At 48.3% G+C, this 57,671-nt stretch carries 50 protein-coding genes (2 of these 50 cut by a window edge); 24 read left to right on the top strand and 26 right to left on the bottom strand.

Annotated elements, in window-relative coordinates; all coding sequences use genetic code 11:
- Positions 1-871, bottom strand: partial view of a phosphogluconate dehydrogenase (NAD(+)-dependent, decarboxylating) gene (gene gnd / locus Q9291_RS12470; RefSeq protein ID WP_306390407.1) — the 5' portion only. 38 nt of this gene lie to the left of the window's left edge; only the first 871 of its 909 coding nucleotides appear in the window; the start codon lies at positions 869-871; its stop codon lies beyond the left edge, outside the window.
- A 183-nt stretch (positions 872-1,054) separates the two neighbouring features.
- Between gnd and pgl the strand changes: the two genes are divergently transcribed.
- A complete protein-coding gene (gene pgl / locus Q9291_RS12475) occupies positions 1,055-1,741 on the top strand; it encodes a 6-phosphogluconolactonase (protein ID WP_306390408.1) in 687 nt (228 codons plus the stop codon).
- Positions 1,742-1,825: 84 nt separating this feature from the next.
- Here the strand turns inward: pgl and Q9291_RS12480 are convergent, their stop codons facing one another.
- From Q9291_RS12480 to Q9291_RS12490, 3 genes are all read right to left on the bottom strand, one after another.
- Positions 1,826-2,380, bottom strand: a complete 555-nt coding sequence (locus Q9291_RS12480; RefSeq protein ID WP_306390409.1) for a DUF1003 domain-containing protein — start codon at positions 2,378-2,380, stop codon at positions 1,826-1,828.
- A 14-nt stretch (positions 2,381-2,394) separates the two neighbouring features.
- The gene (gene apbC, locus Q9291_RS12485) at positions 2,395-3,483 is read right to left on the bottom strand and encodes an iron-sulfur cluster carrier protein ApbC (RefSeq protein ID WP_306390410.1); all 1,089 of its coding nucleotides are present in this window, start codon (positions 3,481-3,483) and stop codon (positions 2,395-2,397) included.
- A 68-nt stretch (positions 3,484-3,551) separates the two neighbouring features.
- Positions 3,552-4,643: a glycosyltransferase family 4 protein gene (locus Q9291_RS12490; protein ID WP_306390411.1), complete on the bottom strand. Its 1,092-nt coding sequence runs from the start codon at positions 4,641-4,643 to the stop codon at positions 3,552-3,554.
- Positions 4,644-4,876: 233 nt separating this feature from the next.
- On the opposite strand from Q9291_RS12490, the gene Q9291_RS12495 reads away from it, so the two are divergent.
- On the top strand, positions 4,877-5,335 hold the full coding sequence (locus tag Q9291_RS12495; RefSeq protein ID WP_306390412.1) for a fasciclin domain-containing protein: 459 nt from the start codon (positions 4,877-4,879) through the stop codon (positions 5,333-5,335).
- Between the two features lie 255 nt (positions 5,336-5,590).
- Here the strand turns inward: Q9291_RS12495 and Q9291_RS12500 are convergent, their stop codons facing one another.
- A complete protein-coding gene (locus tag Q9291_RS12500) occupies positions 5,591-6,430 on the bottom strand; it encodes an REP-associated tyrosine transposase (protein ID WP_306390414.1) in 840 nt (279 codons plus the stop codon).
- Positions 6,431-6,498: 68 nt separating this feature from the next.
- On the opposite strand from Q9291_RS12500, the gene Q9291_RS12505 reads away from it, so the two are divergent.
- Entirely contained in the window at positions 6,499-6,702 is a 204-nt protein-coding gene (locus Q9291_RS12505) for a hypothetical protein (RefSeq protein WP_306390416.1), read from the top strand.
- 55 nt (positions 6,703-6,757) lie between these two features.
- Here the strand turns inward: Q9291_RS12505 and Q9291_RS12510 are convergent, their stop codons facing one another.
- The 6 genes from Q9291_RS12510 to Q9291_RS12535 all read right to left on the bottom strand — a co-directional run bounded on the left by Q9291_RS12510 (position 6,758) and on the right by Q9291_RS12535 (position 17,697).
- Complete coding sequence (locus Q9291_RS12510; RefSeq protein ID WP_370530760.1) at positions 6,758-10,291, bottom strand: TonB-dependent receptor; 3,534 nt, start codon at positions 10,289-10,291, stop codon at positions 6,758-6,760.
- Positions 10,292-10,382: 91 nt separating this feature from the next.
- Positions 10,383-11,360, bottom strand: coding sequence for a FecR family protein (locus Q9291_RS12515; protein ID WP_306390417.1), 978 nt, complete (start codon positions 11,358-11,360; stop codon positions 10,383-10,385).
- 2 nt (positions 11,361-11,362) lie between these two features.
- Positions 11,363-11,908: an RNA polymerase sigma factor gene (locus tag Q9291_RS12520; protein WP_306390418.1), complete on the bottom strand. Its 546-nt coding sequence runs from the start codon at positions 11,906-11,908 to the stop codon at positions 11,363-11,365.
- A gap of 493 nt (positions 11,909-12,401) precedes the next feature.
- A complete protein-coding gene (locus Q9291_RS12525) occupies positions 12,402-16,121 on the bottom strand; it encodes a TonB-dependent receptor (RefSeq protein WP_306390419.1) in 3,720 nt (1,239 codons plus the stop codon).
- A gap of 101 nt (positions 16,122-16,222) precedes the next feature.
- Positions 16,223-17,206 carry a FecR family protein gene (locus Q9291_RS12530; RefSeq protein ID WP_306390421.1) on the bottom strand — a complete coding sequence of 328 codons (984 nt, stop codon included), beginning with the start codon at positions 17,204-17,206 and terminating at the stop codon, positions 16,223-16,225.
- Positions 17,206-17,697: an RNA polymerase sigma factor gene (locus Q9291_RS12535; RefSeq protein ID WP_306390477.1), complete on the bottom strand. Its 492-nt coding sequence runs from the start codon at positions 17,695-17,697 to the stop codon at positions 17,206-17,208. Before Q9291_RS12535 ends, Q9291_RS12530 begins: the two co-directional genes overlap by 1 nt.
- A 486-nt stretch (positions 17,698-18,183) precedes the next feature.
- On the opposite strand from Q9291_RS12535, the gene metG reads away from it, so the two are divergent.
- From metG to Q9291_RS12580, 9 genes are all read left to right on the top strand, one after another.
- Complete coding sequence (metG, locus tag Q9291_RS12540; protein WP_306390422.1) at positions 18,184-20,238, top strand: methionine--tRNA ligase; 2,055 nt, start codon at positions 18,184-18,186, stop codon at positions 20,236-20,238.
- A gap of 351 nt (positions 20,239-20,589) precedes the next feature.
- On the top strand, positions 20,590-22,890 hold the full coding sequence (locus Q9291_RS12545; protein ID WP_306390423.1) for a heavy metal translocating P-type ATPase: 2,301 nt from the start codon (positions 20,590-20,592) through the stop codon (positions 22,888-22,890).
- The gene (ccoS, locus tag Q9291_RS12550; RefSeq protein ID WP_306390425.1) at positions 22,890-23,027 is read left to right on the top strand and encodes a cbb3-type cytochrome oxidase assembly protein CcoS; all 138 of its coding nucleotides are present in this window, start codon (positions 22,890-22,892) and stop codon (positions 23,025-23,027) included. Before Q9291_RS12545 ends, ccoS begins: the two co-directional genes overlap by 1 nt.
- Positions 23,028-23,136: 109 nt before the next feature.
- Positions 23,137-24,573, top strand: coding sequence for a cytochrome-c oxidase, cbb3-type subunit I (gene ccoN / locus Q9291_RS12555; RefSeq protein WP_306390426.1), 1,437 nt, complete (start codon positions 23,137-23,139; stop codon positions 24,571-24,573).
- A gap of 10 nt (positions 24,574-24,583) precedes the next feature.
- Positions 24,584-25,210 carry a cytochrome-c oxidase, cbb3-type subunit II gene (ccoO, locus tag Q9291_RS12560; protein WP_306390428.1) on the top strand — a complete coding sequence of 209 codons (627 nt, stop codon included), beginning with the start codon at positions 24,584-24,586 and terminating at the stop codon, positions 25,208-25,210.
- A gap of 13 nt (positions 25,211-25,223) precedes the next feature.
- Positions 25,224-25,361 carry a cbb3-type cytochrome oxidase subunit 3 gene (locus Q9291_RS12565; protein ID WP_306390429.1) on the top strand — a complete coding sequence of 46 codons (138 nt, stop codon included), beginning with the start codon at positions 25,224-25,226 and terminating at the stop codon, positions 25,359-25,361.
- 30 nt (positions 25,362-25,391) lie between these two features.
- The gene (gene ccoP / locus Q9291_RS12570) at positions 25,392-26,288 is read left to right on the top strand and encodes a cytochrome-c oxidase, cbb3-type subunit III (RefSeq protein ID WP_306390430.1); all 897 of its coding nucleotides are present in this window, start codon (positions 25,392-25,394) and stop codon (positions 26,286-26,288) included.
- Positions 26,289-26,317: 29 nt separating this feature from the next.
- Entirely contained in the window at positions 26,318-27,769 is a 1,452-nt protein-coding gene (ccoG, locus tag Q9291_RS12575) for a cytochrome c oxidase accessory protein CcoG (protein ID WP_306390431.1), read from the top strand.
- A 9-nt stretch (positions 27,770-27,778) separates the two neighbouring features.
- Positions 27,779-28,033, top strand: coding sequence for a FixH family protein (locus Q9291_RS12580; RefSeq protein WP_306390432.1), 255 nt, complete (start codon positions 27,779-27,781; stop codon positions 28,031-28,033).
- Positions 28,034-28,071: 38 nt separating this feature from the next.
- On the opposite strand, the gene Q9291_RS12585 is transcribed toward Q9291_RS12580, so the two are convergent.
- Both Q9291_RS12585 and fnr read right to left on the bottom strand, forming a co-directional pair.
- Entirely contained in the window at positions 28,072-28,923 is an 852-nt protein-coding gene (locus tag Q9291_RS12585; protein WP_306390433.1) for a radical SAM protein, read from the bottom strand.
- A 20-nt stretch (positions 28,924-28,943) separates the two neighbouring features.
- The gene (fnr, locus tag Q9291_RS12590; protein ID WP_306390434.1) at positions 28,944-29,735 is read right to left on the bottom strand and encodes a fumarate/nitrate reduction transcriptional regulator Fnr; all 792 of its coding nucleotides are present in this window, start codon (positions 29,733-29,735) and stop codon (positions 28,944-28,946) included.
- A 177-nt stretch (positions 29,736-29,912) separates the two neighbouring features.
- Here fnr and hemN point away from each other — a divergent pair, with 177 nt between their 5' ends.
- The 6 genes from hemN (at position 29,913) to Q9291_RS12620 (ending at position 36,834) form a co-directional block, all read left to right on the top strand.
- Complete coding sequence (hemN, locus tag Q9291_RS12595) at positions 29,913-31,298, top strand: oxygen-independent coproporphyrinogen III oxidase (protein WP_306390435.1); 1,386 nt, start codon at positions 29,913-29,915, stop codon at positions 31,296-31,298.
- 9 nt (positions 31,299-31,307) lie between these two features.
- Positions 31,308-32,012, top strand: coding sequence for a sulfite exporter TauE/SafE family protein (locus Q9291_RS12600; RefSeq protein ID WP_306390436.1), 705 nt, complete (start codon positions 31,308-31,310; stop codon positions 32,010-32,012).
- A 196-nt stretch (positions 32,013-32,208) separates the two neighbouring features.
- A complete protein-coding gene (locus tag Q9291_RS12605) occupies positions 32,209-33,234 on the top strand; it encodes an IS30 family transposase (protein WP_306390478.1) in 1,026 nt (341 codons plus the stop codon).
- Between the two features lie 98 nt (positions 33,235-33,332).
- Positions 33,333-34,901, top strand: a complete 1,569-nt coding sequence (locus Q9291_RS12610; protein ID WP_306390437.1) for a DUF262 domain-containing protein — start codon at positions 33,333-33,335, stop codon at positions 34,899-34,901.
- A 293-nt stretch (positions 34,902-35,194) separates the two neighbouring features.
- The gene (locus Q9291_RS12615; RefSeq protein ID WP_306390438.1) at positions 35,195-35,413 is read left to right on the top strand and encodes a hypothetical protein; all 219 of its coding nucleotides are present in this window, start codon (positions 35,195-35,197) and stop codon (positions 35,411-35,413) included.
- A 125-nt stretch (positions 35,414-35,538) separates the two neighbouring features.
- Positions 35,539-36,834 carry a PQQ-dependent sugar dehydrogenase gene (locus Q9291_RS12620; RefSeq protein ID WP_306390439.1) on the top strand — a complete coding sequence of 432 codons (1,296 nt, stop codon included), beginning with the start codon at positions 35,539-35,541 and terminating at the stop codon, positions 36,832-36,834.
- A 107-nt stretch (positions 36,835-36,941) separates the two neighbouring features.
- Here Q9291_RS12620 and Q9291_RS12625 read toward each other — a convergent pair whose 3' ends face one another.
- From Q9291_RS12625 to pqqA, 3 genes are all read right to left on the bottom strand, one after another.
- Positions 36,942-37,643, bottom strand: a complete 702-nt coding sequence (locus Q9291_RS12625) for an OmpW/AlkL family protein (protein WP_306390440.1) — start codon at positions 37,641-37,643, stop codon at positions 36,942-36,944.
- Between the two features lie 152 nt (positions 37,644-37,795).
- A complete protein-coding gene (locus Q9291_RS12630) occupies positions 37,796-38,110 on the bottom strand; it encodes a hypothetical protein (RefSeq protein WP_306390441.1) in 315 nt (104 codons plus the stop codon).
- Positions 38,111-38,292: 182 nt separating this feature from the next.
- Entirely contained in the window at positions 38,293-38,364 is a 72-nt protein-coding gene (gene pqqA, locus Q9291_RS12635; protein WP_081624291.1) for a pyrroloquinoline quinone precursor peptide PqqA, read from the bottom strand.
- Positions 38,365-38,560: 196 nt separating this feature from the next.
- Here pqqA and Q9291_RS12640 point away from each other — a divergent pair, with 196 nt between their 5' ends.
- Positions 38,561-39,640: a M14 family metallopeptidase gene (locus tag Q9291_RS12640; RefSeq protein WP_306390442.1), complete on the top strand. Its 1,080-nt coding sequence runs from the start codon at positions 38,561-38,563 to the stop codon at positions 39,638-39,640.
- 10 nt (positions 39,641-39,650) lie between these two features.
- Here Q9291_RS12640 and Q9291_RS12645 read toward each other — a convergent pair whose 3' ends face one another.
- The 9 genes from Q9291_RS12645 to Q9291_RS12685 form a co-directional block, all read right to left on the bottom strand.
- Positions 39,651-40,916 (bottom strand): DUF3526 domain-containing protein, encoded by a 1,266-nt coding sequence (locus tag Q9291_RS12645; protein ID WP_306390443.1) that lies wholly within the window; start codon positions 40,914-40,916, stop codon positions 39,651-39,653.
- The gene (locus tag Q9291_RS12650) at positions 40,913-42,322 is read right to left on the bottom strand and encodes a DUF3526 domain-containing protein (RefSeq protein WP_306390445.1); all 1,410 of its coding nucleotides are present in this window, start codon (positions 42,320-42,322) and stop codon (positions 40,913-40,915) included. The genes Q9291_RS12645 and Q9291_RS12650 overlap by 4 nt, the downstream gene beginning before the upstream one ends.
- Entirely contained in the window at positions 42,319-43,032 is a 714-nt protein-coding gene (locus Q9291_RS12655) for an ATP-binding cassette domain-containing protein (RefSeq protein WP_306390446.1), read from the bottom strand. The genes Q9291_RS12650 and Q9291_RS12655 overlap by 4 nt, the downstream gene beginning before the upstream one ends.
- Positions 43,029-45,077: a TonB-dependent receptor gene (locus tag Q9291_RS12660; RefSeq protein WP_306390447.1), complete on the bottom strand. Its 2,049-nt coding sequence runs from the start codon at positions 45,075-45,077 to the stop codon at positions 43,029-43,031. The genes Q9291_RS12655 and Q9291_RS12660 overlap by 4 nt, the downstream gene beginning before the upstream one ends.
- A gap of 263 nt (positions 45,078-45,340) precedes the next feature.
- On the bottom strand, positions 45,341-46,018 hold the full coding sequence (locus Q9291_RS12665; protein ID WP_306390449.1) for a DUF1826 domain-containing protein: 678 nt from the start codon (positions 46,016-46,018) through the stop codon (positions 45,341-45,343).
- Between the two features lies 1 nt (position 46,019).
- Entirely contained in the window at positions 46,020-47,297 is a 1,278-nt protein-coding gene (zigA, locus tag Q9291_RS12670; protein ID WP_306390450.1) for a zinc metallochaperone GTPase ZigA, read from the bottom strand.
- Entirely contained in the window at positions 47,285-48,262 is a 978-nt protein-coding gene (locus tag Q9291_RS12675) for a CobW family GTP-binding protein (RefSeq protein WP_306390451.1), read from the bottom strand. The genes zigA and Q9291_RS12675 overlap by 13 nt, the downstream gene beginning before the upstream one ends.
- A complete protein-coding gene (locus Q9291_RS12680; protein ID WP_306390452.1) occupies positions 48,259-48,957 on the bottom strand; it encodes a ZIP family metal transporter in 699 nt (232 codons plus the stop codon). Before Q9291_RS12680 ends, Q9291_RS12675 begins: the two co-directional genes overlap by 4 nt.
- A gap of 500 nt (positions 48,958-49,457) precedes the next feature.
- Complete coding sequence (locus Q9291_RS12685) at positions 49,458-49,925, bottom strand: Fur family transcriptional regulator (RefSeq protein ID WP_306390453.1); 468 nt, start codon at positions 49,923-49,925, stop codon at positions 49,458-49,460.
- Positions 49,926-50,091: 166 nt separating this feature from the next.
- Between Q9291_RS12685 and Q9291_RS12690 the strand changes: the two genes are divergently transcribed.
- Positions 50,092-53,391, top strand: coding sequence for a type ISP restriction/modification enzyme (locus tag Q9291_RS12690; protein ID WP_306390455.1), 3,300 nt, complete (start codon positions 50,092-50,094; stop codon positions 53,389-53,391).
- Positions 53,392-53,395: 4 nt separating this feature from the next.
- Positions 53,396-54,079 carry a hypothetical protein gene (locus Q9291_RS12695; RefSeq protein ID WP_306390456.1) on the top strand — a complete coding sequence of 228 codons (684 nt, stop codon included), beginning with the start codon at positions 53,396-53,398 and terminating at the stop codon, positions 54,077-54,079.
- Positions 54,080-54,110: 31 nt separating this feature from the next.
- Here Q9291_RS12695 and Q9291_RS12700 read toward each other — a convergent pair whose 3' ends face one another.
- Complete coding sequence (locus Q9291_RS12700; RefSeq protein ID WP_306390457.1) at positions 54,111-55,697, bottom strand: protein adenylyltransferase SelO; 1,587 nt, start codon at positions 55,695-55,697, stop codon at positions 54,111-54,113.
- Between the two features lie 234 nt (positions 55,698-55,931).
- Here Q9291_RS12700 and Q9291_RS12705 point away from each other — a divergent pair, with 234 nt between their 5' ends.
- The 3 genes from Q9291_RS12705 to Q9291_RS12715 form a co-directional block, all read left to right on the top strand.
- A complete protein-coding gene (locus Q9291_RS12705; protein WP_306390458.1) occupies positions 55,932-56,399 on the top strand; it encodes a hypothetical protein in 468 nt (155 codons plus the stop codon).
- A gap of 71 nt (positions 56,400-56,470) precedes the next feature.
- Positions 56,471-56,953: a hypothetical protein gene (locus Q9291_RS12710; RefSeq protein WP_306390459.1), complete on the top strand. Its 483-nt coding sequence runs from the start codon at positions 56,471-56,473 to the stop codon at positions 56,951-56,953.
- A gap of 296 nt (positions 56,954-57,249) precedes the next feature.
- Positions 57,250-57,671, top strand: partial view of a S8 family serine peptidase gene (locus tag Q9291_RS12715; protein WP_306390460.1) — the beginning only. 1,627 nt of this gene lie beyond the right edge of the window; the window shows 422 of its 2,049 coding nt (coding positions 1-422); the start codon lies at positions 57,250-57,252; the stop codon falls past the right edge of the window.

Here is a 57,671-nt window from a genome sequence, read left to right on the forward strand (position 1 = left end):
TACGCATCAGTGACAACAGTTTGTAGCTATAACCTTTTGAGTCCTGGCTGCGGAAGCGTGCTTGCAATGCGACTGTCAGCACGGGAGCCGCGACGCCTTGCTCAACCGCTTCAACCACTGTCCAGCGACCTTCACCGGAGTCGGCCACGTAAGGGGCAATCGCTTCCAGATTCTGGTCTTGTTTCAGGGCTTCGGCTGTCAGATCAAGCAACCAGCTACGCACAACAGAACCATGACGCCACAGCTCAGTAATCTGTGCCAGATCAAGATTGAAATCTTCTTTACCCTTGATCAGGTCCAGGCCTTCAGCAAAGGCTTGCATCATGCCGTACTCGATACCATTGTGTATCATTTTGGTGAAGTGGCCGGAACCGACTGGACCTACATGCGCCCAACCGCGGTCTTCGTGTGTCAATGCCTTAACAAAAGGAATCAATACATCTGCATATTGTTTTTCACCGCCATACATCAGGCAGTAGCCGTTATCCAGGCCCCACACGCCACCGGAAGTACCACAGTCGATAAAGCCGATGCCGTGTTCTGCCAGCATGGCACCACGACGTTGACTGTGTTTGTAGTTGGAGTTGCCGCCGTCGACAATGATGTCGCCTTTGTTCAGCATCGGGATCAAATCTTTGATTTGTTTTTCGGTGATTTCACCTGCTGGCAGCATCAGCCAGACGATTTTTTGGCCTTCAAGCTTGCTGACTGCGTCAGCGACTGAAGTCGCTGCTTCCAACCCTTCGGTTTGAACCAGTTTGTTGACAAATTCGGTATTAAAGTCAAAACCAACCACTTTAAGGTTGTTACGAAGCAAACGCGCAGCCATGTTGCCGCCCATTTTGCCCAAGCCAATCATTGCTAATTTCATTCGGAAATTCCTATGGTGTGAGGACAGTTTAAGAAACACCCATCTTTTGGATGGCATGAACACGACTAGAGTATTTAGATAATTTTGCAGAATTATCATGTCGAGTCAGTTATAATTATAACAAATGCAGCACAGTACATAAAGGCTGCGTTTTGTTTTTGTATCGTTTTTTACAGGTTTTCTATGTCTTTGAACTCTCAAACCCGTTGGCATACTTTTCAATCCCAGCATGACATCAATCAAGCGGCACTTCAGCGCATCTTGAAAGCCGCTGACGAGGCGATTGCCAAGTACGGCAGTTTTTTAGTGGTACTGGCCGGCGGCGGTACGCCCAAAGCCGTCTATCAATTGCTGGCAAAAGCCAATGCCGATTGGTTAAAATGGCATGTCTATCACAACGATGACCGCTGTTTGCCAGTGGAACATGCCGAGCGTAACAGCAAAATGGCGCGTGATGCCTGGTTAAGCCATGTCGCGATTCCTGAAAGTCAAATTCACGACATTCCGGCTGAACTGGGCAATATCGAAGGCGCCAAAGCCTATACCCACACACTGCAAGGCGTGCGCACCTTTGATCTGGTTATTCTGGGCCTTGGCGAAGACGGACATACCGCCAGCCTGTTCCCTGGACAGTCAGTGGATAACAGTGCCGACGCCGTGCCCGTATTTAATTCTCCAAAACCACCCGCTGACCGCATTACGATCAGCCAAAACCGTTTGAATAATACGCATGAAGTGATGTTCCTGGTGACTGGCGCTGGTAAACAGGAAGCGGTAGACAACTGGCGTAATGGTGTCGCCATTCCGGCAACGCTGATTCAATCGCCAAATGGCGTGGATGTTTACTGTTTTGGCGTGACATTGGATTAACAAGAAATCAACAAGCCGTTTCAGCATTGAAAATAAAAGCGCCGCAAGGCGCTTTTTTGATTTGTAGTTATTTGCTTTGCTTTTTTATTGGTTTTTCTCGGTCAGCAACTTTTCCAGTAAGGTCATTTGCTGTTGTTGTAACTGAATCAGCTCCTGCCATTGCTGTTCACGCAATGCATCCATTTTTTCATGCAGCAGCAAAATTTCCAGTTCGGCTTTTAAGTTGACTTCATAGTCATGTTCCGCATGTTTGCGGTCAACCTCGGCCTGACGGTTCTGCGACATCAAAATAATGGGCGCCTGAATCGAGGCCAGCATCGATAAAAACAGGTTGAGCAGAATATAAGGGTAGGGATCGAATGCACGGTCATAGCGCAACAGAATGAACGAGTTGAGAATGACCCAGGCCACCAGCACCAGTCCAAATATAAAGATAAATGACCACGAGCCGCCAAAGCGGGCCACTGCATCGGCCGCGCGCTGTGCCGCCGTCATGCTGTCTTCGCTGACCTCAGCCGTATTACGCGACACATGCTTGCGTTCGGTCAAATGCCTGGCCACGCGCTGGGTGTGTGCATCCATGGCATCATAATGCTTACCGATCAGTGTTTCTGCAATCTGGTGTTTGCGTGTGGTCATGCGCGTAGCATCAATTATGTGTTTTTAATCACAATATTTGGAAATTTCGCACTGTGGTCCAGGCTTGCAATCGCAATCTTGCTGGCCGCTTTACGGGCGATTTCCTTATACGTTTTTGAAACTGCACTCTCAGGATCTGCCACCACTGTCGGCTGGCCGCTATCCGCTTGCATGCGAATATTGATATCCAGTGGCAGGCTGCCTAACAAATCCACATGGTAATCCTGGGCCATGACTGCACCGCCGCCCGCGCCGAAAATATGTTCTTCGTGACCGCAGTTTGAGCAGATATGGGTGCTCATGTTTTCAACAATGCCCAAAATGGGAATCCCCACTTTTTCGAACATTTTCAGGCCCTTGCGTGCATCCAGCAGCGCAATATCCTGCGGTGTGGTCACAATAATCGCGCCTGTCACCGGGATTTTTTGTGCCAGCGTCAGTTGAATGTCACCCGTACCTGGCGGCAAATCAATCACCAGGTAGTCGAGCGCCTGCCAGCGCGTATCGCGCAGTAATTGCTCCAGTGCGCCGGTGACCATCGGTCCGCGCCACACCATAGGCGTATCAGTATCCACCAGAAAACCGATACTCATCGCCTGTATGCCATGGGCACGCATAGGCTCTATGCTTTTACCATCCGCGCTATCCGGGCGGCCGGAAATGCCCAGCATCTGCGGCTGGCTAGGGCCATAAATGTCGGCATCCAGCAGGCCAACGCTCGCACCTTCTGCGGCCAGTGCCAATGCCAGATTGACCGAGGTGGTAGATTTGCCAACACCACCTTTGCCTGAAGCCACGGCAATAATATTTTTAACATTGGGCAGCAAATTCACGCCACGCTGCACGCTGTGCGACACAATGCGGCTACCTGCAGTCACGGTAATGTGACCAATGCCCTCAATCGTCTTCAGTGCATCTGTCACTTGCTGGCGGATACTTTCCAGCTGGGATTTAGCCGGATAACCGAGCACCACTTCAAGGCTGACATCATTACCGTTAATCTGGATATTTTTAATTGATTTACCACTGACAAAATCCTTGCCAGTGTTAGGGTCTATGCTCAGTTTGAGCGTGCTTTGAATCAAAATTTCGCTAATGGCCATGCCTGAAGTTCCTGCTGAGAATGCCTGACTAAATGAATCAGGTATTCTACCGCATCAGCCAGGCTTCGTCATGTGCTCTCTGCCTGCTGACAAAATGTTCCCGCACCTGTTTTTCCTGAGACATCGGCTGGATTTGGCAAAAATTTAGAAGGTGAAAGCTTTGATGGCAAAAGGTTTGATGGATAGTATTGTAAAAAAGTCTCAAAGCAGTGCGCCCAACTCCACTGGCTGCGTGCTTGCAGCCGAATCGCCTGCCTGTCCAGGCCACGGCACTTTAAAATCGCCTGCTTGAGGTCATGGTGCAACACTCCGGAAAAGCCACGCTCGACCACATCTCTGGGGCCAGTCACATCAAAAGCCGCCACCGGCAGACCATTACACATGGCCTCAATCATCACAATCCCAAAAGTATCAGTCCGCGAAGGAAAAGCAAACACATCATGCGCTGCATAAAGCCCTGCCAATGCCTCCCGGTATTGGTAACCAACAAAATTCACGCGTGGGTATTTCTGTTTTAATGCTTTTAAATATGGCCCATCCCCCGCAATGGTGATCTCAAAATCATCCTGATACATACAGAGGGCATCCAGATTTTTCTCGCGGCTGACGCGGCCAACGTTCAATACCCGCAGTTTTTGCCCCGGCGGCTGTTGTCGCGGCAAGCTCATCAATTGTGCTGAAACACCACGCGACCAAATCACAAGGTTGCCAAAGCCGCGTGTCTGCAAGGTTTGGCGCATACTTTCGGTGCTGACAAACGTCGCCATCGCCCCGCGATGGAACCAGCGCAAATAAGCATACGTCCACGCAGCCGGAATCCGCCACATCAGTTCAAGATACTCAGGAAAGCGGGTGTGATAAGAGGTGGAGTAGGGAATACGGCGTGAGTTACACCAGCATCGTGCCACCAGCCCCATCAAGCCCTCGGTGGCAATATGCAATTGCTCGGGCTGTATGCGTTGCAATGTGCGCCAGAGCCGCCAGGGCTGGATAGTGAGTTGTATTTCGGGATAAAAAGGCAGTGGAATCCAGCGGTAAAGGCTGGGATGCAATACGCGAAAACGGATATTGCGTGACTTTGCCACCCGTCGCAAATTTTTATAAGTGGTTGAAACCCCGTTGGTTTGCTGAAACGTATCCGTCACAATCAACACCGTCATCAAACTGGCTCCGTCAAGAAGGTGAGGTCATCATGCCAAGCCTGCATGACGGTTTTGTGAAAGTATGCCCGCCTGAGTCAAGCCGGCACAGCATTATTTCTTTGGTAAGTTGGCTGTAAGCTTCAGGCCAGGCTTGGTAAGTTCAGCGTAAGGTGCTGTTGATAAGGTAGGCACATCGGTTTCAGCGATACCCCGAATGGAACCAGTGTTTAACATCTATCAGGAGAAACACCATGAAAAAAATCCTCACACTTACTTTTTTAGCCATTAGTTTTTCTGGTGCCGTCCATGCAGACACTTTGCTGCAAACCGCCCAGCAAGATGGCAGCTTTAAAACCTTTTTAAAAGCGGTCAAAACAGCAGGGCTGGAGAGCACCTTAAACGGCAGCGGCCCCATCACCGTATTTGCCCCGGATGATGCTGCTTTTGCCAAGTTACCCAAAGCCAAACTCAACGCTTTAATGGGCAATAGCGCTGAACTCAAAAAGGTACTTTCTTACCATATATACCCCGCTAAAATCACTCAGGCTGACGTGAGCGCAGGAAAAGTCAAATCACTTGAAGGCGCCGATTTGCAGCTCTCGGTAACCGATGGTGTAAAAGTGAACAACGTGGCGGTGGTAGGGAATGAAATCAATGCGGATAATGGTGTGATTCATACCATGAGTGCGGTGCTGACTCCGAAAAACTAGTGTACATCTTTGTAGCTGTTACCTAATTTGAAAAGGCCTTGTTTTAATAAGGCTTTTTCTAACTTATTGTAGGGTGCAGAAACTATTTCTGCTTGTTTTTAAGTCATTAAGTTTTTGTTTTAAAAACTAGTCTGGCACAAAGTGCCAGTTCAAGCTAAACCAGACTCTACGCGGTGTACCCGGAGCCACAAAGTTGGTACTTAACCAATCATCTGTATTCTAGGGTGAGGTCTAGCTATATAGCATTCTTGCAACTTACATAGCCTGCCTCACCACCCTCCCCACAGTAGTGAAATGGATTTCAAAGTAATCTGCGATGTCCTGGTATGAATACGCACCTGTCGCATAAGCACGCCTGATCGCCGCATTTCTATCAGGTGTTTCATTTTGAATTTGACGCAATGATGGTGGGAGTGGGCGGCGTTGCACAAAAAGGATCTGCACGTCGTCGCGATGTTCTGCCGTTAAACATTCTTGCATGCGCTGCACAAAAGCTTCATCGCCCAAAAAAACCTGCCCTTTGATCTGCTGCCACGGTGAGTCAGCTTGCATGCCTTCTGCAACAAATTGCGCATAACGCGATTGAGCGAGGCTGCGCTGTTCAGCAAATGTTGCTAACAAATCATCCAGCGCCAACCATGCAGTCGGGGCTGTCAAGCCAACAGTTGCACTATAACTGCTCCATGCCCACTCAGCAGGCGTTTCAACCATACCCGCCCGCACCGGATTGAGCACCACATACCGCGATAACTCCAGCAAATAGGCATCACTATCCACTAAAATAGCTTTAAAACGACCCTGAAAAAGATGCCCAACACGGCGATGGCGTCGATTGCTGGCCTGGGTGTAAACACCGTTCAATTGCCGCATTCCCTTTGAAAGGTTTCCATCTGGCGTTTGAATCAACAAATGATAGTGGTTATCCATCAAACACCATGCATAACACAGCCAGTTAAACTGTCTAATCACCTTCTCCAAGGTTTGCAAAAATACGCGCCTATCCTCATCATCTTCAACAATATCCTCACGCCGATCACCACGCGCAGTGACGTGATATAAGGCACCTGGAAAGGCTATGCGGACGGGACGGGACATGGAAAAAAGTATAACCAATGTTAAGAGTTTATGCTACATAGCAAGACCCCGTATGCTTTGCACTATACATGCAAGGGATGGTAGCTTTACGACATAATCCTGCGTTACAGGTCTTTGGTGAGAGAATGCGGTCAAACGGGCTGGCACCTAAAGCGGTGATCGGCGCGGTGATGCGAAAATTGGTGCATTTGATTTACGGAGTAATTAAGTCAGGCAAACCTTTTGATGCAGAAATTCCACTCAAGGGGCTTGCAATTCAAGACGGTATCTGACCCCGTATGTTCTTGCCTCCTCGAAAACCGGGGCGATTCAGTGCGAGGCATGTTGCTAATCAGGGACAAAGTGCCAGTTCAAACTAAACCAGACTCCTCGTGGCGCTCCCGGAGCAATAAAGTTTGTACTTAGCCAATCGTCTGAGTTGTGGTTATAACCATCAGGTCCAATCGCACCATTAATACTTGGTGAGAAAGGATTACGGCCCAATCGACCTGCTGTGAAATACTCTCTATCAAAAATATTGTTAATTAATAGATTCGCTGTCCACTCTTTGCTTAACCGGTAGCTCGTTCTAAAATTGAAAACTGCATAACCTGGCACAGTGCCCGGGTTACTAGTCGGGCGTCGCTGTGCATTACCAACGGCCCCCAATCCACGATCTTGTACCACACCCACCCGGTGCCCATTATTTTCGTTGCCTCGCACATAACTATCAGAATGCAGCACTGCAGATAGACCTACAGTCCATGCATCAGTAAAATCATAACTAAGATTTGCGTTCATATTGTGTAAGGAGACACCAGGTATTCGATCTCCCTTTTCTACCTGAATAACATTGCCGTAACCATTTAGGAAATAGGAACTACTATTGTCATTACTAATCATCAAAAAGTTGTTTTCAAATGTCGCATCTGTGAGTGAATAATTGACACTCATTCCCCATTTATCTTTTCTACCAGATACACCCGCTTCAATCCCCCTGCGTCGAGTATTTCCAATACTGTCAAAAAAACCTGCACCATTGCCAACTGACACAAAATAAATATCATCCTTTAAGTCGGTTTGATAAGCACCAAGATTCCACTGCATATTTTCAGCGAGCTTTCCACGTAAGCCAATGTCATAAGTAGTTGCTTTTATTTGAGGTAGAAAAGGGTCTCCAGATAAGGTTGTAGGCAACGTACATTGACGATTTTCAACAATGCTTTTTGGCCCTAATCCTCCACCATTACTAGCGACCAACGTATCATCGAACGCACATCCCAGCTCCACTACGCTTGGAGTCCTAGTGCCTTGTGCAAAGTTGGCATATAAATTCAGCGTTTCTTTTGCCTGCCAGCTGACTCCCAAAGAGGGGTTTAAGGAGTAATAACTGAACTTTTCAGTCTCAGCTTTATTTAAAGTATTAAAAATTCTCGGAGTTCTAAAATTTGCTGGAACTGTTGAACAATCATCAGCATCCACATCCCCATCACCGTCTACATCAGTACAAATGTTATATGCGTCAGGCAAACCGATCAGATCACCAATCATATAAGCACCGCGTCCATACCTAGCTGCAATTTTGTTCTTGGCGATGGTTTGGTTGTATCTTGCAGATGTATTGATATGAAGTGTGTCTATTGGTGTCCAGGTCTCACTAAAGTAAATGCTTTTTGTAATATTGGTTCCGCTAAAGTTATTATTAGAAATTGGAAGCTGTGCACCGATAAACTGTGGGTGCGCTTGACTCGGGTCTAGATACGCTTCACGGTCAGCAGTTAAAAAACCTAATTGACTAGTATTTTTATAAGTGGCGTCCGCTGCATCAATGGACATACCAACCATGACCTTGTGATGCTCAAGATTCCAATTTAATTGGAGTGAGGCACCATTTACTATTTGATTGATTTTATTATCATTAATGATTGCTGTTGGTGTACCTTCAACCACTCCTGGGAACCCTGTTCCATCCGCTTTATAGCCCCCAGTTGCACCATCAACGAATACCGCATTTCCATCACTATCAACAATACTATAAGGCTTCCCCTGAACCCCATCTAATGCACGTGTCGCATTACAATTGATGGCATTCACTGGCGCGGTCAAAACCAATTGATATTTAATCAAATCACCCGTAACGTCATCAGTTTTGTAATAGTACAAGTCATTGATGCTATCGGGATTCAGTACATTATCATCGGGGCCATTTACGTTATAAGCATTACCATTAGGAAAAGTGGACCCCCCTGACATGTAAGATGCCACAGAGTTTCCAAAGGCATCCAGGATTTGAGGCCCTTCCGTTACAGGCGCAGGATTGTCCCTGTTATAAACAAGACTCTCACGCTCATTTCTCCAGTAATCAAAAGTTTGCTTAAGTAATTTTGCATAGTCCTCATCCAGATCTACATTCTTGTACTGGTTAAACGAGGTAACTTGGAAGTTATTACTGTTATATTCGTTAAAAAAATCACCTGCAACTGATCCAGGTATATAAAGATTTTCTCCAGCTGTTTCATTAATCGGAATCAAATAGTAATCAGGAATTCCGTATTTATTGTCTGGCGAACTGGCAAATAAACACGCATATTGCTCTCCCGTTGCTGGCAATCTCCGTGCGTAAACCGCATTATCATTCCAGTCGGTAAAAACATCAGACCCAACCTGATGACGCTTACTATTCCTGCGATATACCTGACCGGTGACAGTGAAACTGTCATTCACGAAATAGCTTCCAGACAATTGAAATTGAGCCAGTTGATTCTTGGTAGTATCTGGTGAGGTATATACACTATTGCGATCTTGAGAATACATTTGTGATGGCAGCATTCCATTACCAGTCAAATCAGTTTGCACTAGCAGAGTGCTTAAATTCAGGTCTAATTTATCCCCTCTGTAACTAGCTTTCGTAAATAATTGATTCACTCTGCTTGGTGAGTTTTCCCGCCAACCATCTTCTAAAAAGAAATTTCCTGCCGCAAATAATCCAACAGTGCCATTATTCCATCCACCCTCAGCTTGCAGTTGCTTCCTTCCAAAAGAGCCGGTGAGAATATCAGCATCCAATCCAGCATTATTAAAACCATCTTTAGTTTTCATAGAGAATGCGCCACCCAATGTATTTAACCCAAAGATTGGATTTGAACCCGGAAATACATCAACACCAGCCAAGGCATTCATGGGAATCATGTCCCAATTCACTACATCACCAAATGGCTCATTTATACGAATACCATCCAAGAAAACGCTCAAGCCCTGCGGCGTACCTATCTGTGGACCAGCAGTAAAACCGCGGTATTGCACATCCATCTGAAACGGGTTGCCCTGGTAATCATTCACCGTTACTGACTGCAGCTTACGGTTCATGAGATCCGTGATACTTAACGAATGTGCCTCTTTGATTTCTTTAGCAGAAATGCTTTGCACGTTGCCAGGAATTTCCTCCCTCGTTAAACCCAAACCTGGTAATGGCCCTACTTCATAAAACCGCTTTGCGCGCACTTCGACTTTATCCAGTTCAATGTTTTCCGCTTTCTTTTGTACAACCGGGCGGGCAGTGCGGATGACGATGGTATTTTCTTCTTCGTAGGCTTCAAGGCCAGAATTTTCAAGTACGCGTTTCAGCGCTTCCATCTCTGCATAGTTGCCTTGCACAGGGGGGGAGACTTTGCCGTTGACCAGGGTTTTATCGTAGAGGATGTTTTTGCCGGTTTGGGTGGCAAATTGTTTGAGCGCGTTGCCCAGTGGTTGCGAGGGGATATTGATATTGGCTGGAATCCCCATTTTGAGCGGCTCTGCACCTACCGCTTGCATGTGGTACACCGCGCATACCACTAGCGCAGATTGTTTGCTGAATTGCTTTAATTTTTTTGTTTTGAACATATGCGTCCCCGTCACCAAAAGTCGTCTTACAACTGGATTGACGGGCAGAACGCAAACTCCCTGACGTGCAAAAAGTAAATTTTTATTATTTTTAACGATCGACCACAGCGGTCTGCGTGTCGGACTCCTCAAGTTTGACCGGGGCGACAGACGGCAGTGCTTTCACAAACTTGTTGAGGGATTTTACATCGACCACCGCCGAGATTGGCGTGCGGGTGGTGGATTGGTTAACCACGGGCGGTTGGCGATAGCGGGAGAGCGTTTCGGTCACCTCTGCGATGGCCGCACCATCAAAGATGAGCCGACCTTGCAGAAAGGCAAACGCATCTTTGGCTGATTTTTGCAGTGGCAACGGCGCAGAGTGGGCTTTTACCTCTGCAACCTGGTCGTTGGTCAGCAACACGCTGCCAGGCTGCCCGCTGGCGAGTGACTCCACCAGCACTTTGCCATGATCAACAGCCACCACAGTTTTGTGATTGATCATATTCACCAGGAAGCGGGTGCCTTTTACCGTGATTCTGGCGTGAGCACTTTCTACCACAAAAGGTCGATCAGCGTCTTTCACCACCTCAAACACGGCCTGGCCTTGCAGTAATTTGACGTAGCGCTTGTCACGATAATAGAGCACCTGGGTCTGGCTTTGTGCATCCAGTACGAGTTTGCTGCCGTCAGACAGGTAATGTGTCACCATTTGTCCTGGTGCACTGGCTTGCGCAATCGTTTCCAATGGTTTGTCATGCCAGTTTTGCCAGGTGTTAAAGCCGAATATCCCCGAAATAGATAGCATCACTAGGGCACCTAATTTAGCCAGTTGCGTTGTTTTGTGCCGTTTGCGGATATCGTCATCCAGTTTTTTCATCGACATCGCCTGCGAAAGCTGCTTGATGTGCTCAGAAGAGTCAAAGTCCTCCCAGGTATCTGCAATGGTTTGGTAAGCCTCCCGGTTGACTGCAGAAGACATAAGCCAAGCTTCAAACTTGCTACGGTCAACATGGTCTGGTGCGGCATCCTTCATGCGCAAAAACCATTTGGAGGCTTGTTCAAGCACACTGTTTTTGGACTTGATCATACTTATTCGCCAAGCAAGTGGCGTTTTGCCAGCGCAATATCTACCAGCGCGCGTATCATATGTTTTTCTACCATGTTGAGGCTGATCTTGAGATCAGTGGCAATGTCGGTTTGCGCCATCCCCTCAATCCGGTGCAGCCAAAATACCTGGCGACATTTGGGAGGTAGGCAGTCAATGATATTTTGCAACGCCTGCATGCGTTGCTTGATATCTGCAATTTTTTCGGGAGAGTGCTGGTAGCTCAACTCCTGCTCAGGTGACTGAATTTCCTGGTCACTCGTCTGGCTGATATCAATAAAATAGGCAGCCTCTCGGTAATGGTCAATGATTGTATTTTTGACGATACCGCGCAAATACGCATGCGGCTTATGAATCTGCTTGAGACTGTTTTTGACCGCAAACTTGACAATCGCATCATGCAACACATCGTTTGCCACATGCACATTTCTCGTCTGCCGATAAATGCTGCTGAACAATTCCGTATACACCCACTTAAGGTTAAGGTTGCTCCAGTAAAAATCAGTATTGGCTTGAGTAAAAAAGCGCATAGAGCTCAACCAGCTTGCTTAGATAAATATAAACCTAATGCAATATCTATGCCGTTTAATGGAATGATTCTAAGTAATTGATTTTTAATAGATGTTGAAAATTGGCGGCTTGTAAAACTGGTTTATTTCAACTTGTGCCTGGTTGAAAACAACCAATTTCCATATTGAGAGTGATGTTTGAAGATGCATGCGTAGCCGCCAAACAGTAGTGAAAATAGCAAAGGCATCTTCGGGTTTTGCACGTTATGGCGCTAGCGAAAGGACGATAGCTTAATAATAATCGGCTGGTCAATAACCCCGATGATATTCGTGACTTGGTTACCAATGGTGTAAAGCTAAACAGCATGACGGTGGGGATGAAATCAATGCTGATAATGGTGTGCTTCACACTATGAGTGCGGTGTTGATTCCGAAAGGCTAGAGCGTTAATCATTTGATAATTTCATTTGCAGAAGTGTTGTTTGATCAAGGCTTCTACAAATGAAAAGCGCTTTTATTCAACCAACCCCTCCAGCTTTTTAGGTTGAAACTCATAACTCAACGTCACGAAAGCCGACCGCGGTGCACCGGTTCCTAGAAAGCTGGTTCCTTGCCAATCGGCGCTGTTATAGTTGAAGCCGCTTTCACCAATAACGCCTCTAATAGACGGAGAGAATGCGTTTAAACCAAGGCGCCCCGCGCTGGCATATTCTTTATCAAACAAGTTGTTAATGCGTAGGCCGAATGTCCACTCAGGGCTGATTTTGTAGGTAGTGTTGAAATTAACCACGGCATAGCCATCTGTTTTACCTTCACCAAAGTCAGCACGCTGGATCGTACAGACTGTATTACCATTGTCACAAAATGGCCCCGTAATCGGTGAAGCTGGGCCAGCTCGATGTTTATTGTTTTCATTGCCTCGAATAAATGCATCGGAATGTGCAACTACATTTAAACCTACCCGCCAGGCGTTGGTGATGTCATAGCTGACATTTGCATTTAGGTTATGCAACGCAACGCCTGGCATACGGTCACCAGGATTAACTGTAATTTGTTGATAGTTACCCTCACCCGTTTGGGTCACAATATCGTAGACGTTCCCGGCACTACTATTACTAGGGCTAGCAAGCTTGAGTTTGGACTGAAAAGTAGCGTCTGTGAGCGCATAGTTCACCCCCCAGCTAGCCTTGCCCCATTTCCCTTTCAGCCCCATTTCAAGGCCGCGCCGACGTGTATCTCCAACATTCTGAAAATAACTACTGGTGGCATTCACCGCAACGAAATAAATATCGTCTGTTAAATCAGTTTGATATAAGGCAGCATTCCACTCAATACCATCTGTCAATTGACCTCGAGCACCAAGCTCATAGCTAGTAGACCTGACTTGCTTCAGATAAGGGTCCCCTGATAAGGCTCCTGGAAGATTGCATACACGCTGCTCAGCCAATGAACGAGGACGGCCGTCTGATAGAGGCGTCGGATCATAAGCGCAACCCAACTCAATCACGGTTGGTGTTCTAGCTCCACGACCCAAATTGGCGTACAGATTCAAGTCTTCACGTGCTTGCCACGTAATACCGAGGGATGGATTAAATGAGCGATACTTGAACTTCTCTTTTTCTGGCGGACGGAGAGTCGCAATATTCTGACCATTGGCATCTACCGGGAATGTGCTTGGATCAAATGGCACGATTTGATCTGCTATACCAGTAGGGCACTCAGTATTTGGGTCTATCGTGCCATCACTGTTGTTGTCCGTGCAAAGTACCATCGCATTAAGATAGTTAAGGATGGTATTTACATCCGTAAATGATGAGAGCCTTGCAACAGAAAGCTGGTTGTTAACGTAAGTGCGGTTATAGCGAGCAGAAGTAGTAATATTAAGTGTTTTGGTAGGAGACCAAGTCTCGCTGAAATATAGACTCTTGGTCAGACCACTCCCTTTAAAGTCGTTTAAGCCATATCCCCGATCAGGGCTATTTGCGTAATACTCCCAACCTAAAAGCTCAGGTGCCACATAGGCATTGCGTTGTGCATCAAGCATGCCGAGATATTGCTTACTTTCATAGGTTGTATCCGCTTTATCAACTGAGCTACCGATCATGAACTTATGTTTATCGAGGTTCCAGTTAAATTGTAATGAGGCCCCCTTTCCCAATTGGTCAACTTGAGTATCAGTAAAGATAGCGGTTGGTGTACCTTCTATATAACCGGTATTTGCGTAAGGGCCACTAGCATATTTGCCATCGCGATAATAAAAATTTCCGTTGGCATCTTGGGCTAATGGTCCCATGGTAGAGATATAGGACAATCCGCCTACGGCACCAACTTGATTAGTGATATTCGCACTATTAATCGGAACCACTAGCTCCCAATAATCATGAAAGAAGCCAGCATCGTCTGTGTATCCGCCCAATGCTCCAATATTTGGTGCTGAAGAAATAATGTCATAGCTATATTCGCTACTCCCCGTTCCGGGATGAAGAGTACTGCTGCTGACAGCTGCACCATTGGCACTAGCCACAATAAGTCCATAATTTTCAAATGCGTTACGAACTATCTGCACATACTGATTGGTGACTGCTGCATTAAATGCACCAGGTACATTTGATGGCTGAGATATATCATCCAAGTTTCGTCTAGGATCGTAAGTCCAATTCCAAACAAGATTTCCTGAACCATCGCCTGCTGCAACCTGTACCTGATTTGCATTCGCTTGCGTATTGAAGTTTGTTCCATAAGCGAGATCGTTCACACAAGGATCAAGAGGATCCGTACAAATTGCACCACTTGTTGTTAAAGGGTTGCCATTCGCATCCGCAGCCACATTCATAGCATAGTTGTTATAGTCGGGCAGTCCGTCGCGGTTAATGTCAGGCAAACCATTTAACAATTGGCGAGAAGGATCATTAATGGTAGCGGCATTTGGCCTTGCACTGGTCCCCCCAAAGTTCTCATTCACATCTGACATATGTGATTTGCGCTTGCTATTTCGGTTATAGACCTGTGCCGTGATGTTGAAGGTATCTGTCACATCCCATATACCTGATAGCTGGAATTGAAACAGGTTGTTTCTGCTCTCATCAGGAGACGTATAAACTTGCTTCGGGTTTTGATCGACCATTTGCTGCGGAAGCAAACCGTTACCCGTCAATTTATTTCCAGCATACAAGCCAGAAAGACTAAGTCTGGCGCGCTCATTTTGCCACTCGGCCTTACCAAATATCTGGTTGACCTTGCTTGGAGAGTTGTCTCGCCAACCATCCTCAAGGAAAAAATTGCCAGATAAGAAACCTGCGATCACACCATTATTGTTACCAGCGGATATTTGCAGCTGTTTACGGCCAAATGAACCTGTGAGCACTTCGGCATCCAGCGTTTTTCCATCAAAACCACTCTTGGTACGCATGGCTAAGGCCCCGCCTAAAGTACCCAAGCCAAACACAGGATTAGAACCAGGGAACATATCCAGACTGGCTAACGCGTTCATGGGAATCATGTCCCAGTTCACCACATCACCAAAGGGTTCGTTAACACGAATACCGTCAAGAAATACTGAAATACCTTGTGCTGTACCAAGTTGCGGGGAAGCGGTAAAACCGCGATATTGCAAATCCATCTGGAATGGATTGCTTTGGTAATCATTGACTGTGACTGATTGAAGCTTCTGGTTCATCAAATCAGTGATTGTGAGCGTGTGCGCCTCTTTAATGTCTTTGGCTGTAAGGGATTGCACATTGCCAGGAATTTCTTCTTTTGTGAGCGCAAGACCAGGCATGGGGCCTACCTCATAAAACTTCTTGGCGCGGACCTCAACCTTGTCTAAATCAAGACTGGTTTTTTCGTCTTTTAGCTCTTTGGATGTTTTTGTTGCGGGTTGAATATAAAGGGTTGATTGGTTGAGCTTGGCTTCAAGATTGTTGTTCGCGAGTAATTTTTTAAACAGCTCTTTTGTCAGCATGGTGCCGCTGATGGCCGGTGCTTTTTTAACATTGACTAAAGCGTCATTGAATGTGATGTTGATACCAAGTTTTGCGCTGATGGCTTTTAACGAAGTTGCTAGCGGCTGACTAGGCAGATCTATTGATATTGTGCGTGTAAAAAGTATTTCTTCTTCGGGTTGTGGCAAATTGGTATTAAGTTCTGCTGCCCATAAAGGATTGATCCAGACTGGCTGGCTACTAAAGCAGGCAGCGATGGCTGCGCTCAGAATCAGTTTTTTTGGTGTGTGCATCTGACTTCCCCGTTATTTTTTGGCTTGTTATTGCCTTAATGCACGGGGCGTCAAAACCCTGATATGTCGATTGCAAAAAAATGTAATGATACGAGCCAAGCTTATTTTGCTTGAGTGTAGGTTTCCAGTTGAATGCCTTCTGGGCTGCGGTGGACGCGGACATTGGCGATGCGTGGCAAGGTGGCGATAAAGCTGTTGCTATCTTTAATGGCGACCACTGCGCTGATTTTCTCCTCTGAGCGATCATCGTTGGTGATGGGTTTTTGTTGGTAGCGAGAGACCGTTTCGGCGATTTCTGAGAGTGAGGCTTGGTTAAATACCAGTGTGCCGGTCATAAAGCGGAAGTAGTCTTGGGCGTTCACTTGCGGGCGGGTTTGTAAACCATGCTGGTTGATTTCTGCTACCTGGTTATTTTGCAGAATCAGCGCTTGCTGGCCTTGCTTGTTGAGCACTTGCACTTTGCCGTGATCGACGCTGACACGCTCAAGTTGTTTGAGCTTGTTGACGGCAAACCGGGTGCCCAGCACGGTGACTTTAAGTCGCTGGGTTTCTACCACGAAGGGGCGGCTGCGGTCTGGTTGCACTTCAAACACGGCTTCGCCTTGCAGCAGGTCGATGTGGCGCTGATTGCGGTAATACTTGATCTCAATGCGCGAGTTGGCGTTGAGCGTAACACGGCTGCCATCGTCCAGGGTTTGCGTGGTGAGTTGGGCAGTGCTGGTATGTGCAACCAACTGCATGGTTGGGGTGGCTTGCCATGCTTGATATTGATGGTAGCTTGCCCAGCCGATGCATATCGCAGCGACCACGCTGGCCACAGTCCCAGCCAGCTTTTGGCGGGCCTTTTTGCGCTCGCTTTGTTTGAAGAAGCGATCTGCTTTTCTAGCTGTTGCCAGGGTTTGCAGTTCGTCCAGTGAGTCCAACCCACGCCAGGCTTCACTGATGCTCAGGTATTCCTGCTGGTGTAGCGGGCTTTGCATCAGCCAGGCTTCAAACTGGCTGCGTTCCGGCGCATCGACGGGGGCTTCCTGCATGCGGATAAACCAGCGGGCAGCGGTTTCACTGATTTTGTTGGGCGCAGGCATTATTTTAAAAATTGTTCTCTGGCGGCGCGAATGTCGAGCAGGGCGCGGATTAAGTGGCGTTCAACCATGTTGACGCTGATATTGAGTTGGCTGGCGATGTCTTGCTGGGCATGGCCTTCAATCCGATACATGACAAACACTTGTCGGCAGCGCGTGGGTAAATCCTGAATAATCTGCGTGACGAGTTCCAGGCGTTGGCGGATATCCGCCAGGTGTTCGGCAGAAACAGCGGCGGGTTCTTCCAGGTCTGCCTGCTGCTGATATTCGTGAAAGTAGCTGTCTTTGCGGTATTGCTCCAGAATCAGGTTTTGGACGATGGTGCGCAGGTAAGCATGCGGTTCGGCGTCCCGATTCGGGCTGGTGGTCAGCGCAAAGCGCAGGAAGCCATCGTGCAAAATGTCTTTGGCTGCATGCGAGCACAGCGTTTTGCGCTTAATGCTGGGCAGTAAGGTGCTGTATGCCCAATGTAGGTTAATGCCATGCCAGAACATCATCATCGATCAAAAGTGGATTGCCATGGCTGGATTAGGCAAAGATCGTACCGTTTTGGTGAATACATGGTGTTTTTATATTAAGTTTAGACTTTTGCACGAAATGAACGCATTCCTAAAAATGCAACGTTTTGTCATCCTAGCGAAAGCGAGGGTCCATATAAGTGATTGATTAAAATATATTTATGCGTTCTATGGAATGAAAGGGTGCTGGTAATTTCGTCAAAAATAGCCTGTTTTTTTAGTGTGTACAAAAGTCTTAAGTGGATGATGATTATTTAGTTACGATAAAAACGCTGATTGCTGACGCTGCGCTCAGAGTGGTTGCAATCAGCCGTCTTGGTTGATATTAGCCAGTGCCGGATGCTATTTCAGCGCAGGGCAAGCCCCATTTTTTTAAATAAACCTTGCGCAATGGCACGCCAACACGCTGAAACCGCTGCTGGTTTGCTAAAATAGACGCTTTTAGTTTTTGGTTACGGTGTCATGACACGCAAAATTCTGGTCACTTCTGCACTCCCTTATGCCAATGGCAGTATTCATTTGGGGCATCTGGTTGAATATATTCAAACTGATATCTGGGTGCGCTTTCAAAAAATGCAGGGGCATACTGTGCATTATGTGTGCGCAGACGATACGCATGGCACGCCGATTATGCTGCGTGCGGAAAAAGAGGGCATTACACCAGAAGCGTTGATTGAAAAAGTGCATGCCGAACATAGCCAGGATTTTGCTGATTTTCTGGTGCAATTTGATAACTACTATTCCACCAACTCCGAAGAAAATCGTGCGCTTGCCTCGGGCATTTACAAAGCCCTTAAAGCCAATGGCAAAATTGCCACTAAAACCATAGAGCAATATTTTGATCCGGTGAAAACCATGTTTTTGCCGGATCGCTTTATCAAGGGTGAATGTCCGAAGTGCCATGCCAAAGACCAGTATGGCGATAACTGTGAAGTCTGTGGTGCGACCTACAGCCCCACTGATCTGATTAATCCGTTTTCAGCGGTGTCCGGTGCGACACCCGTGCGCAAGGAAACTGAACATTACTTTTTTAAACTGAGCGAGTGCGCAGACTTTTTGCGTGACTGGACCAGATCTGGCACCTTGCAAGCCGAAGCTGCCAACAAAATGAGCGAGTGGGTAGGTGAGGCGGGAGAAAACAAACTTTCAGACTGGGATATTTCACGCGATGCGCCGTATTTTGGCTTTGAAATCCCCGATGCACCCGGCAAGTACTTTTACGTGTGGCTGGATGCGCCGATAGGCTATATGGCCAGCTTTAAAAATCTGTGCAGCAAAGCCGGTATTGATTTTGATGAGTATTGGAAAAAGGATTCTTCAACCGAGTTGTACCACTTTATCGGCAAGGATATTCTGTATTTTCATGCCTTGTTCTGGCCAGCCACGCTCGAATACAGCGGGCATCGCACGCCCACGCAGGTATTTGCCCATGGTTTCTTGACCGTCAACGGTGAAAAAATGTCCAAGTCGCGTGGTACGTTTATTACGGCACGCAGTTATCTTGATCATGTGCAGAATCCTGAGTATTTGCGTTATTACTATGCCGCCAAGTTGAATGGCAGCATGGAAGACATCGACCTCAATCTTGAGGACTTTGTGGCGCGGGTGAATAGCGACCTGGTGGGTAAATATATCAATATCGCCAGCCGTACTGCCGGTTTTGTCGCCAAAAAGTTTGATAACCGGTTGACGTTGCCAAGCCATAGTGTCATTGATGACATGCGTGCGGCGGCACCTGCGATTGCTGAAGCCTATGCCGCCCGTGATTTCGCACGCGCGTTACGCGAAATTATGAAATTGACTGATGCTGCCAATGCTTATGTCGCAGACACAGCGCCATGGGTGCTGGCCAAGGATGACAGCAAAACAGCCGAGCTGCATGCGATTTGCAGCAATGCGCTGGAGATGTTCCGTCTGCTGACCATTTTTCTGAAGCCAGTATTGCCGAATATTGCGCAAGCTGTAGAAACGTTTCTCAATGTTTCGCCGCTGCAATGGGCGGATGTGGCGACGGGTCTGGGTGCGCAACAGATACAGGCCTACAATCATATGATTACCCGCATAGAGGGCAAGCACATCGAAGCCATGGTCGAAGCCAATAAGGAGAGCTTGCAGCCGGAAGCCAAACCAGCTGCGACAGAGACCAAACCTTTATCGTCTGCGGACGAAATTGCGCATGATCAAGCTGAGTACATTTCGATTGACGACTTTACCAAAATTGATTTGCGCATTGCCAATATTGTCAGTGCCGAGCATGTGGAAGGCGCAGAAAAGTTGCTTAAATTGATGCTGGATATTGGCGAAGAAAAGCCGCGTCAAGTGTTTGCCGGAATTAAGTCAGCTTATGATCCGGCGACGCTAGTCGGGCGTCTGACCGTGATGGTGGCTAACCTTGCCCCGCGCAAAATGAAGTTTGGGATGAGTGAGGGCATGGTGCTTGCGGCCAGCGACGAACGTGGAGGGCCTTATATTCTTGCGCCTGACAGTGGAGCGCAGGCGGGAATGCGCGTGAAATAAACGATCACTTTGAGGGGTGGTTTTTTGTAAAAGGCATCTCTAATAATGCATATGCCGTCGCGATACTGTGTTGCTCATAAAAAAATTCTCCTTACATATTAACTATGTGCGGCGTCTAAATTTTTAAATCGCGTCAAGGCTAGCTTAGCAATTTGAATTATTAGAGACGCCCTAAACACATTGGTTATGAACAAAGCTGACTGCGTATTGTCTCTAGTTTGTCCCATATCAATGTGTTTATGGGCGGTGTATGTTGCAATATTACTTGCTAAAACTTCTCTAACCCATTGATTTATATTATATACAATCATATAATATAAATTTATATATTGTCTATCAGGCATTGTCCAAATGACAGATTCGCTTACAGCGGGTAACACAAATCCTTGGCAGGGCTTGGATGTCCAGTCTGAGTGGGAGCGTTTTAGTCAGCGCCACACGCAGGAGCCGGATATATGGACCTCTCATGTTTGGGTGGACAATATGCATTGCGCTGCATGCAGCGGTCGCATTGAACAGTCGGTTAAACAAATGCATGGCGTGCTTGGTGTGCATGCCAGTGCTGCTTCCAAGCGCGTCAAAGTGATTTGGGATGCAAACGTCGTACATCCTTCCCAATGGTTTGCCAATCTGAACGCCATTGGCTATCCGGCATTGCCAGTCAACGAATACCATGCGGTGACTGATAGAACACGCGATCAGCGGAAAATGCTATGGCGGTTGGTGGTTGCAGTGTTCTGCATGATGCAGGTCATGATGTATGCCTACCCGACCTATGTGTCCGACAGCAACGACATTACCCCGGATATGATTCAGTTGCTGAAATGGGCATCATGGCTGCTGACTTTGCCGGTGATGCTGTTTTCTTCTACACCTTTTCTCTCGCAAGCCTGGCTGAGTCTGCGTCAGCGTCAGCTGGGCATGGATGTGCCTGTTGCGCTTGGCATTATAGTGGCCTTTGTGATAAGTACGCTGGCGACCTTTGCACCTGGCGGCTGGTGGGGGGATGTTACTTATTATGACTCGCTCACTATGTTTGTCAGTTTTTTGCTGTGTGGCCGCTGGCTCGATGTGAAGTTACGCAACCGGACTGCCGGTGCGTTGGAAAACATGATGCGTCGCTTACCACATGCTGTGCTTAAGAAAAATGAAGCCGGTGAATGGGTGCAGATTGCCGCGAGTAATATCGATGTTGGTGATGTATTGTATGTCCGGCCGGGTGAAGTCTTTGCCGCCGACGGAAAGCTGATTGCAGGTAACACAAGCGTCGATGAGTCCATGCTGACTGGCGAATCAGAGCCGGTGTTAAAGTCTACAGGTGCGCAAGTGATTGCCGGTTCAGGTAATTTGACTTCAGTAGTAGAAATGCAGGTGCAGCAAGTCGGCGAAGGCACCCAATATCATGCACTTGTCAATTTAATGGCTTCAGCCTCTACCGAAAAACCTGGTATTGCATTGCTGGCTGACAAAGTAGCCCAGCCGTTTTTGTGGGGCGTGTTGCTGGCGGCCTTGTTTGCGGTTATTTTTTGGTGGACCACCGATCCGGTTAAAGCGGTAATGTCGGCAGTTGCCGTGCTGGTGGTCACTTGTCCTTGTGCATTATCGCTCGCCACACCTGCGGCCATGTTGGCCAGTGCTGGAACCTTTGCCAAAGGTGGTGTACTTATCCGTCGTTTACAGGCCATTCAGGCGCTCAGTGAAATTGATACTATCGTCTTTGATAAAACCGGCACGCTGACAGAAAATTTGCAGCAGGTGGTGTTGCTGGATAGCCATCCGGATTGGAACAGCACTTTGTTGCTGAATTTGACGGCTACCATTAGTAGAGATTCATTGCATCCTGTTGCTAAGGCTTTGTATACATTTGCTAAAAAAGAGAACGCTGCTGAGCATTTGCCGATGCAGGATTGGCAAGAAATTGTGGGTGGCGGTATTTCTGCAACATTAGTCACACAGGATCAGCAGTCTATTGCGTTAAAATTGGGCAATGCATCATTTTGCGAGGTGCATACGGAGGCTGATGCCGGTGTGCAGCGCTTGGTATACTTGGTAGCCGGTCACACTGTGTTGGCAAGATTTGGTTTGTCTGAGCAAACCAAGCCGCAAGCAAAAGCGGCCATTTCACAATTAATTTCGCAAGGCTATGAGATTCAGCTCTTATCTGGTGATAGAATAGCCGCCGTGAAAAATCTGGCAGCGAAACTGGGAATCCAGGTCGCACTAGGTTTACAAAAAGCAGAAAATAAGCTGCAAAACGTCAAGGCGTTGCAACAACAGGGGCGAAAAGTTTTAATGGTAGGTGATGGTTTGAATGACGGCCCTGTCATTGCCGCAGCGCATACTTCTATTGCAATGGGCACCGGCGTTCCACTCACGCAGGCACAGGCCGATATGGTGGTTATGGGTAATGATATCGGTGTGTTGGTGTCGCTCATTTCTCACTGCAAAAAAACCATCCTCATCGTAAAACAAAATTTGTTATGGGCAGCGTTGTATAACGCTGCCGGGGTGCCTTTGGCGATTATGGGACTTCTTCCTGCCTGGCTTGCCGGCTTAGGCATGGCGGCCAGTTCGCTATTGGTGTTGCTAAATGCATTGCGCCTTACCAAGTGGCAAAAAGGCGTGTTGGCAGAAAGGGCAAAGGTCGCCTGATGGAAATTGCGTTTTTGTTAATACCGCTGGCCGTGATGCTGGTGTTTGTCATTCTGGGTGGCCTGTGGTGGGCGATTCAAACAGGACAGTTTGAGGATTTGGAAGAAGAGGGCTCCCGAATTCTTGAGCAGGATTGATGTGTGTCAAATTGTCGCAGCTCTGGCTGTGCGATAGTGGGTGCGTATCATAAAAAATGAGTGTTATTTCGAGTAGTTGGGTGTTTGTTTTAATCTTTGGGAGAAATCCATGCAAAATGCAACCGTGAAGGCTGCGACCTACAATGATACGGTGGTCCGGCAGTTTTCTATCATGGCAGTCGTTTGGGGAGTAGTGGGAACACTGATGGGCGTGATTATCGCGTCTCAGCTGGTGTGGCCAGAACTCAACCTGGGCTTGCCATTTACATCTTTTGGTCGTTTACGTCCACTGCATACCAATGCAGTGATTTTTGCATTTGGTGGCTGTGCTTTATTTGCTACTTCATACTATGTTGTACAGCGTACCTGCCAAACCCGTTTGTTTAGCGATAAGCTTTCGGCCTTTACTTTCTGGGGCTGGCAGGCGGTGATTGTGGCGGCCGCCATTTCCTTGCCCTTGGGTTACACCCAAGGTAAAGAGTATGGTGAACTGGAATGGCCAATTGATATCTTGATCGCGTTGGTCTGGATTGCTTATGCCATTAACTTTTTCGGAACCATCGGTATCCGTAAGGTTAAGCATATTTATGTGGCTAACTGGTTTTACGGTGCGTTTATTCTGGCTGTAGCTTTGTTGCATATTGTTGAAAGTGCAGCCATTCCAGCAGGCTGGATGAAGTCATATTCTGCTTATGCAGGCGTACAAGATGCAATGGTGCAGTGGTGGTATGGCCACAATGCGGTAGGTTTCTTCCTGACTGCAGGTTTTCTGGGCATGATGTACTACTTTGTGCCTAAACAAGCCGAGCGTCCTGTGTATTCATACAGTTTGTCTATCGTGCACTTCTGGGCGTTGATTTTCACCTACATGTGGGCGGGTCCTCACCACCTGCATTACACTGCATTGCCTGACTGGACCCAATCTCTGGGTATGGTGTTGTCTTTGATTCTGTTTGCACCAAGCTGGGGCGGTATGATCAACGGTATCATGACCTTGTCCGGTGCATGGCACAAACTGCGTACAGATCCTATCTTGCGCTTCCTGATTGTTTCACTGTCTTTCTATGGTATGAGTACCTTTGAAGGCCCAATGATGGCAATCAAGACTGTGAACGCTTTATCTCACTACACTGACTGGACAGTTGGCCACGTGCACTCTGGTGCCTTGGGCTGGGTGGGTTTTGTGTCTATCGGTTCTCTGTACTTCCTGATTCCACGCTTGTTTGGTCAAAAACAAATGTACAGCGTGAAAGCGATTGAAGTGCACTTCTGGATGGCGACTATTGGCGTGGTGTTATACATCGCTGCCTTGTGGATCTCCGGTGTGATGGAGGGGTTAATGTGGCGCGCTATGAATGCTGACGGTACGCTTGCCTACACATTTGTTGAAAGTGTGAAAGCCAAGTTCCCGTACTACTTCACACGTGCATTGGGCGGTTTCCTGTACATGACTGGTCTGATCATCATGTTGTGGAACACTATCAAAACTGCAACCAGTGGCAAACCGGTAACGGTTGATGTTCCCGCTGTTGTTGCGCACGCTTAAGGAAGTAGCTATGGCAAATCAACATCACAATAGTGGCAATTTGCACGAGAAAATCGAAACCAATAACTTTTTGATGATTGTGCTGATTTTTATCACCATCTCATTTGGTGGCCTGGTTGAAATCGTGCCCTTGTTTTTCCAAAAGTCCATGACCGAACCGATCAAAGGTTTGATGCCATACACTGCGTTGGAATTGGCCGGACGAGACATTTACTTGCGGGAAGGCTGCTATAACTGCCACTCACAGATGATTCGTCCGTTCCATGCCGAAACCATGCGTTATGGTCATTACTCGGTGGCTGGCGAGTATGTGTACGACCATCCATTTCAATGGGGAAGTAAACGTACAGGCCCAGACCTACATCGTGTAGGTGGCAAATACAGTGATGACTGGCAACGTGTGCACTTGCACAACCCGCGTGATGTCGTGCCTGAATCTATCATGCCTGCTTATCCATGGCTTGAAGAGAATCTGGTAGACGATAAAACGATCGGTGACCACATGGCGGCTTTACGTAAAGTAGGCGTGCCATACACTGATGAGCAGATCAAAACTGCCGGCGAAGAAGTGAAGGGTAAAACCGAACAAGACGCCTTGGTGGCTTATCTGCAAATATTGGGTACACACTTGAAATAACAGGAGACGCGCCATGGAAGTGAATACATTACGAATTTTGTTTACTGTCATCAGCTTTGTCGCGTTTGTGGCAATTGCAATATGGGCATGGCGCAATCGCAACTCCTCACAGTTTAAAGACGCGCAGAATCTGCCGTTCGATCAAGACTAATCGCTGTGTGGAAAGGTTAAGGAAAACATCATGAATGATTTTGTAAACGGATTTTGGCCGATCTGGATTTCGACCATTACCTTGGGCGGGATTGCCTTTTGCGTAGGCTTGCTGATTTTTGCAAGCCGCGTCAAAGTGACACTATACAGTGATAATACCAATGGCCATGAATGGGATGGCATTAAAGAAATGAACAATCCGCTGCCAATGTGGTGGGTAGGTTTGTTTGTGATTACCGTGATTTTCGGCCTGGTTTACCTGTACTTGTTCCCGGGTCTGGGTACTTACAATGGTAAGTTTGGCTGGTCTGAGGTCAAGCAGTACGAAGCTGAAGTTGCAAAGAACAACGACAAGATTGCACCTTTGTATGCCAAGTACGCAGCAATTCCGGTAGAAGAACTTGCCAAAGTGCCCGAAGCACGTGATATCGGCAAGCGTATTTTCCTGAACAACTGTGCGGCTTGTCATGGTTCAGATGCCAAAGGGAGCCGCGGCTTTCCTAACTTGACCGATAACGACTGGCTGTACGGTGGTGTACCGGAAAAAATTACCGAAACCATCAACAACGGTCGTAATGGCATCATGCCGCCAATGGCTGCTGCGCTTGGCACTGAAGAAGATGTTAAAAATGTAGCCAACTACGTATTGAGCCTGTCTGGCAGCATTCATGACTCTGGTCGTGCCAATGCCGGTAAGGACAAATTTGTGGTCTGTGCTGCTTGCCACGGTGCTGAAGGTAAAGGTAACCAGGCCATTGGTGCACCTAACCTGTCAGACAATATCTGGCTGCATGGCCAGGGCGAAGCGGCGATTATCAAGCGTATCCATGAAGGTAAAAACAATGTCATGCCTGCCTGGAAAGAGAAATTCTCTCCAGAGCAAATTCACTTGTTAACGGCCTACGTGTGGGGCCTGTCAAACAAGTAATGTTCTTTTAATTAAAAGAGAAACCCATCATGAGCGCATTAAAAAAGGACGCCGTGAAAGAAACCACCATTCCTGTTGAGGAGGTGGTTTTTTCACTTTATAAATCTGCAGACAAGATCTATGCACGCAGCGTGTCTGGGTTATTTGACAAGTGGCGATGGCTGATGGTCTGGGTGACACAGCTATTTTTTTACGGTGTGCCATGGTTGCAATGGGATGGTCGTCAGGCCATGTTGTTTGATTTAGAAACAAAGCGTTTCTATGTGTTTGGTCTGATATTCCATCCACAAGATTTGATTTATTTGTCCTTTTTGTTGATCGTTTCTGCGCTGGCACTGTTTTTGTTTACTGCCGTTGCTGGTCGCTTGTGGTGTGGGTTTACATGTCCTCAGACGGTTTATACCGAAATTTTTATGTGGATGGAGACCAAAATAGAGGGCGATCGTTTGGCCCGTATGCGATTGGATGAGGGCGGCTGGACTGCCAAAAAACTCTCGCGTAAAACCATGAAGCATATAGCGTGGCTATTGTTTGCATTGTGGACTGGTATTACATTCGTTGGCTATTTTTCGCCAATACGCGATTTGCTTTTTAATATGCAGCTGTTACAGCTTAGTGGTTGGGAAACCTTCTGGGTGGCTTTTTACGGCTTTGCAACCTATGGTAACGCTGGTTTTATGCGTGAGCAGGTTTGCAAGTACATGTGTCCTTACGCGCGCTTTCAAAGTGCTATGTTCGATGATGACACGCTCATCGTGACTTATGATGAAGCACGCGGTGAGCCACGTGGCGCACGCTCGAAAAAACTGGCAGAAAAAGAAACTGGTCTGGGTAGTTGTATTGATTGCAGTATTTGTGTGCAAGTATGTCCGACCGGGATTGATATTCGCAAAGGCTTGCAATACGAGTGTATCGGTTGCGGCGCCTGTATCGATGCTTGTGATGATGTAATGGATAAAATGGGCTACGAAAAAGGCCTAATCAAGTACTCCACACAAAATGCCATGCAAAATGGCTGGACGCGTAGCCAAATGCTGCGTCGACTGGTGCGTCCACGTGTGTTAGTCTATTCAGCCATTTTGAGTTTGCTGATGGTGGGTATGGTGGTCAGTTTATACATGAAGCCTGATTTCAGAGTGGATATATTGCGTGATCGCGGTATGATGGGGCGTTTTACCAATGATGGTAAGATCGAGAACGTGTTTAATCTCAAGCTGGAAAATGATACTGAAGTTGCTCGTGATTATGCACTAACGGTTTCAGGTCTAGATGGTCTAACCTTTAATTACTCTGACAGCAATGGCATGAACGGTGAGTTTTCTGGCGTTAAACCTTTTGAAACCCGTAATGTGGTCATTGAAATGCAATTGCCAGATGGTGTCGCCAGACCTGGATCACACAAAATTTATTTTGAAGTAACGGATTTACAAAGCAAGCAAACACTTAAAGAGAAATCCGTCTTTATTATTCCCGTTAACTAGGAGCACCATGTGCAAGACTCACTAAAAAGCTGGTATCAAAATCCTTATGTGTGGATGCTGATTGCTGGTCCGCTGGCGGTCATTATTGCCAGCATGATTACGGTATACTTGGCGATTACGCATCCTGACCCAGCAATTGATGACTATTATCGTAAAGGTATTGAAATCAATAAGACGTTAGAAGCTGCTGAGCAGAACGAGGCTATGGCGCCAGCAGTACAGGCCAGAAACCACGCCCAAACTGGCTTAAAATCCAACCATTGAATTAACTATTACAGGCAGCCGGAGGGTTGCCTGTTTTGTTATGCGAAGACACTGACTTGGTATCCTGCATTACGCAGTGTTTCGGCATACTCTTCCAAAATCATGACTGAGACCGGTGCAATGCTGCTGCTTAAAGGCTGTTGACCGGGTCTGGCAATGCCATACAACAATACGCCCGCAATTTCTGATTTAACTTTATCCAGTAACTCAATATAAGGCAGCAGGGATGGCGTAGTGACGAGGCCATGATTTGTTTTGCGTGTGACGATGGCGGTTTGTACCCATGTTCGGCAGTATTGGCAGCATGTTTTTAATCTCTGCAAATGTAGTGCGACGGGCAGTCGTGTCTGGTTAATATCTAGCATTTCCTGATCAGTGCCCGCATCCAGTTTAAACCAAACTTCTCCATGCAGCATGGACAAGCTGCGCAAAGCATGTTGTACATGGCCATGGTGTAACTGGCTGCCATTGGTAATGACGCGAACTGACTGCGGTCTCTGTGTGGCAGGGTAAGCGGCTAGCAGCGTAGCGAGGGCTTCTATCGCCTCAGGAAATTGTAGCGATGTTGTTGGTTCGCCATCGCCTGCAAATGCAATATCACTCACCACCGCATTGATTAAAAGACCTTGGCTGCTTAAATAATCGATCAGCCATTGCAAACAGCCTTGTAATTCATCCATGAGTTGCGGAACGTTAATGATTGGTGAATGACCACGATGCAGCCCATGCACTTGGCAATAGATGCATTGCCAGTTGCAGGCATGATTGGGATGCAAGTTGATACCCAATGATAAACCTTGTGCACGACGAGACAATACGGGGTAAACATATTGCCATTGTTGCTGCGCAGCATAGTGTGACAACGCTGCAAATAATGTTGCAGGTTCCATAATCAGGCGCGGAACAGTGACTAGCAGGTGCTGGAGTTAAAAATGGTTTTCAGCTTCTCGTGGTCAAGAATACGTACATTTTTCTGTTTGACCTCGATAATGCCCTCATCGCTAAACTTGGAGAAAGTCCGGCTGACGGTTTCCAGTTTCATGCCGAGATAGCTGCCGATTTCTTCACGTGTCATGCGTAAAATCAGTTCTGATTTGGAGTAACCACGAGCATGCAAACGCTGCAACAGGTTGAGTAAAAACGCTGCCAGGCGCTCTTCGGCGCGCATATTCGCCAGCAACATCATCACGCCGTTTTCACGCACAATTTCGCGACTCATGATTTTGTGCACATGGCGCTGCAATACAGGAATCTCGCGCGACAAATCTTCGACATGATTGAACGGCATCACACAGACCTCTGCATCTTCCAGTGCAATCGCATTGCAGTTGTGTTTGTCAGCCACAATGCCATCAAGGCCGACAATTTCACCTGCCATTTGAAACCCTGTCACTTGTTCACGACCATCTTCTGAAACTACGCAAGTTTTGAAAAAGCCGGTACGGATTGCATACAGTGTGGTGAAAGCATCACCACTGCTATACAAGTGGCCGCCTTGCTTGATCTTTTTACGGGTTGCCACCATACCATCCAGCTGTTTCATTTCATCCGTACTTAAGCCGATGGGCAAGCACAATTCACGAAGGTTGCAGTTTGAGCAAGCAACTTTAAAACTTGATTCTGCATGCATGCTGATGGTCTTTGCAGGTCGTTGTAGATGCTCTGTATTATACGCTTCTTCTTGCGTGATTTCATTGAACATGGTTTGACGCTTCCCTTATGTTTTTGCGCATTATGCAAGAATGCCCGAGCTTGGAGTTTGATGTGCGTCAATAATGATGTCATTCAGCTGTGGCAAAGTGTCGGTGATGATGGGGCCCGCAGATGATGCAAACATTCTGGTGCCCTGCAATTAAGCAAAGAGAGTGTTACGCGACCCATGAAGCAACCGTTGATGATTACCCAGGCACATATTGAGCGATACGATGTATCAGGGCCGCGCTATACCTCCTATCCAACCGCAGACCGTTTTGTAGAGGCCTTTGATGCATCTGCTTATGTCAAGGCTTTGGAACAGCGCAATATCAGTGCCTGGACGCAGCCACTTTCGGTGTATGTGCATGTGCCATTTTGCGAGTCATTGTGTTTTTATTGTGCCTGCAACAAGATTGTCACTAAGCGCCACGAGCAAGGTGCTCAATATCTGAACTATCTGAAACGCGAGATTGATCTGCACTTGTCCAGATTTGATCATCCGCAAACGGTCAATCAATGTCATTTGGGCGGTGGTACGCCAACCTTCTTGAATGACGATGAATTATCTGCCTTGATGCAGATGTTGAAACAGGTGTTTGTATTTGAAGCCGCTGGTGAATACTCCATCGAGATTGATCCGCGCACGGTCGATACCCAACGCTTACAGCATCTGCGTGACTTGGGGTTTAACCGACTCAGTTTTGGTGTGCAGGACTTTGACGCCGATGTACAGCAAGCCGTGCATCGGGTGCAGTCTTACAAACAGGTCGCCAGCCTGATGCAGGATGCGCGTAATATGGGTTTTCAGTCGATGAATGCTGACCTGATCTACGGATTGCCCAAACAAACGCCAGTCACCTTCCGGCAAACTATTTCGCAAATCATCACCTTGCGTCCGGATCGTATTGCCTTGTACGGCTATGCCCACCTGCCTTCGAGATTTAAACCGCAACGCCGCATTCTGCATGAGGATCTGCCCAATGCGGTAGACAAAATTCAAATGCTGTCCGAAGCCATCCAGCAACTGATCAGTGCCGGTTACGTCTATATCGGCATGGACCATTTTGCGCTGCCTGAAGATGCCTTGGCTATCGCCAAGCAGCAGGGCAGGTTACACCGCAACTTTCAAGGCTACAGCACCATGGCAGATCAGGACATTCTGGCACTGGGCGTTTCAGCCATTGGCAAAATGGGCTCCACTTACAGCCAGAATGCCAAAACAATCGAAGAATATTACGACTACCTCGATCAGGGCCAACTGCCCATCGTCCGTGGCCTTGCACTCAACCGGGATGACCTGATCCGTCGTGCCGTGATTATGGCCATCATGTGCCACGGCGAATTAAGCTACGAATCGATTGAGCTTTCCTACATGATAAACTTTAAAGAGTACTTTAAGACTGAGCTGCAACAGATTGAAGAAAAACAGAAACAGGGCCTGGTTTATCTGGAACACGACGGCATCAAAGTGACGGATATGGGCTGGTTTTTTGTACGCGCGATTGCCATGGTATTTGACCGTTACCTGCAACTCGACGCCAACCGTGCAAGGTTTTCCAAAATCCTTTAAACTCACGGCATGTTAGCCAGTTTACTCGCCACCGCCTTTATCATGGGTCTGGCAGGCGGACCGCACTGCATTGCCATGTGTGGCGCAGCCTGCGGCGCCATGCAAGCACCCAGCAATGCCCGCAGTATTCCCATCCGCGTCATGCAAAGCATCCCCTGGAGTTTTTATCTCGGCAGACTCATCGGCTACGCCGCGCTCGGCGCACTTGCCGCATCCTCACTCCGTGGCCTGGCCTGGCTTTCAAACCAGAGCGGCGTATTTCAACCCCTATGGACCTTCTCGCACACCCTGATTTTTGCCTGGGGCCTTTTACTGCTCATCACCGGCCAGCAACCCAACTGGGCCGTGCAGGGCGCCCAACAAGTCTGGGGCTGGATTAAACAACGCACACAACACGCCAGACTCGGCTATTTTTTCACTGGCACCTTATGGGCCTTGCTGCCTTGTGGCCTGCTATATTCAGCAGTGATGCTAGCCTCACTGCAATCGCACTGGCTGCAGGGCGCACTGGTCATGGCCGCCTTCTCGCTCGGCTCCGCCACCATCCTCGCCACCGCACCACTTATCTGGAAAAGCAGCCAGCAAACCCTGCCCAAGTGGCTTAGTGAAGCCAATGGCATGCGACTGAGTGGCCTGATACTCATTGCTTTGAGCGTAATAGCGTTATGGATGGACCTCATGCACCACGATAAACTGTGGTGCCAGATGCTGTAAAACAGCATTCTTAAAATCGCATTAAAAATCAGTTGCGAATATCCAGCCGATTACTGTATTTTTCATATTAAAAATTGTTACGCTCTGTGTATGGCTTGTTTAAGGTGGGCGCGCTCAAAATTGAAGTGCAACATTTTTTGAAGGAGAATGTTGCATGGGGAAATACAAGCATTTAAGTATAGAATAACGAAGTTTTATTCAGGTGCAGTTAACCTCAGGGTTAAAGCCTAGTTTGATTGCGGCTGGGTTAGGCAGGTCTGTTTCGACAATTTTGCGTGAACTTGGACGCAACGGATGGGAGAAGCCTCAACACAGGCGTGGTCGAGGGCGTCCAGCTATCGCAGGTAAGTACAGAGCAGTAGTCGCTCAAGACAGAGCGGATAGCTTATCAACCAAGCCAAGGATAGAAAGGCGGCTACAGATTGGGAATCGACTGTGGCAAGTTGTGATGGGCTATTTAAAGCAAGGCTACTCACCCGAGCAAATTGCTGGCACACTTAAAACCGTGAACGCAGACCATCCACAGTTGCAGGTTTCGCATGAGACCATATACAGCGCCATTTATTTAATGCCGCGTGGAGAGTTGCGCACTGAAGTGATAGGCTGGTTGCGTTTTGGGCATACGAAACGCCGTCCAAGAGCGCGTGGCGAGGATAGGCGTGGCAAAATCCCTGATATGGTCAGCATTCATGACAGGCCGCCAGAAGTGGATGAACGATTAGTCCCTGGACACTGGGAGGGTGACTTGATTAAAGGGAAAGGCAACCGCAGTGCGATAGGCACGATTGTGGAAAGAACAACGCTGTTTACGGTGTTAGCCAAGATGGAAAATGCAACGGCTGAATCTGCGGTAAGTGGTTTCAGCCATGTGTTAAATCGCATTGAGGCACAGAAGCGATTATCGATGACGTATGATCAAGGGCGCGAGATGGCTAAGCATGTAGAGTTAACCGAGAGCACTGGCATCTCCGTTTACTTTGCTGACCCGCATAGTCCTTGGCAACGCGGGATTAACGAAAACACGAATGGTTTGTTGCGCCAATACTTGCCCAAGGGCGAAGATTTAAGCGTCTTCAGCCAAGACGAGTTAGATGCGATAGCGTGGAAACTCAATACAAGACCCCGCAAATCGTTAGGCTTCAAATGCCCTGCTGAGTTGTTCACGCCAGACGCATTTGATTTTAGGCAGCATCATGCTGCTGCTTTTGCACTTCAACCTTGAAACCGCCATTTATAGCCCCCGGCCTAAATAAAAAAATTAGGTTCTTTTTTGGGTCTAATTAACGTTATGCATTCGTAAATTCCAAAGGAAATTAGTCAATGGCCTTGCGATCCAATCTTGTAAACCTAGACGCCATGATCAAGAGGGAGGATTTCGCGGCTTCGGACGCAGAGCCCTCGTCATTTGAGAACGTGTCCACAATTTCACTCCGCGATTTTACGAAAGGCGGATTGATCGGACCAAGCTTGAGAAAGCCCGACTTCCAGAGAGAAACAAATCACTGGGGCCCTGATCAAGTCGTTTCGCTGCTTGAGTGTTTCGTAAATGGCGATTTAATTCCTTCGGTGATTTTATGGCAGTCACCTACCTATCTTTTTGTCATTGATGGCGGCCATCGTCTCAGTGCCCTTAAGGCATGGATTGACGATGACTATGGTGATGGCCCGACTTCACAACCATTTTTCGGCTATCAAATTTCTGATGAGCAAAAGAAGAATGCCGAAAAGGTTCGCACCCTAGTTAGTAAGCGGATCGGGAGTTGGCAACACTATCTCGCCAAAGCAGAGGATCAGAATTTGGATTCATCTGAACGTAAAAAGCTAAATGCGCTAATTACTCGTGGTCTTCCTATTCAATGGGTAAAAGGTGATGCCGATAAAGCGGAAAGTTCTTTCTTCAAAATCAACACAAAAGGAACACCGCTTGACGACATCGAAGAGCTTTTGCTGAAGAGCAGAAAGAAACCAATATCTATTGCTGCACGAGCAATTATCAGAGCGGGAAAGGGACATCGATACTGGTCTTCCTTTGATAAAGATTCCGCCTCAAAAATTGAGTCGCTTGCGAGCGGACTTCACTCTGTTCTGTTTGACCCCGAGATCAAGAGACCGATTAAAACACTGGACCTGCCTCTTGGTGGCCCGAAGGGAGTCAGGACGGCTCTCCAAGCTTTGATTGACCTAGCGTTAATTGCCACAAGAAACCAGGAAGGGTTACCAAAAGGAATCTACGACACCGCTGATGATTTTGATGGTACAGAGACAATCGCGATTCTCACCAAAGCTCTCGCGCTGGCTAAACGGGTAACAGGAAACGACAGTGGTAGCTTGGGCCTACATCCAGCCGTCTATTTTTATGGCCCAACGGGCCGGCATTCTGGCCCCATGTTTATGGGAACGATGACGCTCGTCGGTAGAAAACTATCAAATAATGATAAAACCTTCTTTCAAAAATTCACAGCAGTACGCTCCAAACTGGAAGATATTTTGGTCAATCACAAGGACCTAATCGCGACAATTCTGCAAAAACATGTGAGCCCAAAGAGAGTTGATAAATACGCAGACTTTCTTGACGAGTTGATAAATCACCTCACCACAAACGACCTTCCGTCGGAAATGGATTTGGTGAAAATGTCGGGATTAGACGGAAAAGTTGTTGTTGGGAGTGGTAGCGATGTTTCAAAGGAGTTTTCTGACGATGTAAAGAGCGGCGCATTTATCAATGCCGCACTAAGTTCATCAATAAAATGTCCGCTTTGCAACGGGTACTTGGATACTGAGAAATCTGTTTCTTATGATCATGTTGTGCGTGCGCGTGAAGGCGGTCTTGGACATTCAAACAACTGTCACCTGACGCATCCATATTGCAACCAGTCGGTTAAGAATTAATGCATAACATGGCGGTCGACCCCGTTCCCTTTGGTCACTGGACGCTGCGCGATGAGGCCGCGCAGCGCCGGTCACCTCTACGTTAGGGTTTACCAAAAATGTTCGTTAAGCCATTAATTTTATTGGTTGCGTCTCTTTGCATATGGGATATGAAATCACTTGAGCAATCAACGATCATATGTCAGTAATTTACTAAAAATTCTTAAGCCTTGATGCAGCAAGTAAATTTGCCGTATTAGCATTTAAATTAAACATCAACTCCTTATCGCCCCAATTCTTAAAGGCACACAATTATGTTCCGCGCACTGATCTATGCTTTAAGCATTCTCCATCTCGGGCCTGGCTTTGCCTTTGCGGTGGTTGCTTTTGGGTGTGATTCTTCTCTTTCCTGGTTTGAGTCTATTTGTCAGCAGGACACTTTTTCTGCATTTATCAAACTCACGCTGGGTGCGTGGGCAGTCATGATTGTGGTGTTGCTGGCTGTCTTGGCTTATTCGCGCAGCACGCGCTAGGCCTTGCCTGTGCGGCCCGATTCCACGTAATATGCGGATTATTGCATTGTGGTAAATGTTATGAGCGTAAACCTTTTATGGGTGTGTTGTTCATACATGTGTGGAATGAAAAGAGCCTTATTCAAATGTTGATGAATATCAGTGACGATTGTTTTAGTATTTTTTATAAGGGCTTGCAGTTTTTTGTGGGGGCTGGCTTGTTGCTCGGGGCTTTGCACGGGCAGGCTATTGCCCAAGACAACGCAGATGAGACGGTGCCCAGGTTGTTGCTTTCTGGTGCAGCGGCTGAAGCCGGTAAAGAAGCGCAGGGCAAGGAGCCGGAGCCGCCGCGGATTACTTCGGTGTTTGGCACGCAGGCGCTCAAGGTATACCAACTGCCGTTTGAGGATCAATACCCGACAGGACCGTTTGAGCGGTTGGATAAAAACGGTTTTTTGTTTATCAGCAAGTGCGGGGAGGTTTACTTTGCCAGGCTGAATGAAAAACTGGAGTTGGTTAAACCCGGCAAGCCGCTGGCCAAGTTTATTCCTGGCAACGAGAGTTCGGCCGATGAAAGCAGCAGCAAGCAGGTGGTTTACTGTCGTGAACTGTCGGGGGTAAAAGATTCACTGCTGATCGGCAACACGCTGTATGTGGCTTACACCACTTGGGATGATACTAATAATGGGGTGCGATTGGCGGTGAGCGAGTTTGATGTGGATGTGGAAAATAGCGAGGTGAGTTTCAGCCGTGAAATCTATTTGAGCCGTCCAGCGATCAAAGAGCCTATTTTGGGGCATCAGGTTGGTGGCAAGCTTGCGCTGGGTGAAAATGAACGCACCCTTTATTTGAGCATTGGCGACTTTTCCAAGCCTGATCGCGTGCAGGATAAAACCACTTCGCTGGGCAAGGTGATCCGCATTAACCTGCAACAGTTGAATGCAGAGGTGTATGCCACTGGCTTTCGGTCACCTTCGGGCGGGTTGTATTTTGATAAAGAGACCAGCGAGTTATGGCTGACAGACCATGGGCCGCGTGGCGGGGATGAAATTAACCTGATTAAGCGCGGCAAAAACTACGGCTGGCCGATTGTGAGTTACGGTACGATTTATGAGCGGGATGGCATGAGTGGCTATTATGGCAATAAATTTAATAACCATGATGGTCACGAAAAGCCGCTGATGACCTTTGTGCCTTCGATTGGCATTGGCCCGCTGGCAAAGTACCCTTCCACCGGGCGCAATGACTTTTGGGATAATGATTTGTTTGTGGCCGGAATGGGTAACACCACGCTGTACCGGGTGCGCAAAGAGGGCACTAATCTGGTGTATGCCGAACCGTTGCTGCAAGGCTTTCGCATCCGTGCATTGCAAATTGATGCCAAAGGGACGTTTTATCTGAAAACAGACCACAACCAGTTGCTGATCTCAGATCAGGAATAGTCTGTCGCGGGCGGTAGACATAAAAAAACCTCTGGCACTTGGGAGAGTGTCAGAGGTGAATGGAACCTTGTTAGGGGCCCCAGGGAAGAGGGTGTGTAAACGGTGTATTAAAAGCGTTTGCCAAAGCCAACACTGATGACCCATGGATTGATGTCTAGCTCGTCAATTTTGGTCCAGCGGTTGCCGGTCAGCGCTGCGCTTTTTAATTCAACATCCGTGTTCAGCCATAGATATTTCACATCGGCGTTGAGCTGCCAACCATCTTTCAAATTAACATCCATCCCGGCTTGCAGGGCAGGGCCAAAGCTGTCGCGGTCGATTCTGATTTTTTGACCATCAATCGCGCCAGCAGAGCCTCTTAAGTATCTATCAAGCATAAATGTTGCATTAATCCCGGCGCCAACATAAGGATCAAATGTTTGGTCTGGGTTAAAGTGCCATTGGACGGTCAATGTAGGTGGTAGCAGGTCAACTTCACCGAGTTTTTGATTGTTCACGGCACCGCCGCTGTCACCGCTGATTTTGACATCGTGCTTGGTGCCGAGCGCCAGAATCAATTCTGTGGCGATGTTTTTTGTCCAGTAGTAACTGATGTCCAGTTCTGGAATGGTGTTGCTGTCAACTTTCAGTTCTGAACTGGGTGTCATGACATTCGCTACGTTTTTATTCACATATTTGCCCAGATCACTATTTTCATTTGGGCTGATGTTGGTGGCGCGCAAACGTACTACCCAGTCCCCTTGTTCTGCATGCGCAGAAAAGGCAGGTAGCAAAGAAGCCAGGATTAAGCTGAGGGCGGTTTTTTTCATTTTATTTCACTCCATTAAGTGCATCGAACATGGAGCTATTTTAGGGGCTGAAAAAAAGCCGGTATTGACCCAAGTCAATTAAACTTGAGCCAATCGTTAACAATGTGTGAGATGTGGCCGCCGGAAATTAGCGCGCTGGCTTGTGGATGAAACTAGTATTCTTTGCGTTGTTGCCAGGCTTTGTCGAGCTCTTTGGCTTTTTGATCGTAGATGGCTTGTGTACGATCAATCTCTTTACGCACTTGCGCTTCTTCATTTTGCATTTCTTTTAAGCGGTCTTGCTCGCGCTGCACCACCTGTTGCTGATTGCTGATGCGCTTTTGCACTTCCTCCAGCTTGAGTCTGGCGTCGCGATTGGCATCACGTGCGGCGGCGGCTTCGTTCTGCTCAGTCATAATATTTCTCGCCATCAGTTGCGGACTTGCCGTGACGATCAACAATAGTGCCAGAAGGGTGAAAAGACGCATGCGGAACTCCAGTCTGAAATTAACGGTGAAACAAAAGTGATATTGTACTGGTGTCGCAGGCGATCACCAACAAACTGTTGGTCTCGGTGTATCCATGGTAGGTTCCCCGGAGGGCATTAGAAAAACAAAAAACCCGCCATTGGCGGGTTTTTGCTTCAGCTTGTAATCAATACAAGGTCTGATTATTTGTTCATGACGTACATAGTCACTTCAAAGCCAAAACGCATTTCGGTAGCAGCTGGTTTAGTCCACATAATGATCTCCTTTGGGTTGTTTGGAAGTACATCGTGTTTGATGTGCTTGTATGACTCTCACTATACGCGGGTGTTTCAATTTCACCCTGAGGCCTTTGCGTAAAATGCACTCATGATTTTACGTAGATTTAACGATGGCTTTGCTGTGCGCGGACATGCATATGCTCCATTTACAACAGCGCCTTTTTGCGCAACAATGTTGCAATTTATTTTTGGGGCGATGATGCGTTACTTGTTCACCATGATGATGGGGCTTCATCTGTCAGCTGCATTCGCACAGGCGCCATTTGTTGGAATAGCGCAGCATGTGTTACCGGGAAGTGTGCACGCATGGATGCAGCCTGTAGGAAAAACGGCATTACCGATCACGGTTATCCACGGTCAATTTTCCGGCCCGGTATTGACACTGACTGCGGGGATTCATGGCGATGAGTTCCCAGCGATTTTTGCCTTGCAGCAGCTTGCTCAAAACATACGGCCTGACCAACTGCATGGCACATTGATAGTGGTACACCTTGCCAATCTGGAGGGCTTTCACGGGCGCAGAATCGCACTCAGCCCGGTGGATGAGAAAAACCTCAACCGTGTGTTTCCAGGCCGGGCAGAGGGCACCCTGACTGAACAGATTGCCTACTTTATGACTGAGAATATTATTAGCCAGACTGATTATCTGCTGGATATTCACTCCGGCAGTGCCAACCAGACGTTGTTGCCGCACGTGTATTCCCCGGTCATGCATCAGGCGCCGCTGGATGAGAAAACATTGGCATTTGCCAAATCACTGGGCATCCCGCAGATTGTGCTGTACGACGAGCGGCCCCATGACCCTGCGCATTCAATTTCCTATCCGAATACCGCGCAAACCAGAGGCAAGCCGGGGTTGACACTGGAAGTCGGGCAGTTGGGGCAGCGCTCGGCAGAGGATAGTGCCCTGATTGTGCAGGCATGCCTGAACGCCATGCGTCATTTGAATATGCTCGATCCGTCAGCGGTAAACGGCAGTGCCATGGTTGCGTCGACCGCCCAGCCAAAATCACAGCCGGTGCTCTACCGCAAACTGGTGGAAGTGCACAGCCCGGTGACCGGCATTTTTTATCCGCTGGTCAAGGTAGGCGATGCCGTGGTATCAGGGCAAGCCGTGGGGCGGGTAGCCAATTACTTTGGCCAGCCTCTGGAAACGTTGTATGCGCCGGTGGCCGGGACGGTGCTCATGCAAAAAGAAACACCGCCCATCCGTGAGGGCGAATCGACCATAGACATCGGCGTCTTGCAATAACTGCCAGCGTTCAATCAGCGCCTGTTGATTTAAAGGTTGGCAGTTGCTGGAAGTCTTCCGCAGTGAACGGTTGTTCTTCAAACAGAAAAGGGTACACAAAGTGGCGCAGTTGCGTATGAAACTGTTCAATCTGCTGCCGATGCGCAAGCAAGTGCGCCACATTACTTTGTGCAAGCTGCTCCAGTTGTCGCTGTGCCCATACCCCCGGCAGGCCCCACCCCAGTTGTTGTGTGGCTTGATCGCGCTGCATCAGGGCCTGCTCGCGCGCTGCCACTTGCGGCGCTAGCCTGACATCTGCCATGTGTTGAAAGGCGAAATACCATTTCCAGTGAAAGCGGCCAATGACGGGTGAGGTATCGCGCCATTGCGGATACAAGGCATAAAAAGGTGTGAGCGTGTCGGTTTTAGGTAAATCCCATGCGCCATGCACCAGTTGCCGGTGTTGCAGGGCAATCTGGCTACCGTCTTGCACCGGCGCACGGGCGTGACACCACAGTTGCGCCAGATTAGGCAATATCACCGTCATGCAGAGCCATAAGCTTGTCAGTAACATGGCGTTAAAGCTGGCATTGACTGCCCGTGTATGCAAACTGATGGCTGCACTCACCATTGTCCAGAACAGGGTGTAAAGCAGGGTGACGACGAGCACCAGCAACAGTGGGCCAGTCGACAGCGCATGCAGGGTCGCGAAGGCAATCACTGGCAAGGTCAATGTCGTCACAATCAACAGCCAGCGCGCCAGCGCCCGTTTAAACCAAAAGTGTGCAGGCTTGGCGACCAGGCTATTTAAAAATAACAGGCGCTGGGCTTGCTGTTCACTGGCCCTGAGGTCATGCAGCAAAGCGATGCATAGCAGCGGCGAAAAAAACACCAGCCAGAAGGCATAATCAAAGCTGCCCAGCATCACATACTCCGGATGATGCGACTCGCCGTCATACAGCTGCCCCTGCAAACCCAGCAGACGGATCCGTTGCACATAAGGCGTGACCAGACGATTGCCCAGCGCAATAAAACTCCACTCTGTGGGGGCATGGTAGACATTATGAAACAGGTAATAACCTATCTCGCCCGCATCCAGTGTGCCATCGTGTTGATGGCTGTGCAGATAGTCTTGCTTGCGCAGGCTTTCCTCCTGCTGTGCGTGCAGGATTTGTGTGCGGATATGGCTGATATTTTGCCAGCCATTTTGCAGGCTGAGGCTGGTAAGTATCAGGCTGAGTAGCACCAGCAGTACCATGCTGCGTTGTTTGAGGAGAAGAATCAGTTCGTGTTTCATGTCCGTTTGCTCACTTTGTAAAGCAGTGCGCAAGGCAAGACAATCCAGCCCAGCAACACCAGTAGCGAGGCCAGCAGGGTGGTGCGGCTGACGTCAATCCCGGCCAGGCTGACCGTCGGACGCGGGGCGTTTTGCCAAAACGCGGCATCCACGCGGGTATCTTTATCCTCTGCCTGATTGACTTTAAACGTATGAATCTGGTTTAAATATTGAATCAGCTGATAACGCCGCACTTCGGCTTGTCTGATAAAAGCTTGATGATGTGCGAGGTCATTGCCGCTGCTCGCCATCTGCACATATTGCATGGCCAGTGCCGGGCTTAACCATAACCAGTGCCTAATCTGCGCGTTTTGTTTGGCCAGTTGCGCATCATGCAGGGCTTGCTGTTCGCGATAGACCGCAGTGGTCAGGCGCTCGCCTTCCTGCATCAGCAGGCCGTTGTAATTGACTGGCAGGTCTTCTGTACGCGAGACGCCATACAGTTTGAGGGTTTGGGCCTTGAATCCAGCAAAGTGCGGGTCATTCGGGTGATGGCTATCGCCCAGGGTTTTGAGTTTGATTTCAGCATGGTATTCGGCCTCGGTACGAGGCTGCGTCGGATGCAGCACCTGCGCCAGATTGGCCAAGCCGCGCGGAAAAATAATACACACGCATACCCAGCACAACAGCAAGGTTAACAAGGCCGCATGCAGTTGTCGGCTCCACCACGACACGGCAACCACCAGCCCGCACCAGCCTGCCATATACAGCACCTGTGCCAGCAGCATCAGGCCAAGCCTGAGTCCGGCCTGATCACTGTGCCAGCTCCACAAGCCAACCAGTAGCCCCTGCAGGCATAACAACAGCAGAAAAGGCAGAAACAGTGCCAGCCATTTGCCTGTAGCGATCTGCCACGCCGCAGTGCCGTTGCCACGCATATAAGCCAGTGTGCCTGCCAGTTTTTCTGCAGTGACGGTGGCGTATGCGATCATGATTAAAAACAGTGGCATCCACCACTGCACGATCATGCCGGGGGTCATCAGCGGAAACCGTCCCAGACTGGTGGCCTCAGTGGCCGGGTTGAAATTGGCACTGTTTAAACGATGGGCTTCCAGATAGACCAGATGCCCGGACTGGTCGAGAATGCCAGGCTCAATGACTGTCAGCGGGTGTAAGGGTTTCGCGACAAAATCACCAAAATGGGATACCCGGTGCGGATGCCGGTCTGGCTGTGATTGCCAGTCATGCTGGCTGCGTAGCGTGACGTCTGCCACTGTGCGGGCATGGTCTTGCCAATGGTGGTGCGCCGCCAATGCAGCCAGCCCCCACAAACCCAGCAAAACCACGAGCAGCAAGGCAGGCACGCGGGCGTGCCACCAGCGTCGCCATTCATTGCAGGCGATGGTCCATACAGGGGAAGCGTTCATGCCTGTCCTTGATACAATTGTTTGAGGCTATCCAGCGTTAGCGTGGACTGATCCAGCAACACTGGCTGTAATTGGCCGTTGGCCAACATCAGCAAGCGGTCAGAAAATGCCATGGCAGACAGCACATCATGGGTTACTACCAGCACGCCCATGCCCTTTTTTTTGCATTGTAAAATCAGCTGGTTAAGCTCTTCGGTGGCTTGCGGGTCCAGGCCTGAATTGGGCTCATCCAGCAGCAATAGTTTTGCCTGCTTTGCCAGCGCCAGTGCCAGCATGACCTTTTGTTTCATGCCTTTTGAATATTCACTGCATGGGCGTTGCCAGGCGTGCGCTGGCAATCCCACCATGTCCAAATAGGCTGAAATCTCCATGGTGGGTGTGACCGCCGCCAGGCGCAAAAAATAGCCAATATTTTCGATGGCAGACAAATGGCCGTAGACCGCAGGCTGCTCTGGCACATAGGCCAGTTGTGCCAACGCCTGTGGCCGCGCCTGTTGAATATCAAGCCCGGCAATCAGAATCTGGCCGCTTTGATCCACACCGGCATCATGCAGGCCAAGAATGCTCTTGAGCAGTGTGGATTTGCCTGCACCGTTGCTGCCCAATACCGAAACCACTTCACCGGCGTGCAGCGTGAGCGCAAGCTGTTGCAAAATATCGCGCCCGGCAAAGCGCAGACTGAGTTGCGCAATGGATAATAATGCGGTCATTTGAAATCCACAGTGGCGGTGAGCATAAAGTTACGGCCTGCGCCGGGAGCGAAGTTGAGCTGATTCAAAGCGCCGGTACTTGAGAAGTCATACACATACTCGTAATATTTATCAAAAATATTATTGGCTAACAGACTGACTCTGCCCCAACTTGTTTTGTAGTCAATGTTGGCGTTGGTGAGGGTATAGGCCCCATATTTGCCGCCTTGATTACTTTCGTTGACGTAGTAAGCACCTTGTCTGTCAATATGCAGTCTGGCAATCCAGTCAGCATTGGGTACAAATTGTAAGCCGAGCGAAGCCGTGTGGTCTGGAATGCCGCGAATGGTATTCCCTTTAAAGCTCGGATTCTGCGCGTTAGGCTCCTCAATTTTGGCATAAACTTTCGAGACATTGCCCCAGAAGCTTAATTGGTCATTTAATTTGTAATCGAAGCTTGCATCAAGACCCTGTCTCCGTGTCGCGCCCAATAAGCGGCGAGTACCATCAATATTGATAAATTCGTTTTCTGCTTTTTGTTGCCAGTATGAAACGCGGGTATTGAAATCATTGTTCCATCCGCTCTTGATTCCAAGCTCCCAGCCGTCGTTAATGGCTACATCCACCGGAATTGTTCCACCGCGTGTATTTAAATCGGTGCCAGTAGGGGTTTGAAAGCTGCGACCAGCATTTGCAAACAACGTTTGTTGATCGTTCAAATTTGCAAAAATGTTAAATTTAGGTTGCACAATGGTCTGGTCATTCAACAGAGTGGTCACCAGTGTTGTGCCATTGTTTACAAAGCTGTTTTTAGGATCACTGGATAGTCGATCAACGCGATAAGCCATATTCCAGCGTAGCCAGTCTAAAGGGGTATTCTCAAATTTTGCATAAATGCCTTGTGCAGTAAAGTCATACTTGGCATTGCGGCGGATTGTGGTTAAACGTTGACGAAATTCGCTCACCTCCTGATGCTCAATGTCGTAACCTGACTCGAACGCCCAATGAGGATTGATTTTCCAGTTAAGTTTAGCGATGAAGCCCGTAGACGTTTGATCATCAAACCTGTTTTCGACAGCGGGCGAACCTACAAAACGTACATTCCGTTCACGGTCAAAATTCTGCCAATAAGTCTTCAGGCTTAAATCCACGTCATTGTTAAAAAAGTAATCATAGTGAAGGCTTAAGTGCTTGAATTCTTTTTCGCCGCTATCGTTGAGTGCATTCGGTGCCACGCCTCTACGGTCTGCACGTGCCTGCGCTTTGCTCATATACCCCGGCGCTTCAGGCGAATTATATTTGCCGTATTTGGCACTTAAGGCGAGTGTGGACTGCTCAAAGTCGAGTTGCCAGCGGCCGGACAAGGCAATCTTTTCATTCTCGGTGTGATCGCGGAAGCCGTTGCCTTTGCGGTAGCCGATGGCATAGTTTTGGGTGAGGTTGTCTTGTTTTTCGCCGTAATAACCTTGCATTTCGCGGGTTTGAAAGCTGCCATAGCCAAATTGCAACTGTTTGCCCACATCTTTGCGGGTTTCAACTTTATAGTTACCTGCTGTTGCAAACAGGCCAGTGCTGGCATCACTGGTGCCTTTAAATACCTGTACGCTCTGAATATTGGTTGGGAACAGATAATCCAGCTCACTTAAACCGGAAAACAGGTTTGAAGGAATGCCATCCACCAGCAGTTTGGCGTTGGGTGTTTCGCCATCACCGCTAAAGCCGCGAATAGAAATTTCTGTATTGACGATGCCCTGACTGAATCTAGACAGCACCACACCGGGCGTTTTGCTAAACAGTTCCAGCGTGTCTGTCACATGCTCGTATTCGAGTTCTTCACGCGTGATCACATCGACAGAACCTGCCAGGCCTTTGTCTGTGGCGGTCACTTGCTCTTGTTTGCCAAGCACTACCACACTGTCAAGCTCTACGCTCACGGTATCCTCTGTGTTTTGTTTTGCCTTGCTACGCGCGTTTTTATCGTCTGTCGCTGTTGCTTCTTCAGCCATGGCAGGCACGGCAGGTAGCAACAAAAGGGCCAGCAAGCTGGCGATTGTTTTTTGACGCATGATGTTTCTTCCCTGTAAGTGATGTTTCAAAATGAATTACTGTTGTGATGTCTCGCTTGCAGCGCCAGCATTGTGCCACCAGGATTCTTTTTAGCTTTTACTATTTAAATAAGAATCATTATAAATTGGCCGCCAAGCGTTTTTGATGAAAAATGCGGGGCATTATTAAAAAAAAACACTGCATGGACGCTGTGTATCGATTGTGTGATCTGGTGTCTCATTGATGTGCATATGCATGTATGCAGGCGCTTGAACGGGCAGGCTTACCATATTGCGTCCAGCGCCAGCACCACGCGTGTGCTCCCTGTTTCAATCTGCGGCGAGCGATGCACCGCGCCTGCATGCTGGTTGCCTTGCCATAGGCTGCCTTTAAGCAATACCAGCGCTTGCTCGGATGCTTGACAGATCCCCTGCGGGTGCACAATCAGGGCCTGATGAAATGCTTCCAGTGTGCTGTTCGGTGTTGCAAAGGCGTTTCTGTTGCAATACGCTTCGTCCAGCCATTCGGTGCCAGGTCCAAGATAGGTGCACAGTAGACGGATGCCTGTACGGTCAATATGAAACTTGGGGCACATGGCCTGTGACAGTACTTCCAGCCGCAGGCCGATATGTGGGCAATCCAGCAAATCGGCGTAAACGGTGGCTATGTGTGCCATATCCGCGAGCAAAGCCTCTTTGCCGTGCCCGACAACCAGTGCCAATTGACTGGCCAATTGCGGCTGGATCGCCTGCCTTGTGTTGAGCACCATACGGTAGCCCGGCACCATCTTATGGGCACTTTGTGCCAGATAGTGATGAATGGCGGGGTCGGGTGTGCGCGGCACCATACAGACTTGCTGCGCCTCCTCAAAAATCGGCAGTAATGCCAGTGGATTAAAATGGGGATGCGCAGTGAGTCCATGCGGCGGCGTGGGTGGCGCGACATCTCTGACGGCGAGCATGTTAGAGCACCTCCTCAACACTATCCTCTTCTGCTGGCAGGTTGACTGACCACTGCGGGAAAGGGTCAGGCAGGGTCCGCCAGGCTTCCATGCCGAGCGCCATTTCGGCCTCGGTCATCAGACAGGCATCAAACTGTGCGGTGAGTGCGGCTTTGTCCATCTGCATGCCTATGATCACCAGTTCCTGCTGGCGGTCGCCATAAGGCTCTTGCCAGCGCGATTTGATATGCTGAAAACTGTCTGCATCTTCTGGCCAGTATTCACTCGGGGTGGCCACCCACCACATGCCTGCCAGTTCGGTACGGGTGACGGCGCCGGCCTGTGACCAGGTCGCGCAGAAGTCCGGGCGCGAGGCGATCCAGTAGCGGCCTTTGGAGCGCACGACGCCTGGCCATTCGGTGTTAAACCACTGCCACAGGCGTTGCGGGTGAAACGGCTTGCGCGCGCGGTAGACAAAGCTGGAAATACCATATTCCTCGGTTTCCGGCACGTGCTCGCCGCGCAGTTCCTGCAACCAGCCTGGCGCTTCTGCAGCCTGGTCAAAGTCAAACAGGCCAGTATTCATGATGCGGTTGAGCGGGACTTTGCCAAAGCTGCTGTGCAGTAAATGCGCACGCGGATTCAGTGTTTTCAGAATGCCTTCCAGCTGGCCTATCTCGGACGGCGTCATCAGGTCGGTTTTATTGAGCACCAGCACGTCGCAAAACTCGATCTGGTCGACCAGTAAATCCACCACCGTACGTTCATCTTCTTCGCCCAGCGATTCGCCGCGGTCTCCCAGCATGTCCTGCGAGCTGTAGTCTTTGAGAAAGTTATAGCCATCAACCACGGTGACCATGGTATCCAGTTGTGCCACATCCCCGAGTGAGGTGCCGTCTTCATCGGCAAAGGTAAAGGTTTCGGCGATGGGCAAGGGTTCGGAGATGCCGGTGGTTTCAATCAGCAGGTAATCAAAGCGGCCTTCTTTGGCCAGCCGGGTGATTTCGACCAGCAGGTCTTCACGTAAGGTGCAGCAGATGCAGCCATTGCTCATTTCGACCAGTTTTTCTTCCTGGCGCGAAAGCTCGGCACCGCCTTCACGCACCAGTTGCGCATCGATATTCACTTCCGACATATCATTGACGATGACTGCTACGCGCTTACCTTCGCGGTTGTTGAGGATATGGTTGAGCAGGGTGGTTTTGCCTGCCCCTAAAAAACCGGAGAGCACGGTGACAGGGAGTTTTTTGACAATTGCATTGCTTGTGCCAGACACAATTGCAGTGTTTATACCAGACATAATTGGAGTCCTTCTTCAAAACGGGCTTGTGGTAAATCCTTACCGATAAATACCAGGGTGGAGTGTCGTTGTTCGTGTGCTTGCCACGCAGTGGTGTGGTCGCCGCTCATCAACATATGTACACCTTGAAACACAATGCGTTGCGGATCATTGAAGGCGTTAACAATGCCTTTGTAACGTAACAGTTGCGTCCCATAGATTTCTATCATGGCTTCCAGAAAGACTTCCAGTTTGGCCAAATCAAACGGGCGTTCAGTGTTAAATACAAAGGCACGTATCTCGTCATCATGGCTGTGCGCCACATCTTGCAAAAAGTCAGGCTCGATGGCGAGAATGGCATCCAGTGAAAAGCCATCGATATCCAGAATCTGTTTTAAATCAGTCTGGCCAAAGTGGGCCGGCTGAATGCTGGCACGCGGATTGATCTGCATAAGTCTATGTTGTAGTTGCGCTACTTGTTCCGCAGCAACCAGATCGGTTTTGGATAACAGAATACGGTCTGCAAAGCCAATCTGCTCTTGTGCTTCGTGGTGCGCATCCAGTTGCTGCATGGCATGCACGGCATCCACCACTGTAATGATGGCATCCAGCGTATAGTCGGCATAAATGGCATCCTCGACAAAAAACGTTTGCGCGACCGGGGCTGGATCTGCGAGCCCGGTGGTTTCAATAATCACGCGGTCAAAGCGCAGTTGGCCTGCCGCCTGCTTTTGCGCAAGCTCGCCCAATATGCGCACCAGATCGCCGCGCACAGTACAGCAGATGCAGCCATTGTTCATTTCCACAATCTGCTCATCGCCCTGAATCAGCAAATCGCCGTCGATGCCGGTTTCGCCAAACTCGTTTTCAATCACCGCAATCCGCTGTCCATGTTGCTCTTGCAGGATACGGTTGAGCAGGGTGGTTTTACCTGCACCGAGAAAACCGGTCAGGATAGTTACCGGTGTTTTTGAAGCTGTGCTCATACCAAGGCCTTCCAGTAGTGAATCAAAAATTGTTGCATCATGGGCGATGTCCAGGCCACCGCCAGCCCGGTGATCAGCAAACCGCTTTGTAGAATCAGATCTTTGGGTTGAAAGTGACGGTGCAAACTGGGTACCAGATCGGCCAGCGCAATGTAAATAAAGCTCGCAGCTGCGACCAGCAGGGCATGTGGAATCAGGTGATTGATATGGCTAAAGCCGATCCAGCCGACCAGACCGCCTGCCAACATGGCCGAGCCGGAGAGCATATTGAGTAACAGTGCGCGGGTTCTGGACAAGCCAGCATGCATCAACACCATAAAATCCGAGATTTCTTGCGGGATTTCGTGTGCGGTAATGGCCATGGCAGTGACCCAGCCGAGCGTGATATCGGTCATAAAAGTGGCGGCCAACAAAATACCGTCCACAAAATTATGCACGCCATCCCCCACCAGAATGATGGTGACTTCCGCACGGTAAGCTTGGGGGTGCTGCGTGAACTGATGCGAATGGCGCCAGATCGCCAGTTTTTCCAGCACAAAAAACAGCAGCATGCCACCAATCAAGGTCCAGCCAGCATCAGCTGTGTCTATGCCTAAATTCAAGGCTTCAGGTAGCAAATCAGTGAAAGCAAAGCCGAGCAACACCCCCACGGCAAATGCCACCATGCGATGTGCGTGATTGGCCAGAACGGTCATGGATAACAATCCGGCCAGGAGGACAGAGCACACACCACCAATGAGACACGCAAGGACGAGAGAGAAAAACACCATTTTTAAGCAACTTTGTTGCAATGCATTAATGTTGCATTTTATAGTGCAAGTGCATTAATTGCAACTTTGTTGCAAAAAATATACATTGGTGTCTAAATGCACGGCTGGCTGATGTGATCAGCATGCAGATACGCGCATGCGGGAATATCCTCTTGGTATTGGATGCCAATGATCGCGCCTGAGGTGCTAAGTCTATGGTCGGCTGTAAGCGTTTTAGTCCAGCGCTTGCGTAACCATTAACCTGACATGCGTACAGTATCTATTGCTGAGGATGTTTACTGAGATTAGGATTTACCACGGTTAAAACGGATGCACGATGTGACAGAATAGTGATGACATAAAGAGTGCAAACGACGGCGGTGTGAGGGCAAAGCCTGTGACAATCGAGGGATACGGATTGAGTAATAGGCTGCGCATGCGCACTGTTACTTTGCACTCTCCGTAGACTGACAATCCGGACAGCGTCCTTTCAAACTGATTTCAATCTGTGAAACCTGATAGGTATCAAAAATGGCTTGCGGAATATGTGCGGCCAGTTCGTGTATGCATAACACTGTGCCGCAAGACTGACAATGCAGATGGGCGTGACCGTGGTTGTTGATCATGCCGGAAGTTGCACTAGCAGGCGTCTTGAAACTGCGTTTCGGGCTGTTTAACTGGAACTTCCAGGCACGGTCATCGCTTGAGATTTTATGAATGAGTGCATTTTCCTGTAGCCAGTCCAATACACGATACACCGTGACCCGATCAATTTCCTTGATGCCTTGTAACGCCGACAAAATCTCGGTATGACTCAAGGCCGTGGGGGAGTTTATCAAGGTGTTCAATACCGCAATACGTGCCTTGGTCGGGCGTAGTGCGGCGTCAGTCATCAATTGTTCAGCAGTTTTCATAGGGGGTGATTATGAACCACAAGCCCTGGCATCACAATATTTTGCAACGCGCACGTAATAGCATTTATGATTAGGTGCTGAGATATTGATCACCTGTTTACTGTTGGCAATACTCTTTAAATGCATCCAATGGTGTCTACCAGAAAAGTAATTACTTAAAATAAAAATGACTTTGAACGACTACATCCAGATTGTTAATCAACGCTACCAGGCAGGCAACGCAACCGAACACAGCTATCGTGGTGATCTGCAAAATCTCCTGCAAGCTTTATTGCCTAATGTCGATATCACCAATGAGCCCAAGAGGATAGGCTGCGGAGCACCAGATTACATCATTAGCCGAAAAGGGAAAGATATCCCGATAGGTTATATAGAAGCCAAAGATGTGGTTGAAGACATCAACGCCAAAAAACATCAGGCACAGTTTGAGCGTTACAAAGCTGCACTAGACAACCTGATCATCACTGATTATTTACAGTTTCAATTTTATAAAGATGGCAAGCTGATAGAGACCATCAAGATTGCACAATTCAACAACGGCACTATTCAAGCCTTGTCACAAAACTTTGAGCGTTTTCAGGCGCTGGTTCAAAACTTTGCTTTAGTGGTGACCCAAAGCATTAAATCACCCACTAAACTCGCCGCAATGATGGCTGCAAAAGCCAAACTGATGGCGCAAGTGATTTTTGATGCACTGCAACAAGACGATGAGCAGCAGCAAAACAGTGAGTTACAGGCTCAGCGTGAGGCGTTTAAAAACATCCTGATTCACGATATTGATAACGCCCAATTTGCTGATATTTACGCGCAAACCATTGCCTATGGCTTGTTTGCCGCACGTTATCACGACCCAACATTGCCTACTTTCTCGCGTGAAGAGGCTGCAACGCTGATTCCTAAAAGCAACCCCTTTTTGCGCAAACTTTTTCAAACAGTGGCTACTTACAGCTTGGATGACAATGTTGGTGAGCGATTGTTATGGATAGTAGAAGAACTGGTACAAGTGTTTTTAGCCACTGACGTGGCAAAAATCATGCAGAGCTTTGGCAAAAGTACCCGCCAGCAAGACCCGATTGTGCACTTTTACGAAACCTTTTTGGCTGAGTACGACCCCAAACTGCGTAAAGCGCGTGGTGTTTGGTATACGCCAGAGCCAGTGGTCGATTTTATTGTCCGTGCAGTCGATGACATTCTAAAAACCAAATTCAACCTGCCTCAAGGCTTGGCCGATACCAGCAAAATCACCCGTGAAATTGAAAGCATAGAGCCCGGTAGCAAAGGCAAACCTGTCAAAAAAACAAAAACCTTTCACCGTGTACAAATTTTAGACCCTGCCACTGGTACGGGCACATTTTTAGCCAAAACAGTCGAGCACATTTACCAAAACAACTTTGCCAGCATGCAAGGCATGTGGCCTGCCTATGTGAAAGAGCATTTAATCCCAAGGCTTAATGGCTTTGAATTGCTGATGACCAGCTATGCCATGGCGCATTTAAAGCTGGATATGCTGCTCACGCAAACGGGCTATCAAGCTGAAAACAACAATGAGCGTTTTCAAATCTACCTCACCAATAGCTTGGAAGAACATCACCCGGATACAGGCACCTTGTTTGCCAGTTGGCTGAGTAGCGAGGCAAACGAGGCAAACCACATCAAGCGCGATGCGCCTGTGATGGTGGTCATCGGCAATCCGCCATATTCGGTGAGCAGTAGCAACAAAAGTGATTGGATTCAAAACCTGCTCAAAGACTACAAAAAAGACCTCAACGAGCGCAATATACAACCGCTATCAGACGACTACATTAAATTTATTCGCTTTGGGCAACACTTTATTGATAAAAACGGTGAAGGTGTGCTGGCCTACATCAGCAACAACAGCTTTATTGATGGCCTCATTCACCGTCAAATGCGCAAACATTTGCTAGAGAGTTTTGACGAAATTTATATTTTAGATTTGCACGGCAACGCCAAAAAGAAAGAAACCGCGCCCGATGGCAGCAAAGATGAAAACGTGTTCGATATTATGCAAGGCGTAAGCATTAACCTGTTTGTTAAACATAACGCCGTCATTCCTGCGAAAGCCGGAAGCCAAGTTGAACCAGAACAAACACCTAAAATGGATTCCCGTCTACGCGAGAATGACGACGCGGAAACTAAGCCACTTGCAAAGGTCTTTCACCACAGCCTGTATGGCAAGCGCGAGGCAAAATATGAAGCATTGAATGCAGGTGGGTTTGAGACTTTGCCTTGGCAGGAGATTAGCTACAAAACTCCAGAATTTTTGTTTATACAAAAGGATGCGGAAGTTGAGCAGGCTTATAAACAAGGCTTTTCAATCAATGAGTTATTTCCGCTTAATTCAAGTGGCATCAGCACACATCGCGATCATTTTGTGGTTGACATGCATAAAGAGAAACTCGCACAGCGCATCCAGCATTTTTATGATTTATCGGTTAGTGATGATGCAATCAAGAATGAAGTGGCGTTGAAAGATAATCGTGATTGGCAGTTAAGTTCTGCTAGGAAAAGCTCGAAGTTTGATGATCACTTAATTAAAACAGTGACATATCGCCCTTTTGATAATCAGTTTATTTATTACGATGGGAATTTGATTGATTTTGGCAGGCAAAAAGTAATGCAACATTTGTTAGCGGGTGAAAATTTCGCTTTCGTCTGTTTGCGCCAATCAAGAAATATGGAGCAAGGTACATTTTTTATAACGAAAGATTTGGTAATCAAGGATACGATTTCGTTGCTAGATAGATGCTCTACTTTCCCACTCTACACCTATCCTGACTCCACCGACTTGCTCGCCAAAACCACCCGCACCCCCAACCTCAATATGCAAATTGTCAACACCATTGCACAAGGCTTGGGGCTGACATTTACCACCGAAAAAACTTCCCCCGTCATTCCCGCGAAAGCGGGAATCCATGTTGAACTTAAACAAAACCAAAAAATGGATTCCCATTTTCACGGGAATGACGAACAGACCTTTGCACCGATAGATTTACTCGATTATATCTACGCCGTGTTGCACAGCCCACGCTACCGCGAAACCTACAAAGAGTTTTTAAAAATTGACTTTCCGCGTGTGCCTTACCCCAACAATACCGAAACATTTTGGCAACTGGTGGCGCTAGGTAGTGAGTTACGCAAAACCCATCTGTTGGAAACTGCTGCTAACTCGACAATGATTTATCCAGTGTCAGGCAACCACGTGGTGGGCAAGCTGCGTTATGAAGACAGCAAGGTTTACATCAACGAAACCCAATACTTTGACCACGTGCCAGCACTGGCGTGGAATTTTTATATAGGCGGCTACCAACCCGCCCAAAAATGGCTAAAAGACCGTAAAGACCGCACCTTGACGCGTGAAGATATTCAACATTATCAACGTATTATCCATGCTCTCTGCGAAACAGACAGGCTGATGCAAGCGGTGGATAAGGTGTTTGAGGTGTAATGCGATGTCTTTTGATGTTGAATTAAAAGTAGGGGACATCGTCCGTACCTTTGATGATTTGCGCGGCACGGTGACGCATTTAAATTATTTTAAAGGCGAACTTTCGTCGGTGACCGTCAGATGGTTGAACGGGCGCGTGATGACCCACCCATGTACTGCCGAGGATATTTGGCTGGAAGGTCAACCCGCCAAAGAAGATCCGGACGTGAAAGCCCGCAAGTGGTTTGTGGCGCATGAGGATGAGATGCATGCCCAAAATTTGGTTTTGCAACACGCTTACAGATTAGCCACACGTGCAGCGGTTGATGGCTTGGCGAATATTGTATGGGCACCTGAGCCATTTGACGAAAATGCGAGCTTAGACGATTTGGCGCAAGCAATTGACGGCTGGTCTGAAATTGTGAAGCGTTTAGATGGGCATGCCAAAGAGGATTTGATTAAACATGATTTGTTTGCACGTGAGTGTTTGCATGGCTTAATCAATGGACTGAAAATGCAAGGTGTTGCTATACCGTCTGCGTTATTAGACAAGCTTGTGCAAGCCGACCAATTTTTCATCGACCACAGTATTGCGTTGGCCCCGCCGCGTCTAACAGGCCTGAACGCTGTTGCACCGGATAGCGTAGTTACGGTGCAAGATCTGGATGCGTTTTGGTATGAATATCGTTGGCCTAAAGCCGAAACTTAAAAGTGTTGGGAACGCCAGCTTTTGCAAAGCGTTATGAACTACACGACAGCATTGAGCAACCCGCTTTTTGACGTGCCCAGTCTGGACGCTTGTTGGCAAACTGTTCCATCCCAGACTGTTCGATGTAGGGATTGCGCAACAGTTGCAGCAACGTCAGCAAGCGGCTGTTGTCACCGGTGGTGGCGAGGTCTATGGCTTCTTGCGCCATATAGTTGCGTAATACATATAACGGATTGGCTGCGGCCATCTGTTGCAAGCGTTGCGCAGAACCGCGCTGGGAGGATTGCACCCGCTGCGCATAGTCCTGGAGCCAGGCCTGACAGTCAGCGCCATATTGCTGGTAGCCTTGCTCGGTATAAAAAGCTGCCTGCAAGGTTTGCAGTTGCGGGTGGGTGATCTCCACTTGTGCAAGCAAAGTGAAGAATAAGGTCATATCGACTTCTGCCCGCGTCATCAGTTCGAATATGCGGTTAATCAGTTCGCCATCGGCGTCTTGCCATGTATCCAGGCCAAATTTACGGGTGAGTGAGCCAGTCAGTTCACGCATGTACACGCGGTCAAACGCACTCAAGCCTTGCGCCAGGCCTTGGCTATCCGGCAATATGGTTGCCAGGGCTTCTGCCAGTCGCTCCAGATTCCAGCGTGCAATCTCAGGTTGCCTGCCATAGCAATAGCGGCGGCCTTGGGCATCCGTTGTATTGGGCGTCCAGCCTGCATCAAAATTATCTACCCAGCCATAAGGGCCATAATCGATGGTGAGGCCGAGAATGGACATATTGTCGGTATTCATTACGCCATGCACAAAGCCAACGCGCATCCAGTGGGCGATCATCGCGGCGGTGCGGCTGCAAATTTCTTCAAACCAGGCTTCGACCTGCTCGGCTTGTAGATTGCGTGGATCCAATGCTAACCCAGTCTCTGCCAGCCATTCACCATAATCGCGGTCTATGGTGAATGCGATGAATTGTTTCAGCAGATCCAGTTCGCCACGGCTGGCCAGTATTTCAAAGTGGCCAAAACGGGTAAAGGAGGGCGCAACACGACAGACAATGGCACCTGGCTCAATTTGCCGGTTGCCGTCATAAAACATATCGCGGATGACGCCGTCACCAGTAGTGACCAGACTCAAGGCGCGGGTGGTAGGCACGCCCAGATAATGCATGGCTTCAGAGCATAAAAACTCGCGCAAACTGGAACGCAATACGGCGCGGCCATCCGCAGAGCGCGAGTAGGGCGTTTCGCCTGCGCCTTTTAGTTGCAGTTCAAAGCGCTTGCCCGCATGCAATAACTCACCCAGATAAATGGCGCGGCCATCGCCCAGCTGTCCGGCCCAATGCCCGAACTGGTGGCCACCATAGCGGGTGGCATAGGTCCGCATGCCAGTGATTTCGCCATTGCCGCCGAGCACCTGTATCCAGTCAGGCGTTTGCATGTCTTGTGCTGACAGCCCCAGCATGTCGGCCACCTCGTGGCTGTAGGCTAGCAGCTGCGGATGCTTGACCGGCGTGGGCTGGACTGCTGACCACAGGCAACCGGAGACCTGGCGGGTGTAGTTGTCGGTAATCGGGTCGCCCGGCAGTTCGCGGACAAAGCGGTTGTCAAAATTTAAAGGGCGCATTTGAAACTGGCATTTCCATCCACTCAATATTACCGTTCATCATAACATTATCATCCCATGCTAAACTTTGGCGCGTTTAAAACTTCATGTGCACAAAGACTTTATGCAGCATTTGTTTATGGAAGCTATTTTTGAAAGCGATTGATTGATTTTATGGGCAGTTTGCAACACTCAAGCTTGAAAGGCGCTGGCAAGCTGAAGGGCGTGTTGGTGTTTTTTTGCCTTTTTATAGTCATGCAGCAAATTTGGTTACATGTTGCCAATACAAGCTTGGGTGCATGGTGGATTAATGATGTGATCACCCAAGGATTGGCATTGACTATTGCATGGGTGCAAGTCGAGCAGGTGACCGTGGTGGGGAGCACGATTATCGGTGCGCATGCCAGCATGAACATTGCCAATGGCTGTGATGGTGTGGACATGATGATCATGTTGGTAGCCGCACTGATAAGTACCACCTTAAGCCTGAGGCAGACGCTGCTGGGCGCTTTATTTGGCTTGCTATTTTTATTTATAATCAATCAGTTGCGGTTGTTACTATTGTTTAATGTATTGCAGCACCATCGCGCGCACTTTACTCTCACCCATGGCATGCTTGCCCCTTTTTTAATGCTAGGCGCAACGGGCGTATTTTATGCGTGGTGGTTAGCCTTATCTCACAAACACCCGGCGAGCGATTCATCCGCATGCACTTCGCATTAAAATTTTTCTGTTATGTATTGTGCATAGGTTTGACGCTCAATACATTTTTTAGCCCTGCCATAGAGCCCCTGTTGTCTCTTTTTAAGTTTGTTTTTATGGCGATTGACAGTACGTTTGAGGTGGTTGCTTGTCAGGTCACAACACTGGGCGACGCGGAAGTGATTGCTTTTGAAGTCAAATTGGCAAAGTCTTTCTGGTTAGGAAAGCATTTTGTTGCGGCGGATCCAAGGGGCATCGCACACGTCAGTACCACTTTGGTACATCTTTGGCAAAGCCTGGCTGTGTGCATCGCCTTGATTTTATCCTGGCCAGATATCAGCGTGCGCAAACGCATGCTTGCACTGGTCTACGGGCTATTTTTGTGCCTGCTGGCCTGGTGCGCAGACGTGCCTTTGGTCTTGCTGGCATCATTATGGCAAATGATCTATGCACATTATTCCATTACGGACTTTTCTATTTTGACGTATTGGCAGGATGTGCTGGAGAACGGTGGTCGATTGATCATTGGATTGCTCGTCGGGTATTTAGCCATTGTGTTTGGCATAAAAACCTAAATAAATACAAATGCTTATGAATACAAAATATCTTTCATTATCCTCATTCACGCTGTAGCTTGTCCTTGATTGACTTTGTAATGCAGCCTCCGGTTCGTGAAAGCGCCTGATGCTCTTGAGGTTGAAGGGATTAGCTCCATTTCTGGGTATGCGTTCATCACGCTTTCATAAATAAAACTTAGCATCGGTAAATTATTTGAAATTAATCTTTCCAGTGCGTGATGCCGACTTTTCTGCTGTGCCTTTTCATCCTCTTTTCTACTTCTTCTCATGCAGCAGAGATTGAGCAAGAAGTCTTGACTCGTTTTAATCAGGGCAAGACACAAGATTTGATTGTTGAGTTTGATGATACGGCTGTTAACAAAAGCCTGGTCGAAACGCGCGTAAAAAAGCGGCTGAAGACGGATAACGACGATGTGTTGGTGATGAAGCGCAAGGCTTATGCCTCACTGAAAAGCCAAATGAAAACGCTCGAGTTGCAGCAGGATATCCAGGCGCTTAAAGACTATCCATATTTGCCATTGAGCTTAAAGCGTTTTAAATCGCTCAGGTCGCTCAAAACCTTCATGGCCAGTGACAATATCAAGGCCGTTTATGCCGACAGGTTGATGCACAAGGTGCTCGCACAGAGTTTGCCTTTGATTAATCAACCTGTGGTGAGCCAGGTCAGCTATAAAGGTGCCGGGTCCACGGTGGTTGTAATTGATGATGGCATCGA

The sequence above is a fragment of the Methylophilus aquaticus genome, assembly GCF_030769565.1.
GTDB classification, from domain to species: domain Bacteria; phylum Pseudomonadota; class Gammaproteobacteria; order Burkholderiales; family Methylophilaceae; genus Methylophilus; species Methylophilus aquaticus.

Excerpts from the sequence above, each read along its gene's own strand:
- ccoN (WP_306390426.1), top strand. The coding sequence starts at position 23,137 with ATGCAAAATGCAACCGTGAAGGCTGCGACCTACAATGATACGGTGGTC.
- hemN (WP_306390435.1), top strand. The coding sequence starts at position 29,913 with ATGAAGCAACCGTTGATGATTACCCAGGCACATATTGAGCGATACGAT.
- Q9291_RS12665 (WP_306390449.1), bottom strand. The coding sequence starts at position 46,018 with ATGCTCGCCGTCAGAGATGTCGCGCCACCCACGCCGCCGCATGGACTC.
- Q9291_RS12685 (WP_306390453.1), bottom strand. The coding sequence starts at position 49,925 with ATGAAAACTGCTGAACAATTGATGACTGACGCCGCACTACGCCCGACC.
- Q9291_RS12695 (WP_306390456.1), top strand. The coding sequence starts at position 53,396 with ATGTCTTTTGATGTTGAATTAAAAGTAGGGGACATCGTCCGTACCTTT.
- Q9291_RS12680 (WP_306390452.1), bottom strand. The coding sequence starts at position 48,957 with ATGACCGTTCTGGCCAATCACGCACATCGCATGGTGGCATTTGCCGTG.
- Q9291_RS12515 (WP_306390417.1), bottom strand. The coding sequence starts at position 11,360 with ATGATCAAGTCCAAAAACAGTGTGCTTGAACAAGCCTCCAAATGGTTT.
- Q9291_RS12525 (WP_306390419.1), bottom strand. The coding sequence starts at position 16,121 with ATGCACACACCAAAAAAACTGATTCTGAGCGCAGCCATCGCTGCCTGC.
- Q9291_RS12630 (WP_306390441.1), bottom strand. The coding sequence starts at position 38,110 with ATGCGTCTTTTCACCCTTCTGGCACTATTGTTGATCGTCACGGCAAGT.
- Q9291_RS12505 (WP_306390416.1), top strand. The coding sequence starts at position 6,499 with ATGCAAGGGATGGTAGCTTTACGACATAATCCTGCGTTACAGGTCTTT.
- Q9291_RS12620 (WP_306390439.1), top strand. The coding sequence starts at position 35,539 with ATGTTGATGAATATCAGTGACGATTGTTTTAGTATTTTTTATAAGGGC.
- Q9291_RS12495 (WP_306390412.1), top strand. The coding sequence starts at position 4,877 with ATGAAAAAAATCCTCACACTTACTTTTTTAGCCATTAGTTTTTCTGGT.
- Q9291_RS12600 (WP_306390436.1), top strand. The coding sequence starts at position 31,308 with ATGTTAGCCAGTTTACTCGCCACCGCCTTTATCATGGGTCTGGCAGGC.
- pgl (WP_306390408.1), top strand. The coding sequence starts at position 1,055 with ATGTCTTTGAACTCTCAAACCCGTTGGCATACTTTTCAATCCCAGCAT.
- Q9291_RS12585 (WP_306390433.1), bottom strand. The coding sequence starts at position 28,923 with ATGGAACCTGCAACATTATTTGCAGCGTTGTCACACTATGCTGCGCAG.
- Q9291_RS12700 (WP_306390457.1), bottom strand. The coding sequence starts at position 55,697 with ATGCGCCCTTTAAATTTTGACAACCGCTTTGTCCGCGAACTGCCGGGC.
- Q9291_RS12660 (WP_306390447.1), bottom strand. The coding sequence starts at position 45,077 with ATGCGTCAAAAAACAATCGCCAGCTTGCTGGCCCTTTTGTTGCTACCT.
- Q9291_RS12520 (WP_306390418.1), bottom strand. The coding sequence starts at position 11,908 with ATGCGCTTTTTTACTCAAGCCAATACTGATTTTTACTGGAGCAACCTT.
- Q9291_RS12545 (WP_306390423.1), top strand. The coding sequence starts at position 20,590 with ATGACAGATTCGCTTACAGCGGGTAACACAAATCCTTGGCAGGGCTTG.
- Q9291_RS12690 (WP_306390455.1), top strand. The coding sequence starts at position 50,092 with ATGACTTTGAACGACTACATCCAGATTGTTAATCAACGCTACCAGGCA.
- Q9291_RS12565 (WP_306390429.1), top strand. The coding sequence starts at position 25,224 with ATGGAAGTGAATACATTACGAATTTTGTTTACTGTCATCAGCTTTGTC.
- ccoS (WP_306390425.1), top strand. The coding sequence starts at position 22,890 with ATGGAAATTGCGTTTTTGTTAATACCGCTGGCCGTGATGCTGGTGTTT.
- zigA (WP_306390450.1), bottom strand. The coding sequence starts at position 47,297 with ATGTCTGGTATAAACACTGCAATTGTGTCTGGCACAAGCAATGCAATT.
- ccoP (WP_306390430.1), top strand. The coding sequence starts at position 25,392 with ATGAATGATTTTGTAAACGGATTTTGGCCGATCTGGATTTCGACCATT.
- fnr (WP_306390434.1), bottom strand. The coding sequence starts at position 29,735 with ATGTTCAATGAAATCACGCAAGAAGAAGCGTATAATACAGAGCATCTA.
- ccoO (WP_306390428.1), top strand. The coding sequence starts at position 24,584 with ATGGCAAATCAACATCACAATAGTGGCAATTTGCACGAGAAAATCGAA.
- Q9291_RS12615 (WP_306390438.1), top strand. The coding sequence starts at position 35,195 with ATGTTCCGCGCACTGATCTATGCTTTAAGCATTCTCCATCTCGGGCCT.
- metG (WP_306390422.1), top strand. The coding sequence starts at position 18,184 with ATGACACGCAAAATTCTGGTCACTTCTGCACTCCCTTATGCCAATGGC.
- Q9291_RS12705 (WP_306390458.1), top strand. The coding sequence starts at position 55,932 with ATGCAGCAAATTTGGTTACATGTTGCCAATACAAGCTTGGGTGCATGG.
- Q9291_RS12510 (WP_370530760.1), bottom strand. The coding sequence starts at position 10,291 with ATGTTCAAAACAAAAAAATTAAAGCAATTCAGCAAACAATCTGCGCTA.
- Q9291_RS12640 (WP_306390442.1), top strand. The coding sequence starts at position 38,561 with ATGTTGCAATTTATTTTTGGGGCGATGATGCGTTACTTGTTCACCATG.
- Q9291_RS12530 (WP_306390421.1), bottom strand. The coding sequence starts at position 17,206 with ATGCCTGCGCCCAACAAAATCAGTGAAACCGCTGCCCGCTGGTTTATC.
- Q9291_RS12675 (WP_306390451.1), bottom strand. The coding sequence starts at position 48,262 with ATGAGCACAGCTTCAAAAACACCGGTAACTATCCTGACCGGTTTTCTC.
- ccoG (WP_306390431.1), top strand. The coding sequence starts at position 26,318 with ATGAGCGCATTAAAAAAGGACGCCGTGAAAGAAACCACCATTCCTGTT.
- Q9291_RS12655 (WP_306390446.1), bottom strand. The coding sequence starts at position 43,032 with ATGACCGCATTATTATCCATTGCGCAACTCAGTCTGCGCTTTGCCGGG.
- apbC (WP_306390410.1), bottom strand. The coding sequence starts at position 3,483 with ATGGCCATTAGCGAAATTTTGATTCAAAGCACGCTCAAACTGAGCATA.
- Q9291_RS12650 (WP_306390445.1), bottom strand. The coding sequence starts at position 42,322 with ATGAACGCTTCCCCTGTATGGACCATCGCCTGCAATGAATGGCGACGC.
- Q9291_RS12480 (WP_306390409.1), bottom strand. The coding sequence starts at position 2,380 with ATGACCACACGCAAACACCAGATTGCAGAAACACTGATCGGTAAGCAT.
- Q9291_RS12645 (WP_306390443.1), bottom strand. The coding sequence starts at position 40,916 with ATGAAACACGAACTGATTCTTCTCCTCAAACAACGCAGCATGGTACTG.
- Q9291_RS12610 (WP_306390437.1), top strand. The coding sequence starts at position 33,333 with ATGGCCTTGCGATCCAATCTTGTAAACCTAGACGCCATGATCAAGAGG.
- Q9291_RS12490 (WP_306390411.1), bottom strand. The coding sequence starts at position 4,643 with ATGACGGTGTTGATTGTGACGGATACGTTTCAGCAAACCAACGGGGTT.
- Q9291_RS12625 (WP_306390440.1), bottom strand. The coding sequence starts at position 37,643 with ATGAAAAAAACCGCCCTCAGCTTAATCCTGGCTTCTTTGCTACCTGCC.
- Q9291_RS12535 (WP_306390477.1), bottom strand. The coding sequence starts at position 17,697 with ATGTTCTGGCATGGCATTAACCTACATTGGGCATACAGCACCTTACTG.
- Q9291_RS12500 (WP_306390414.1), bottom strand. The coding sequence starts at position 6,430 with ATGTCCCGTCCCGTCCGCATAGCCTTTCCAGGTGCCTTATATCACGTC.